Source organism: Paracoccus versutus, assembly GCF_029909795.1.
In the GTDB taxonomy this organism is placed as follows: Bacteria; Pseudomonadota; Alphaproteobacteria; order Rhodobacterales; family Rhodobacteraceae; genus Paracoccus; species Paracoccus versutus.
Map to the genome: position 1 here is coordinate 2623036 of NZ_CP038197.1, position 56199 is coordinate 2679234.

General features: G+C 66.6%; 50 protein-coding genes, 2 pseudogenes and 1 riboswitch (1 of these 53 only partly in view). Of the genes and pseudogenes, 30 read left to right on the forward strand and 22 right to left on the reverse strand.

Annotated elements, in window-relative coordinates:
• Together E3U25_RS24375 and E3U25_RS24380 are read left to right on the forward strand one after the other, a co-directional pair.
• Positions 1-1309: the 3' portion of a conjugal transfer protein TraG gene (locus E3U25_RS24375; protein WP_072462941.1), read on the forward strand. Its footprint begins 692 nt before the window's first position; the window shows 1309 of its 2001 coding nt (coding positions 693-2001); its start codon lies beyond the left edge, outside the window; its stop codon occupies positions 1307-1309.
• A gap of 13 nt (positions 1310-1322) precedes the next feature.
• Entirely contained in the window at positions 1323-1772 is a 450-nt protein-coding gene (locus E3U25_RS24380; protein WP_017998408.1) for a ribbon-helix-helix domain-containing protein, read from the forward strand.
• 183 nt (positions 1773-1955) lie between these two features.
• Here E3U25_RS24380 and E3U25_RS24385 read toward each other — a convergent pair whose 3' ends face one another.
• The 3 genes from E3U25_RS24385 to E3U25_RS24395 all read right to left on the reverse strand — a co-directional run bounded on the left by E3U25_RS24385 (position 1956) and on the right by E3U25_RS24395 (position 3355).
• Positions 1956-2333 (reverse strand): hypothetical protein, encoded by a 378-nt coding sequence (locus tag E3U25_RS24385; protein ID WP_072462940.1) that lies wholly within the window; start codon positions 2331-2333, stop codon positions 1956-1958.
• A gap of 336 nt (positions 2334-2669) precedes the next feature.
• Positions 2670-3095 carry a type II toxin-antitoxin system VapC family toxin gene (locus E3U25_RS24390; protein WP_072462939.1) on the reverse strand — a complete coding sequence of 142 codons (426 nt, stop codon included), beginning with the start codon at positions 3093-3095 and terminating at the stop codon, positions 2670-2672.
• The gene (locus E3U25_RS24395; protein ID WP_072462938.1) at positions 3092-3355 is read right to left on the reverse strand and encodes a FitA-like ribbon-helix-helix domain-containing protein; all 264 of its coding nucleotides are present in this window, start codon (positions 3353-3355) and stop codon (positions 3092-3094) included. Before E3U25_RS24395 ends, E3U25_RS24390 begins: the two co-directional genes overlap by 4 nt.
• A gap of 326 nt (positions 3356-3681) precedes the next feature.
• Here E3U25_RS24395 and trbB point away from each other — a divergent pair, with 326 nt between their 5' ends.
• From trbB to E3U25_RS24450, 11 genes are read left to right on the forward strand one after another with little or no spacing between them, the layout of a single operon-like run.
• Positions 3682-4638: a P-type conjugative transfer ATPase TrbB gene (gene trbB, locus E3U25_RS24400; protein ID WP_425355731.1), complete on the forward strand. Its 957-nt coding sequence runs from the start codon at positions 3682-3684 to the stop codon at positions 4636-4638.
• Positions 4635-4967, forward strand: a complete 333-nt coding sequence (locus E3U25_RS24405; protein ID WP_072462936.1) for a TrbC/VirB2 family type IV secretion system protein — start codon at positions 4635-4637, stop codon at positions 4965-4967. The genes trbB and E3U25_RS24405 overlap by 4 nt, the downstream gene beginning before the upstream one ends.
• The gene (locus tag E3U25_RS24410) at positions 4967-5248 is read left to right on the forward strand and encodes a VirB3 family type IV secretion system protein (RefSeq protein WP_072462935.1); all 282 of its coding nucleotides are present in this window, start codon (positions 4967-4969) and stop codon (positions 5246-5248) included. Before E3U25_RS24405 ends, E3U25_RS24410 begins: the two co-directional genes overlap by 1 nt.
• A gap of 12 nt (positions 5249-5260) precedes the next feature.
• Positions 5261-7894 (forward strand): conjugal transfer protein TrbE, encoded by a 2634-nt coding sequence (gene trbE, locus E3U25_RS24415; RefSeq protein WP_072462934.1) that lies wholly within the window; start codon positions 5261-5263, stop codon positions 7892-7894.
• The gene (gene trbJ, locus E3U25_RS24420) at positions 7891-8676 is read left to right on the forward strand and encodes a P-type conjugative transfer protein TrbJ (protein WP_166435567.1); all 786 of its coding nucleotides are present in this window, start codon (positions 7891-7893) and stop codon (positions 8674-8676) included. The genes trbE and trbJ overlap by 4 nt, the downstream gene beginning before the upstream one ends.
• Positions 8677-8696: 20 nt before the next feature.
• Positions 8697-8993, forward strand: coding sequence for a putative entry exclusion protein TrbK-alt (trbK-alt, locus tag E3U25_RS24425; protein WP_072462932.1), 297 nt, complete (start codon positions 8697-8699; stop codon positions 8991-8993).
• A gap of 6 nt (positions 8994-8999) precedes the next feature.
• Positions 9000-10325, forward strand: coding sequence for a P-type conjugative transfer protein TrbL (gene trbL / locus E3U25_RS24430; RefSeq protein WP_072462931.1), 1326 nt, complete (start codon positions 9000-9002; stop codon positions 10323-10325).
• Entirely contained in the window at positions 10322-11008 is a 687-nt protein-coding gene (gene trbF, locus E3U25_RS24435; protein ID WP_072462930.1) for a conjugal transfer protein TrbF, read from the forward strand. Before trbL ends, trbF begins: the two co-directional genes overlap by 4 nt.
• Before the next feature lie 23 nt (positions 11009-11031).
• Complete coding sequence (gene trbG, locus E3U25_RS24440) at positions 11032-12054, forward strand: P-type conjugative transfer protein TrbG (protein WP_072462929.1); 1023 nt, start codon at positions 11032-11034, stop codon at positions 12052-12054.
• Entirely contained in the window at positions 12054-13223 is a 1170-nt protein-coding gene (locus E3U25_RS24445) for a TraB/TrbI/VirB10 family type IV secretion system protein (protein ID WP_072462928.1), read from the forward strand. Before trbG ends, E3U25_RS24445 begins: the two co-directional genes overlap by 1 nt.
• Positions 13224-13227: 4 nt before the next feature.
• A complete protein-coding gene (locus tag E3U25_RS24450; RefSeq protein ID WP_072462955.1) occupies positions 13228-13479 on the forward strand; it encodes a DUF2274 domain-containing protein in 252 nt (83 codons plus the stop codon).
• 1 nt (position 13480) lies between these two features.
• Here the strand turns inward: E3U25_RS24450 and E3U25_RS24455 are convergent, their stop codons facing one another.
• From E3U25_RS24455 to E3U25_RS24480, 6 genes are all read right to left on the reverse strand, one after another.
• On the reverse strand, positions 13481-14518 hold the full coding sequence (locus E3U25_RS24455; RefSeq protein ID WP_244295261.1) for a LysR family transcriptional regulator: 1038 nt from the start codon (positions 14516-14518) through the stop codon (positions 13481-13483).
• 328 nt (positions 14519-14846) lie between these two features.
• Complete coding sequence (gene hutX / locus E3U25_RS24460; protein ID WP_072462926.1) at positions 14847-15350, reverse strand: heme utilization cystosolic carrier protein HutX; 504 nt, start codon at positions 15348-15350, stop codon at positions 14847-14849.
• Positions 15331-16788, reverse strand: a complete 1458-nt coding sequence (hutW, locus tag E3U25_RS24465) for a heme anaerobic degradation radical SAM methyltransferase ChuW/HutW (protein ID WP_208861624.1) — start codon at positions 16786-16788, stop codon at positions 15331-15333. The genes hutX and hutW overlap by 20 nt, the downstream gene beginning before the upstream one ends.
• Positions 16781-17143, reverse strand: a complete 363-nt coding sequence (locus E3U25_RS24470) for a hypothetical protein (protein ID WP_072462925.1) — start codon at positions 17141-17143, stop codon at positions 16781-16783. The genes hutW and E3U25_RS24470 overlap by 8 nt, the downstream gene beginning before the upstream one ends.
• Positions 17144-17152: 9 nt before the next feature.
• Positions 17153-19204 (reverse strand): TonB-dependent receptor, encoded by a 2052-nt coding sequence (locus E3U25_RS24475; protein ID WP_166435568.1) that lies wholly within the window; start codon positions 19202-19204, stop codon positions 17153-17155.
• Positions 19205-19889: 685 nt separating this feature from the next.
• Positions 19890-20498, reverse strand: a complete 609-nt coding sequence (locus tag E3U25_RS24480) for a TonB-dependent siderophore receptor (RefSeq protein ID WP_166435569.1) — start codon at positions 20496-20498, stop codon at positions 19890-19892.
• A 75-nt stretch (positions 20499-20573) separates the two neighbouring features.
• Between E3U25_RS24480 and E3U25_RS25095 the strand changes: the two genes are divergently transcribed.
• Positions 20574-21626: a hypothetical protein gene (locus E3U25_RS25095; RefSeq protein WP_231000293.1), complete on the forward strand. Its 1053-nt coding sequence runs from the start codon at positions 20574-20576 to the stop codon at positions 21624-21626.
• Here E3U25_RS25095 and E3U25_RS24495 read toward each other — a convergent pair.
• The 4 genes from E3U25_RS24495 to E3U25_RS24510 form a co-directional block, all read right to left on the reverse strand.
• Positions 21611-22237 (reverse strand): anaerobic ribonucleoside-triphosphate reductase activating protein, encoded by a 627-nt coding sequence (locus E3U25_RS24495; protein WP_072462922.1) that lies wholly within the window; start codon positions 22235-22237, stop codon positions 21611-21613. The genes E3U25_RS25095 and E3U25_RS24495 overlap by 16 nt on opposite strands.
• Positions 22230-22412: an anaerobic ribonucleoside-triphosphate reductase gene (nrdD, locus tag E3U25_RS24500; RefSeq protein ID WP_072462921.1), complete on the reverse strand. Its 183-nt coding sequence runs from the start codon at positions 22410-22412 to the stop codon at positions 22230-22232. Before nrdD ends, E3U25_RS24495 begins: the two co-directional genes overlap by 8 nt.
• A gap of 14 nt (positions 22413-22426) precedes the next feature.
• Positions 22427-24172 carry a ribonucleoside triphosphate reductase gene (locus E3U25_RS24505; RefSeq protein ID WP_104494137.1) on the reverse strand — a complete coding sequence of 582 codons (1746 nt, stop codon included), beginning with the start codon at positions 24170-24172 and terminating at the stop codon, positions 22427-22429.
• A gap of 200 nt (positions 24173-24372) precedes the next feature.
• A riboswitch (cobalamin riboswitch) is annotated at positions 24373-24585 on the reverse strand.
• 246 nt (positions 24586-24831) lie between these two features.
• Positions 24832-26910 carry a TonB-dependent receptor gene (locus E3U25_RS24510; RefSeq protein WP_072462920.1) on the reverse strand — a complete coding sequence of 693 codons (2079 nt, stop codon included), beginning with the start codon at positions 26908-26910 and terminating at the stop codon, positions 24832-24834.
• Positions 26911-27269: 359 nt separating this feature from the next.
• Here E3U25_RS24510 and E3U25_RS24515 point away from each other — a divergent pair, with 359 nt between their 5' ends.
• Complete coding sequence (locus tag E3U25_RS24515; RefSeq protein ID WP_072462919.1) at positions 27270-28937, forward strand: (2,3-dihydroxybenzoyl)adenylate synthase; 1668 nt, start codon at positions 27270-27272, stop codon at positions 28935-28937.
• Positions 28934-29386 (forward strand): chorismate mutase, encoded by a 453-nt coding sequence (locus tag E3U25_RS24520; protein ID WP_072462918.1) that lies wholly within the window; start codon positions 28934-28936, stop codon positions 29384-29386. Before E3U25_RS24515 ends, E3U25_RS24520 begins: the two co-directional genes overlap by 4 nt.
• Here the strand turns inward: E3U25_RS24520 and E3U25_RS24525 are convergent.
• From E3U25_RS24525 to E3U25_RS24540, 4 genes are read right to left on the reverse strand one after another with little or no spacing between them, the layout of a single operon-like run.
• Complete coding sequence (locus tag E3U25_RS24525; RefSeq protein WP_072462917.1) at positions 29321-30298, reverse strand: ABC transporter substrate-binding protein; 978 nt, start codon at positions 30296-30298, stop codon at positions 29321-29323. The two genes, E3U25_RS24520 and E3U25_RS24525, sit on opposite strands and share 66 nt — an antisense overlap.
• 13 nt (positions 30299-30311) lie before the next feature.
• The gene (locus tag E3U25_RS24530; protein ID WP_116222474.1) at positions 30312-31346 is read right to left on the reverse strand and encodes an iron ABC transporter permease; all 1035 of its coding nucleotides are present in this window, start codon (positions 31344-31346) and stop codon (positions 30312-30314) included.
• Positions 31343-32341: a FecCD family ABC transporter permease gene (locus E3U25_RS24535; protein ID WP_116222475.1), complete on the reverse strand. Its 999-nt coding sequence runs from the start codon at positions 32339-32341 to the stop codon at positions 31343-31345. The genes E3U25_RS24530 and E3U25_RS24535 overlap by 4 nt, the downstream gene beginning before the upstream one ends.
• The gene (locus tag E3U25_RS24540; RefSeq protein WP_072462915.1) at positions 32338-33117 is read right to left on the reverse strand and encodes an ABC transporter ATP-binding protein; all 780 of its coding nucleotides are present in this window, start codon (positions 33115-33117) and stop codon (positions 32338-32340) included. The genes E3U25_RS24535 and E3U25_RS24540 overlap by 4 nt, the downstream gene beginning before the upstream one ends.
• 89 nt (positions 33118-33206) lie before the next feature.
• Between E3U25_RS24540 and E3U25_RS24545 the strand changes: the two genes are divergently transcribed.
• Positions 33207-34448 (forward strand): NtaA/DmoA family FMN-dependent monooxygenase, encoded by a 1242-nt coding sequence (locus E3U25_RS24545; RefSeq protein WP_072462914.1) that lies wholly within the window; start codon positions 33207-33209, stop codon positions 34446-34448.
• On the opposite strand, the gene E3U25_RS24550 is transcribed toward E3U25_RS24545, so the two are convergent.
• Positions 34388-40102 carry a non-ribosomal peptide synthetase gene (locus E3U25_RS24550; RefSeq protein ID WP_166435570.1) on the reverse strand — a complete coding sequence of 1905 codons (5715 nt, stop codon included), beginning with the start codon at positions 40100-40102 and terminating at the stop codon, positions 34388-34390. The two genes, E3U25_RS24545 and E3U25_RS24550, sit on opposite strands and share 61 nt — an antisense overlap.
• Before the next feature lie 99 nt (positions 40103-40201).
• Between E3U25_RS24550 and E3U25_RS24555 the strand changes: the two genes are divergently transcribed.
• The 4 genes from E3U25_RS24555 to E3U25_RS24570 all read left to right on the forward strand — a co-directional run bounded on the left by E3U25_RS24555 (position 40202) and on the right by E3U25_RS24570 (position 45700).
• The gene (locus E3U25_RS24555; protein ID WP_036697886.1) at positions 40202-40450 is read left to right on the forward strand and encodes a phosphopantetheine-binding protein; all 249 of its coding nucleotides are present in this window, start codon (positions 40202-40204) and stop codon (positions 40448-40450) included.
• A gap of 252 nt (positions 40451-40702) precedes the next feature.
• Positions 40703-42505 (forward strand): ABC transporter ATP-binding protein, encoded by a 1803-nt coding sequence (locus E3U25_RS24560; protein ID WP_083539174.1) that lies wholly within the window; start codon positions 40703-40705, stop codon positions 42503-42505.
• The gene (locus E3U25_RS24565; protein WP_072462911.1) at positions 42502-44289 is read left to right on the forward strand and encodes an ABC transporter ATP-binding protein; all 1788 of its coding nucleotides are present in this window, start codon (positions 42502-42504) and stop codon (positions 44287-44289) included. Before E3U25_RS24560 ends, E3U25_RS24565 begins: the two co-directional genes overlap by 4 nt.
• A gap of 478 nt (positions 44290-44767) precedes the next feature.
• Complete coding sequence (locus E3U25_RS24570; protein WP_028713484.1) at positions 44768-45700, forward strand: IS5-like element ISPpa8 family transposase; 933 nt, start codon at positions 44768-44770, stop codon at positions 45698-45700.
• Between the two features lie 94 nt (positions 45701-45794).
• Here the strand turns inward: E3U25_RS24570 and E3U25_RS24575 are convergent, their stop codons facing one another.
• Positions 45795-46277, reverse strand: a complete 483-nt coding sequence (locus E3U25_RS24575; protein WP_083539298.1) for a putative pterin-binding protein — start codon at positions 46275-46277, stop codon at positions 45795-45797.
• Positions 46278-46413: 136 nt separating this feature from the next.
• On the opposite strand from E3U25_RS24575, the gene E3U25_RS24580 reads away from it, so the two are divergent.
• Genes E3U25_RS24580 through E3U25_RS24610 form a run of 7 tightly spaced genes read left to right on the forward strand, consistent with a single transcriptional unit; the run spans position 46414 to position 52556 of the window.
• Entirely contained in the window at positions 46414-46893 is a 480-nt protein-coding gene (locus tag E3U25_RS24580; protein ID WP_072463934.1) for a hypothetical protein, read from the forward strand.
• Position 46894: 1 nt separating this feature from the next.
• Positions 46895-47467, forward strand: coding sequence for a hypothetical protein (locus E3U25_RS24585; RefSeq protein ID WP_011749576.1), 573 nt, complete (start codon positions 46895-46897; stop codon positions 47465-47467).
• Between the two features lie 8 nt (positions 47468-47475).
• Positions 47476-47955, forward strand: a complete 480-nt coding sequence (locus tag E3U25_RS24590) for a hypothetical protein (RefSeq protein ID WP_011749577.1) — start codon at positions 47476-47478, stop codon at positions 47953-47955.
• Positions 47952-48479: a hypothetical protein gene (locus E3U25_RS24595; protein WP_011749578.1), complete on the forward strand. Its 528-nt coding sequence runs from the start codon at positions 47952-47954 to the stop codon at positions 48477-48479. Before E3U25_RS24590 ends, E3U25_RS24595 begins: the two co-directional genes overlap by 4 nt.
• Positions 48476-49000 (forward strand): TMEM70/TMEM186/TMEM223 family protein, encoded by a 525-nt coding sequence (locus E3U25_RS24600; protein WP_011749579.1) that lies wholly within the window; start codon positions 48476-48478, stop codon positions 48998-49000. Before E3U25_RS24595 ends, E3U25_RS24600 begins: the two co-directional genes overlap by 4 nt.
• 23 nt (positions 49001-49023) lie before the next feature.
• Positions 49024-49995, forward strand: coding sequence for a hypothetical protein (locus E3U25_RS24605; RefSeq protein WP_072463935.1), 972 nt, complete (start codon positions 49024-49026; stop codon positions 49993-49995).
• On the forward strand, positions 49992-52556 hold the full coding sequence (locus E3U25_RS24610; RefSeq protein WP_116222476.1) for a vWA domain-containing protein: 2565 nt from the start codon (positions 49992-49994) through the stop codon (positions 52554-52556). The genes E3U25_RS24605 and E3U25_RS24610 overlap by 4 nt, the downstream gene beginning before the upstream one ends.
• Before the next feature lie 4 nt (positions 52557-52560).
• Here E3U25_RS24610 and E3U25_RS24615 read toward each other — a convergent pair.
• Positions 52561-53318, reverse strand: a protein-coding gene (locus E3U25_RS24615; protein WP_114669055.1) for an IS5 family transposase whose coding sequence is annotated in 2 segments (ribosomal slippage) — positions 52561-52994 and positions 52994-53318 — 759 coding nt in all. Because the reading frame shifts where the segments join, the coding sequence is not laid out codon by codon here.
• A 243-nt stretch (positions 53319-53561) separates the two neighbouring features.
• On the opposite strand from E3U25_RS24615, the gene E3U25_RS24620 reads away from it, so the two are divergent.
• Positions 53562-55226 carry a BCCT family transporter gene (locus E3U25_RS24620; protein ID WP_010400693.1) on the forward strand — a complete coding sequence of 555 codons (1665 nt, stop codon included), beginning with the start codon at positions 53562-53564 and terminating at the stop codon, positions 55224-55226.
• Between the two features lie 173 nt (positions 55227-55399).
• On the opposite strand, the gene E3U25_RS24625 is transcribed toward E3U25_RS24620, so the two are convergent.
• On the reverse strand, positions 55400-55687 hold the full coding sequence (locus tag E3U25_RS24625; protein WP_116222477.1) for an FCD domain-containing protein: 288 nt from the start codon (positions 55685-55687) through the stop codon (positions 55400-55402).
• Positions 55620-55775 (reverse strand): annotated as a pseudogene (locus E3U25_RS24630) (transposase); the annotation flags it as partial. The gene E3U25_RS24625 and the pseudogene E3U25_RS24630, both read right to left, overlap by 68 nt.
• Between E3U25_RS24630 and E3U25_RS24635 the strand changes: the two are divergent.
• Positions 55772-56020 (forward strand): annotated as a pseudogene (locus E3U25_RS24635) (integrase core domain-containing protein); the annotation flags it as partial. The pseudogenes E3U25_RS24630 and E3U25_RS24635 sit on opposite strands and share 4 nt — an antisense overlap.
• Positions 56021-56199 lie beyond the last annotated feature (179 nt).

Below are 56199 nucleotides of genomic sequence, written 5' to 3' on the forward strand. Positions count from 1 at the left end.
CCTGGTCGATCCCGAGGGCTCGCTGGAAAAGCGCAACCATTGGGAAAAGACCAGCCACGCGCTGCTGGTCGGCGTCATCCTGCATGTGCTCTATGCCGAGGAGGACAAGACCCTTGCGCGCGTCGCGGCCTTCCTCTCCGATCCGCGCCGCTCGATCGAGGCCACCCTGGCGGCGATGATGAAGACCCCGCATCTGGGCGAGGCCGGACCGCACCCGGTCATCGCCAGCGCCGCACGGGAACTGCTGAACAAATCCGAGAACGAACGCTCCGGCGTGCTGAGCACGGCGATGTCCTTCCTCGGCCTTTATCGCGACCCGGTCGTGGCGGCCGTGACATCGCATTGTTACTGGCGCATCGCCGATCTGATCGCGGGCGAGATGCCCTCGACGCTCTATCTGGTGGTGCCGCCCTCCGACATCTCGCGCACCAAGCCGCTGATCCGGCTGGTGCTGAACCAGATCGGCCGCAGGCTGACCGAGGATCTGCATGCGAAGGACCGCGGGCACCGGGTGCTGATGCTGCTCGACGAATTCCCGGCGCTGGGGCGGCTGGACTTCTTCGAATCCGCCCTGGCCTTCATGGCCGGCTATGGGCTGAAGGCTTTCCTGATCGCGCAGTCGCTGAACCAGATCGAGAAGGCCTATGGCCCGAACAACGCGATCCTCGACAACTGCCATGTCCGGGTCAGCTTCGCCACCAACGACGAGAGGACCGCGAAGCGGGTCTCGGACGCGCTCGGCACCGCCACCGAGATGAAGGCGATGAAGAACTATGCCGGCCATCGCCTCGCGCCCTGGCTCGGCCATATCATGGTCTCGCGCTCCGAGACCGCCCGGCCGCTGCTCACACCGGGCGAGGTGATGCAGCTGCCGCCGGAGGACGAGATCGTCATGGTCGCGGGCACTCCGCCGATCCGGGCCCGGAAGGCGCGCTACTATGCCGATCCGCGCTTCAGGGAGCGGATGCTGGCCCCGCCCGATCCGCGCGAGGTTGCTCCATCACCGCGACCAGACGACTGGACCGGGCTGAAGCCGCCGAAGCAGGCGGCGGATCGGGCAGGGGCCGGTGAAACGTCCAAGGCAAAACGCCAGGACAAGGCCAATTCCGGCCTGCGCCGCGAGCCGGAACTGCCCGAGCATGTCGAGATCGTCCACGAACGGAAGGAACCGTCGCCGGAGGACGAGTTCAGGCAGCTGCTCGGTGACGATCAGGCGGATGCCGCGCGCCAGCGCCAGGCGCTGCGCCGCAAGATGGCTGGTGTCGCCCGGCAGGCCTCGATGGATCCCGGCGACGATATTCCCATGTAAGGAGTCAAAAAACATGCGCCAACGACTGAACGTCTATTTCCCGCCCGCACTGCTGCGGCAGATCTCGGATCTCGCCGACAGCAGGAAGGTCTCGCGCTCGGCCATCGTCGAGGCCGCCGTCGCTTCCTTTCTCTCGCCCGACGATGCCGACCGGCGCGAGGCGGCCTTTACCCGCCGGCTCGACCGCATGTCGCGCCAGATCATGCGGCTCGAACGCGATGTCGGCCTCTGCGCCGAAACCCTGGCGCTCTTCGTCCGCTTCTGGCTGACCGTCACGCCGCCGGTCCCGGCCGAGGGCTACGCCGCCGCCCAGGCCAAGGGCCGCGAACGCTTCGAGGGCTTCGTCGAGACCCTCGGCCGCAGGCTGCAATCCGGCGAGAGCTTTCTCAAGGAGATACCGGAGGATGTCGCGGGGGCGGGGGATGAGCCGGCCAAACTCGACCCTGCCGAAGGGGCCGTATGACAACACTTTCTGTTCCGGCGGGGCGGTAGCCAGGACCGTTAAATGGCGAGGATTCTTATTCGAGGATCATTGCATCAAGAGCGGGAGCGTGTCGTTTCATCTCGAACACCCACCATGGCGGGCTCGCCGCTTCCCGCCAACACAGGCCTTTGTTTTGCGGGGAATTATTGCCATTGGGGATGGTTAAGGCGCGAGACGTTCCGCTAGCCTATCAATTTTCCCCTCATCGCCCGGCTCCATCGGGAGGACCTGGATAAGCACGTCCGTGAACCCCTCCTCGTGGAGGGCATAGATCCTATGCCGGCCGTCCATGACGTCGAAATCGTCCCCGCCCCTGAGACTCAGTTCCGTCGGCGTGACCTGGCCGCTAGTCCGGATGATGTTTTTCCAATGGGAAAGCTTTCCCGGTTTGAAGTCCGCATACTGACCAAGCCTTGCCTCCTTCGAAAGGGTCCAGCGATATGGATCCTCCCTCATCTTCTCGTCGATCTTTGCGATCGACGCCCAGAAGGTCTTCGCAGCCGGAAACTCAGCTTCGGTCCAGTGCGGGTATCGCGGCATCTGCTCCCCTTGAGAAAACGAACGTGGTCGGACAGCGTATGGTACGCCAGCCGGAGCGCAACCCTTGATTTCTTCCGCAGGCCCCTAACCTCCGAGAGGCTAGCAACGGTCAAATCCACGGGTAACAACTTACTGCCACAAGCACTCTCCCACGCCTCGCACTCCAGGGTTCCGGTTCGCCGGCTCATCCGAGGTATCGGCAAGGTCGCTTTTTCCCTCATTCGTGCGACCGCTAAAGGCTTTTCCCAGCGGCCCTCACGGGAGTTCCTTAGGTCAGAAAACTGACGGAAATATTCGGCATTTGACGAAAATGGCGGCCCGATACGGCTTCCGGGTTCATCTCGCCTCCTCCCATGGATTGATGACGGTGATGCCGGCAGCCAGGAACGGCGCGGTATCGCGCGTCGCGACGGTCAACTCGACGGCGGCGGCGATTGCGGCGATGAAGCCGTCCGCCTGGCCGATGATCGTTCCCCTGCCGCGCGCCTGCGCCATCAGGCTTGCGTAGCATTCCGAGGCTGCGAGACCGAAGGGCAGGATGCGGTCCTCGAACAGCGGCAGGATCTCTTTCTCGAAACGGGAATGCAGGCGGGCCTTGCGCTTGCCGTCGGGAAGCACAGCAATGCCGAACCGGATCTCGGCCACGGTGATGGCCGAAAGGTGCAGAGTCTCGATCGCCTGCTCATCGATCCAGCGGACGACTCCGGCATCCGGCGCGTCCCGCATCGGTTCGGAGACCACATTCGTGTCGAGCAGGATCATTCGTCGAAATCGATCGGTCGGGCAGGGGTCCGGTCACGCCGGATCGCAGTCTCGAACAGGGCGTGCTCTTCCTTGCTCATCCGCGCTTCGCGGCCGATCTCGGCCAGCAGCGACCCCAGCCGGACGCGGTTCTGCGGTCGCGCTGCCTGTTCGAGGATGTCGCGCACTTCGGCCTCGGTACTGCGCCCATGCTGCGCCGCGCGCATCTTCAGCGCCCGATGCGTCTCGGCGGACAGATTGCGGATGGTGATGGCGGGCATGGCGATTGCGACTCCCGGAAACTGACATCATTGATATCGTCACTGAAAAAATGATGTCAAGGTTAGTGGCTGGTGATGCTGATCATACCGGAGTTGATTCGTCAGCCTGCCGCCACCTGCGCTGGTTTTCCCGAAAGGGCAAAACCGCCGTTTCCCTGTCTTTCTACGCCAGACTACGACGGCAGCTGAATAGCTGTTGCACTCTCTCGTTTTGAGGCTCTTTTAGTCGACCCCATCCGGGGCTTTCCTCTCGCCGCCCCGGTGGAACGGGGGACGGGATGGCAGGTTCGGACCACATCGAGGCAAGTGTGGAGCGCGGCGCCCGCATGCTCCGCACCGCGCTCGGGCCTGCCATCTCCGCCCTCTTGCGGGATCCCGATATCGTCGAGGTGATGCTGAACCCCGACGGGCGGCTCTGGATCGACCGGCTTTCCGAGGGTCTGAACGACACCGGCGAACGGCTGTCCCCTGCCGACGGCGAGCGGATCATCCGACTGGTCGCGCATCATGTCGGCGCCGAGGTCCATGCCCGGTCCCCACGCGTCTCGGCGGAACTGCCCGAGACAGGGGAACGCTTCGAAGGCCTGTTGCCGCCGGTGGTCGCCGCGCCGGCCTTCGCGATCCGCAAGCCCGCCGTGGCCGTGTTCACGCTCGACGACTATGTCACCGCCGGGATCATGAGCCGGATGCAGGCCGAGGCGCTGCGGCTTGGCGTTGTGACCCGCGCCAATATCCTCGTCGCCGGCGGCACCTCCACCGGCAAGACCACGCTGACGAATGCGCTGCTGGCCGAGGTGGTGAAGACGCTGGACCGCGTCGTCATCATCGAGGATACCCGCGAGCTGCAATGCGCCGCGCCGAATTTGGTGGCGATGCGCACAAAGGACGGCGTCGCGACGCTTTCCGATCTGGTCCGCTCATCGCTGCGATTGCGGCCCGACCGCATCCCGATCGGCGAGGTGCGCGGCGCCGAGGCGCTGGATCTGCTCAAGGCCTGGGGCACCGGCCATCCCGGCGGGATCGGCACCATCCATGCCGGATCGGGCATCGGAGCCCTGCGCCGCCTCGAACAGCTGATCCAGGAGGCCGTGGTCACCGTGCCACGGGCGCTGATCGCCGAGACCGTGGATCTGATCGCCGTTCTGGCCGGACGCGGCAGCAATCGCCGTCTCACCGAACTGGTCCGGGTCGAGGGCCTTCGGCCGGACGGCGAATACCGCATCGCACCCGTGATTCCCGACACCGAGACCGACACCCATCAAAACATCGGAGATTCTCCATGATCCGACCTGCATTGAAGCTTCCCCGCCGTATCGCGGCATCCGCCAGCTTCGCCTATGTCAGCCTTGTATTGGCGCCCGCCGCCCATGCCGCCGGTTCCTCGATGCCCTGGGAGGCGCCGCTGCAATCCATCCTCGATTCCGTCGAGGGACCGGTGGCCAAGATCGTGGCGGTGATCATCATTATCGTCACCGGCCTGACGCTGGCATTCGGCGATACCGGCGGCGGCTTTCGCCGGCTGATCCAGATCGTCTTCGGCATCTCCATCGCCTTCGCGGCCAGTTCGTTCTTCCTCAGTTTCTTCAGCTTCGGCGGCGGGGCCTTGGTCTGATGACGCAGGGCTTCGAGCAGCTTTCCGACGTACCGGGCTTTTCCGTCCCGGTGCATCGCGCCCTGACCGAGCCGATCCTGCTCGGCGGCGCGCCGAGAAGCATCGCCATCCTGAACGGCACCCTGGCCGGCGCCGTAGGTCTCGGCCTCCAGCTCTGGCTGGCCGGCATCCTGATCTGGGCGGTCGGTCACATCGCCGCCGTCTGGGCGGCGAAGCGCGACCCGCTCTTCGTCGAGGTTGGGCGCCGCCACCTGCGTCTCCCCGGCCATCTCTCGGTCTGACGGAGGTATGCGATGATGAATCTCGCCGAGTATCGCCGCACCGCTTCCCGCCTCGCCGACTTCCTGCCTTGGGCGGCGCTGGTCGCGCCGGGCGTGGTGCTGAACAAGGACGGTTCGTTCCAGCGCACGGCGAAATTCCGCGGCCCCGATCTGGATTCCGCCGTGGCCGCCGAACTGGTCGCGGTGGCGGGGCGGCTGAACAACGCCTTCCGCCGCCTCGGCTCGGGCTGGGCCATCTTCGTCGAGGCGCAGCGGTCCGAAGCCGCCACCTATCCCGACAGCCGCTTCCCCGATGCCGCCTCGGCGCTGGTCGATGCCGAGCGCAAGGCCGATTTCGAGCAGGAAGGCAGCCATTTCGTCTCGGACTATTTTCTCACCCTGCTCTGGCTGCCGCCGGCCGAAGAGGCGGCCCGCGCGGAAAGCTGGCTCTACGAGGGCCGCGAGACATCTGGGGTGAATCCCTGGGAACTGCTGCGCGGTTTCATCGACCGCAGCGACCGGGTGCTGGCGCTGCTCGACGGCTTCATGCCGGAATGCCGCTGGCTCGACGATCCAGAGACGCTGACCTATCTGCATTCCACCATCTCCACCAACCGGCAGCGCCTGCGCGTGCCGGAAGTGCCGATGCATCTCGACGCCCTGCTCGCCGACCAGCCGCTGACCGGCGGGCTGGAGCCGCGGCTCGGCGAGCAGCATCTGCGGGTGCTGACCATCACCGGCTTTCCGACCGCGACGACGCCCGGCATTCTCGACGAGCTGAACCGCATCGCCTTTCCGTACCGCTGGTCGACCCGCGCCATCCTTATCGACAAGACCGATGCGACGAAACTGCTGACGAAGATCCGGCGGCAATGGTTCGCCAAGCGCAAGAGCATCGCCGCGATCCTGAAGGAGGTGATGACCAGCGAGCCCGCGGCCCTGGTCGATACCGATGCCGCCAACAAGGCCACCGACGCCGACATGGCCTTGCAGGAACTCGGCGCGGATGTGGCCGGCATGGGTTATGTCACCGCGACGATCACCGTCTGGGACGCGGACGCCAGCATCGCCGACGAGAAGCTGCGGCTGGTCGAGAAACTGGTGCAGGGCCACGACTTCACCGCGATGATCGAGACTGTGAACTCGGTGGACGCCTGGCTCGGCTCGCTACCGGGACATGCCTATGCCAATGTGCGCCAGCCGCCGATCAGCACTTTGAATCTCGCCCATATGGTGCCGTTGAGCGCCGTTTGGGCCGGCGAGGGGTCGGACGAGCATTTCGATGCACCCCCTTTGCTCTTTGGAAAGACCGAAGGCGCGACGCCGTTCCGCTTCTCGCTGCATGTCGGCGATGTCGGCCATACCCTCGTGGTCGGTCCGACCGGGGCGGGCAAGTCGGTGCTCTTGGCGCTGATGGCGCTGCAGTTCCGCCGCTACGAAAGATCGCAGATCTTTGCCTTCGATTTCGGCGGCTCGATCCGGGCGGCGGCGCTGGCCATGGGCGGCGACTGGCATGATCTCGGCGGCGGGTTGTCCGAGGATGCGGAGAATTCCGTCGCCCTGCAGCCGCTGGCCCGCATCGACGATGCGGCCGAACGGGCATGGGCGGCGGACTGGATTTCCGCCATCCTAATGCGCGAAGGCATCGCCATCACCCCAGAGGTGAAGGAGCATCTCTGGACAGCGCTGACCTCGCTGGCCTCGGCGCCGGTCGGAGAACGCACCATCACCGGCCTCGCGGTGCTGCTGCAATCCAACGATCTGAAGCAGGCGCTGCGCCCTTATTGCATCGGCGGTCCTTGGGGCCGGCTGCTCGACGCCGAGAGCGAGCATCTGGGCGCGGCCTCGGTGCAGGCCTTCGAGATCGAGGGCCTGGTCGGCACCGGCGCCGCGCCGGCGGTTCTGTCCTATCTCTTTCACCGCATCGGCGACCGGCTGGACGGGCGACCCACGTTGCTGATCATCGACGAGGGCTGGCTGGCGCTGGACGACGAGGGGTTTTCCGGCCAGCTGCGCGAATGGCTGAAGACGCTCAGGAAGAAGAACGCCTCGGTCGTCTTCGCCACGCAGTCGCTGTCGGATATCGACAATTCCGCCATCGCCCCGGCGATCATCGAGAGCTGCCCGACCCGGCTGCTGCTGCCCAACGAGCGTGCCGTTGAGCCGCAGATCACCGCGATCTATCGCCGCTTCGGCCTCAACGACCGCCAGATCGAGATCCTGGCGCGGGCGACGCCCAAGCGGGATTATTATTGCCAGTCCCGGCGTGGCAACCGGCTGTTCGAGCTGGGCCTCAGCGAAGTCGGTCTCGCGCTCTGCGCCGCATCCGCCAAATCCGATCAAACGCTGATCGGTCAGGTCCTCGCCGAACATGGACGTGACGGCTTCCTCTCCGCCTGGCTCCGGGCGCGCGGCGTAGACTGGGCGGCCGAGCTGATCCCGGACCTCGCCAATCTGGCGCCGGAAGCCACCGGCATGCCTGTATCTGAACCGATCAGTTCAGAAACGGCACGCACTGATCACGGGGCGGGACCGGACGATGCCGGGTTCACCGACGCGGAGACAGGACCTGCCGGTGACGCGGTCGCGCCCGGCGACGCCAAGGCAGCATCCACCCTCGCAGAGGCAGGACCAGAAACAAGCACAGATAAGGAGACCGCGCCATGACGCGCAGACCATCCATGATCACCCGTTCCGTCAGCACCACGGCACTGGTCCTTGCGCTGGCGGCACCGCTGGCGCTGGCCCCGGTCCTGACTCCGCCAGCCCAAGCCTTCTTCGGCGGCTTCGGTCGCATTGTCTACGACCCGACCAACCATACCGAGAACCTGCTGACCGCGGCGCGCACGCTGGAGCAGATCAACAACCAGATCGCCTCGCTGCAGAACGAGGCGCGGATGCTGATCAACCAGGCCCGCGATCTCGCCAGCCTGCCGCATAGCTCGCTGCAGCAGCTGCAACAAAATGTCACCCGCACCCAGCAACTGCTGGACGAGGCCCAGAACATCGCCTTCGAGGTGCAAGAGGTCGACCAGGCGTTCGAGCAGGAATACGGCACGCCCGATCTCTCGATGTCCGAACAACAACTCCTGGCCGATGCCCGGACCCGCTGGAGCAACACCATGGGCGGGTTGCAGGACGCCATGCGCGTCCAGGCCGGCGTCACCAACAACATCGAGGCGCAGCGGGCCGAGATGGCGACGCTGGTCGAACAGAGCCAGGGTGCCACCGGTGCCTTGCAGGCCAGCCAGGCCGGCAACCAGCTGCTGGCCCTGCAATCGCAGCAGCTTTCCGATCTCACCGCGCTCCTCGCCGCCACCGGCCGCGCCGAGGCGCTCGCCGAGGCTGAGCGCGCGGCGGCCACCGAACAGGGCCGCATCCAGCGCGAACGCTTCCTGACGCCCGGCATCGGCTACCAGCCCGGCAATGCCCGGATATTCAACAACTGAAGCCCCGAGGAGGCGCAATCATGGGAGGCAAGGCGATGGCCCGGCTCATTGCCATCCTGTTCCTGGCGATCGTCATGACCGTCACCCTGATCCGGATGGAACGGACCGGCGATCTGCCGCCGCTTCCCGGGCAGCAGAGCCAGTCGCAGCCGGAAGATCCGCTGCGCGAGGGCCAGCGCCGCTGCCAGCGGTTGGGCGAAGCGGCGGCGGACGATGCCGACTGCCTACACATCTGGGCCGAAACCCGCGATCGCTTCCTCGGGCGCAGTCCCAGCCCCGAGCCATCCCGCCCTGCCGTCTCCCCTGAAGCGGAGTGATCATCCATGGGCGGGTCTGGGGTCATCGACCATTTCCTGGCGGTCTTCACCAGCTATATCGACTCCGGCTTCGGCCTGCTGGGCGGCGAGGTCGCCTTCATCGCCACCACGCTGATCGTCATCGACGTGACCCTGGCCGCGCTGTTCTGGGCCTGGGGCGCCGAGGACGACATTCTGGCGCGCCTGGTCAAGAAGACCATCTTCGTCGGCGTCTTCGCCTGGCTGATCACCAACTGGAACAGCCTCGCCCGCATCGTTTTTGAGTCGTTCGCCGGGCTCGGGCTGATGGCCTCCGGCACCGGCTTCACCGCCGGCGATCTCATGCGCCCCGGCCGCGTCGCCCAGACCGGGCTCGATGCCGGCCGGCCGCTGCTGGAATCGATCTCCGACCTGATGGGCTGGGTCGCGGTCTTCGAGAACCTCCTCCAGATCCTCTGTCTGTTCTTCGCCTGGGCGCTGGTCATCCTCGCCTTCTTCATCCTCGCCGTGCAGCTCTTCGTCACCCTGATCGAATTTAAGCTCACCACGCTGGCGGGCTTCGTGCTGATCCCCTTCGGCCTCTTCGGCAAGACCGCCTTCATGGCCGAGCGCGTGCTGGGCAATGTCGTCTCGTCGGGCATCAAGGTTCTGGTGTTGGCGGTGATCATCGGCATCGGCTCGACGCTGTTTGGTGCGTTCACCAGCGGCTTCGGCGGCGTCGCCCCGACCGTGGACGACGCCATGGCCATCGTGCTGGCGGCGCTGTCCCTCTTGGGCCTCGGCATCTTCGGCCCCGGCATCGCGACCGGCCTGGTCTCCGGCGGTCCGCAGCTTGGCGCCGGGGCGGTCGCGGGGACAGGACTGGCCGTGGGCGGGGCGGCCATGGCCGCCGGTGGCGCCACGGTGCTCGGCGCGAAGGGCATCGCCGCGACCGCGCGCGGCGGGGCCGCCACGGCGGGCGCCGCCTCCGCCGCCTATACCCTGAACTCGGCCGGACAATCCGGGATCGACGGCGCCCTCTCCGGTGCCGCCGGCGTCGGCAAGGGCGCGGGCATCGCTGCCATGACCCCGCTGCGTCGGGCGGCGGCCAGTCTCAAGGCCAAGCGCGAAGCCGGCGTGAAGGCCGGTTTCACCAGCACCGGGGGATCGACCACGCAGGGCACGCTCGGTGGCCCCGCCGCTGATGCGGGTGGCGCAAACACCAGTGCCGGCGGCAATGCGCCCGCCTGGGCGCAGCGCATGCGCGGGCAGTCCCTTGGCCGGGGCGCGACCGTTGCCGCCCATGCCGTGCGCTCGGGCGACAGCCATGGTCCCGGGACATCCGTCTCCCTTTCCGAAAGCGACAAGCCATGAACCTGTTCAGACGTCCGACCACGCATTACGGCAAGACGCCGGAACCGGTCACGCCCTACCAGAAGGCCGCGCAAGTCTGGGACGAGCGCATCGGCTCCGCCCGGGTGCAGGCGCGGAACTGGCGGCTGATGGCCTTCGCCTGCCTGATCCTCGCCGCCGGTTTCGCCGGCGTCCTGGTCTGGCAATCGGCGCGCGGCACCGTCGTGCCATGGGTGGTGCAGGTCGACGATCTCGGCCAGGCCCAGGCCGTCGCGCCTGCCGCGGCCGACTATCGCCCCACCGATCCGCAGATCGCCTGGCATCTCGGCCGCTTCATCGAGCAGGTCCGTTCGATTCCTGCCGATCCGGTGATCCTGCGGCAGAACTGGCTCCGCGCCTATGACTGGACCACCGATCGCGGCGCCGCGGCGCTGAACGACCATGCCCGCGGTAACGATCCCTTCTCGAAACTGGGCGGGCGGCAGGTCTCGGTCGAGGTCTCCTCGGTCATCCGCGCCTCGCCCGACAGCTTCCGGGTCGCCTGGACCGAGAAACGCTATGAGAACGGCCAGCTGTCATCCACCGAGCGCTGGACCGCGATCCTGACCGTGGTGATCCAGACGCCCCGCACCGCCGAGGTCCTGCGCGCCAATCCGCTCGGCATCTATGTCAATGCGATCTCATGGTCGCGGGAGTTGAGCTAATGACAATTGTTCTCACCGAAGGAATGATCGGCGCCCGGGCGAGAAGCTTGCCCCGATCCGTACTGGCCGTGGTCCTGCTGTCGGCCACCGCGCTGGCGGGCTGCGCCACCAGCAAGACTCCTCAATTCAGCTATGACGACACCGTGCCGCCCCTGCCATCGCCTCCTGCCGCCGTTGCAGAACCAGCTCCGAAACCGCTGCATGTGCCGCCGGGCTGGACCCCGGCAAAGGGCGGCAACGCGGCGGAAAACCCGGAAAGCCGGGTGACGAACGCCAATCTCGCCGCGCGGGTCGAGCCGCGCCGCGAGGGCTACTATAATGCCATCCAGGTTTATCCTTGGTCTGAGGGCGCGCTCTATCAGGTCTATGCCGCGCCCGGACAGGTCACCGATATCGCGCTGGAGCCGGGCGAGCGCCTGACCGGCACCGGACCCATCGCCGCCGGCGACACCGCCCGCTGGATCATCGGCGAGACCGAGAGCGGCAGCGGCGCGTCGCGCCGCGTACATGTGCTGGTCAAGCCGACCCGGCCCGAGATCAGCACCAATCTGGTGATCGCCACCGACCGGCGCCGCTATATGCTGGAACTGCGCGCCGACGAAGAAACCTGGATGCCGGCGGTGTCTTGGCACTATCCGGAAAGCGCGTCGTCTTCGGCAGCGGTGCAGCGACAGGCGCCTCCTGCAGCACCGGTAATCCCTGGGAAATCGGCGCGCAACCATCGCTACGGCTTGCAGGTCCAAGGCGCGAGCCCGCCCTGGCGGCCGGTCTCGGTCTTCGACGACGGTCGCCGGGTCCATGTGGTCTTTCCGCCCGGCATCGCGCAGGGCGAGATGCCGCCGCTCTTCGTCATCGGCCCGGACGGTGCGCCCGAGATCGTCAACAGCCGCGTCCACGGCAACGTGCTGATCGTGGACCGGCTCTTCGGCGTGGCCGAACTGCGCCTCGGGTCCGGCAAGCGCCAACAGGTGGTGCGGATTATCCGTATGGAACAGACACGGGCGGTCGCCCAACCGACCCGCGCACCGACGAAAGGCTCGTCCTGATGAGCGACAGGAACACCTCTGCCGCGCCGATGCGGCTGCGCGCCGAACCGCCGCGCGTCACCCGGCTGTCGCGCAAGGTGCTGGCGGGGATGGCTGCCATTGCCGCGCTCGGCATCGGTGCGGCGCTGATCTTCGCCCTGCAGAGTAAAGATGTGGAACGTGGCGGCGAGGAGCTGTTCTCCACCGAAAACCGCGCCACTGCCGACGGGCTGGCGGAACTGCCGCATGATTATAGCGGCCCCGCCCTCGGCCCGGCGCTGCCCGGCGATCTCGGCAAGCCGATCCTTGATGCCCGCAACCGCGGTGCGCCGGTGCCTGCAGCGGACATCTCCGCGCCGCTCGAGGCCGCACCCGCCATGGACGCGGCCGAGCAGCAACGGCTGGCCGAGGAGGAGGCCGCACGGCTCAGCGGCGTGTTCTTTCAGGGTGGGCCACGGCCTGCGGGCGGGTCGGACATGGGCGCAGGGCCAGCCGGTCAGACCCCAGGCGCGCTTGGTACCATGGGACAGCCCGGCGCCGCAGCCACGCAGGATCCGCATGCGGCGTTCCTGGGCGGCGCCGCAGATCGCATCACCGTTGCCCCGGATCGCGTCGAAGCCCCGGCCTCGCCCTACGTCCTGCAGGCCGGCTCGGTGATCCCGGCGGCGCTGATCACCGGCATCCGCTCCGACCTGCCCGGCCAGATCATCGCCCAGGTCACCCAACCCGTCTACGACAGCCCGACCGGCTCGTTCCTGCTGATCCCGCAGGGCACCCGCATCATCGGCGAATACGACGATGGCGTCCGTTTCGGCCAGCGCCGCGTGCTGCTGGTCTGGAACCGGCTGATCTTTCCCGACGGCCGCTCGCTGGTGCTGGAGCGCCTGCCGGGCGCCGATGCCGCCGGTTACGCCGGACTCGAGGACGGGGTCGATTATCACTGGGGAGAGTTGATGAAGGCCGCCGGTCTCTCGACCCTGCTGGCGGTGGGCACCGAACTCGCCGCCGGCGACGAGGAGGACCGGTTGATCCGCGCCATCCGCGACGGCGCCCAGGACACCGTCAATCAGACCGGCCAGAAGATCGTCCAGCGCCAGCTGCAGGTCGCCCCGACGTTGACCATCCGGCCGGGCTTCCCGGTCAGGATTCTTGTGGGGCGAGATTTGGTGTTCGAGAATGCGGGAGGATGACACCATGACGAAGCTGAAGCTGGGACCAATCGCGGATGATACGCCCGTGAAGCTGACCGTCGAACTGCCCGCCAGCCTGCACAGGGATCTGGTGCTTTACGGCGAGTTGCTGGGCCGCACAGGCTCGGGCGGAACGCGTGCCGCGGTCCCGCCGCAGAAACTGCTCGTGCCGATGCTGGAGCGGTTTCTGGCCTCGGATCGCGGGTTCGCTAAGGCAAAACGGGGCGTCAGTGCTGGACGTCGACCTGGTGACTGACTCATCGTGCCTTGCTGTCTTGCGCCGACAGGGTCCGCGTCAGGCTGAGCAAGCGGCGCAGGGCCGGATTGTCGTTGCGTGGCGACCAGACCGCGCAGAAGGGCAGGGGCTCCGTTGCGAGCGGCCGGAAGACGACGCCGGGAAAAGTCGCGCCGGTTGTCGCTTCGCTGGTGAGCGTCAACCCGTTGCCCAGGGCGACCAGTTGCATCAGCGTGTCACGGGAGACTGGGCAGCGCTCGACACTGGGGTGATGACCCAGTTCCGACAGATACCGGACCAGATAGTCGTGGATCTCCGGTCCCGGACCGGCCTCGCTGACGACGAAATGCCGGTCACGCAATTCGGACCAGGCGATCCGCTTTCGGACCGTCAGATCGTCGTCCTTCGGAAGCGCCACGAACACCCGCTCCTGCCAGAAGACCTCGACATCGCATTCCGCCGCTTCGGGTGTGCCGGTCAGGAAGGCCACGTCCATGCAATGCTGGCGCACGGCGGCGATGTGATCGCTCGGGTTGCCTTCCACGATCACGCATCGCACACCGGGATGATCGTCGTTGTAGCGGCGCAGCAGATCGGCGAGGAAGCCCGAGGCCAGCGAGGCGAAGATGCCGATCCGCAATACGCCATGCTCGACCCGGCCGGCCGCGCCGACATCCTTGACGGCCAGGTCGACCTCGTTGAGCGCCCGCCGGGCATGCGTCAGGAACCTCCTCCCTGCATCGGTCAATGTCACACCGCGCTTGTGGCGGATGAAGAGCGCTGCGCCGGTCTCGTCCTCGAGATCGCGGATGCGCCGGCTGATCGCGGATTCCCGCACGCCGAGTTCACCCGCCGCCGCGCTGAAGCTGCCATGCTCCACCGCTGCGATGACATAGCGGAGGTGGCGCAATTCCATTATCCGATTTTTTCGCTGGTCGTCGGTCCATTTTTCATATCGGTTGGCCATAATTAAAAACTCCGCCGGCCCGCCGTTGGATATGTTTATATTAAGATACTGACAGCATTGGGCTGGGTCAATTATTGAGCTGTTGAAGATCAAATTTTATCGAGACTGACTTCCCTTCTAGTGTAAGCTTTGTTTCCCAGATTTTTGAGTGTAGTGTTGTTTATATAACGGGCATTCGTCGCAAAACAATAGTGTGGGGCTTTGCGGGGGATACGTTTAATTGAGGCGATTTGAGGTGGATTACTCGCCTGTGTAATCGGGGCGGTCTCAAATGGCCATTATTTATATACTTCTTCATTTGACTTCTCCTTGCGCTTGACATCAGCTCGCGGAACTCTGGTCAGTGAGTTGACACGCAGACAGGCGAGCCGATTAAAGCGTGACGGTCCCAAAACTTACGAGAGTCTTCGCCGTCACGGGTTCAAGCAGATATGAGGCGCGCTTCAAGCGCGTCGAAGGCGCTGATCTGCTCTGCCTTCAATTGTCGGCCCTCGTCGCGACCCAAATAGATCTTAAACATACAGAGGCCGTCCTTGGCGTAGAATTGTACTGAACGTGTTTCGATGCCGAATAGCTTTCGACGTACAAAAGCCACACGAGCGCAGGCTTCATATTTGATATGTCCCCCGATCGGCTTTCCGTGAAGGTTAAGCATGCCATTGCCGATTTCACTGTGGCCGAGCGGGGCCTTTACTTCCAGGATCACAGTCGGGGTGTGGACGATCAGGGTGATCTCACCCCAGCGGGCTATATCCTTCAGCACCTCGGGCAGTGTGGTGCCCGGCAGAGAGACAACCTCGCCTTCGGGCAGGGCGTCCAGAACGGCCAACGGTGTAGTGGCAGCCTTGCGGGCGATATCCTCGAGTGCAGCATGGGGCGTTTCGGCCAACGCGGCGCGAATGGGGTCAACTGTCAGGTCTGCCATGTCGGTCTCCAAGGTCAGGATGCTGGCGCAGCCAGGTGATGAGCCGCCCGGTCATGGCTACTTGCCAGAAACGGCCGGCCCGGGTCAGGCGGTGGAAGCGATGGTAGGGCTCCAGAAGACCAGCGCGGCTCCATTGCGCCAGCAGGGGGGCGGCATGGGTCGAGAAGCTGGCGGCTTCCGATCCGCAGACCCTTGCCAGCGCGGCGTCTACGGCGACTGTGTCGAGGCGTCCCCGCTCCATACCGGATTTCAGCGCATTGTGGATCGGGGCGGTGGGAGTGGCGCGCATCATGGCCGCGGTCAGGCAGGTGCCGGATCCTGCACGGGCGGCAAAATCGCGCAGGTCTGCCGTGATGCGATAGTTGAACCCACCCAGGAAGCCTCCCGCCCCGGCGCCGAAGGGCAGGCAATCGGCCCCTGTCTTGACCGCGAGATTGTAGACGTTGCGCTCGCGCAGGCTACCCTGCCAGTGGGTGGTCGAGATGGCGGACCAGCCCTCGGCCATCGCTGCCTCCTCGCCGGCGGCGAAATACGTCCCCAGGCTGGAGCCGGCCGCCGGATGCAGCTTTCCCTTCTCGATCGCGCTCAGCAGGGGCGTGCCCGCAATCAGACTCAGCGAGTAGAGATCCAGGCCGTCAAGCCCCAGTTGTGCGCAAAGCCGGACATCCCCGGCCACGTCCTCGGGGCTCTGCTGCGGCAGACCATAGATCAGGTCGACGACGACGGCCCCGCGATCCAGGCCGACGAGGCTCTCGAGCAAGGAAATGACGCCCGCGGTCCCCGCGCGCCGTCCCAGGGGGCGGCGAATGCGTTCCGAAAAGCTCTGGACTCCGACAGAGATGCGGTTGACGCCGGCATCGAAGGCGGCAAGTGCCTTGTCGCAGTCGAAGGACTGGACGCGGCCCTCCAGGGTGATCTCGCAATCGGGTACCAGCGGCAGACAGCGGCGAATGGCCATGACAAGTCGCGCAAGGTCGGGCGAGGCAAGCGCCGTCGGCGTACCGCCGCCGAGATAGACCGCCTGCAGCGGCGGGCCGTCATGTGCTGGGCTTCGTGCGAAGGACTCGAGCTGTGCGATCACCGCATCCACATAGGGCGGCCCTACGCTTGCGGACCACGGGTTCTGGTAGAAGCCGCAAAACAGGCAGTGGTTCTCGCAGAAGGGAACATGAATATAGGCGACGCCACGGTTCCTTCGCGGGCTCCTGTAAATTTCGTCCCAGTGTCTAGGAACAGTTCCTTCGGGCACCGGATCCATGCCGATGAAGGGATGGACGGCGCGCTTTCCGGGAAAGGCGTCGGCCAGCGGTTGCGGGCTTTCCGCAGCAAAGAGGTCTTCAAGCGTCGCTCTTTCCGCTGTTGGTGGAGCACTTCCAGGCGCGGCTGGAGGCTTTTCGCGCCGATGCGTCGGCGCCGCGACGAGGGCGGGCCTAGCCATCCGGCAGGACCGCCTGCGCCGAACGCGTGCAATAGATCGCCGGCTCCGCATGCTCCTTCGTCGTGCAAGCCTCTCCCTCGGCGAGGGGCGTGATGGCGTATCCGCCGGCCGAGGGCAGTTCGACCCGGTAGCGGTGGGTTTCTTCGGCCGGTCCAGCGCCGTGGACGAAAGGTGTCAGGCGCAGAGCCGTCTGCCCGCAAAGCGCGACCAGTGGCGGCTGCCCGGCATCGGTAAGGATGCCTACCACCGTTTCGCGGTCGATTTCGCATTCGGCCGCGTCCGCAGCGGGCGACAGCGTGACCCGCAGATCGCCGTCGGCGGTAAGCGTCAGCATCAGCAGCGCGGTTTCCAGCATGGCTTGCCCCTAGAAGGTTCTGGTCAGGAACAGGTTGAACGAGCGCTCGGCGCCCTCCATCTGCCCATAGGCTCGATACGAGCGGTTGGTGAGGTTGTTCAGTTCGACGGTCAGCGCAAGGCCGTCAGCAAGATCGGCCGAGGTGTGCAGGTTCAGCGTCGCGAATCCGCCGGTACCATCCACCACTTCGCCCGTATCGGCGCGCATTTCGACCCTGCTTTCACCGCGCAGGAACAGGTCGAAGATCCCGGCGACCTTGCCCAGGGACCAGTCCTTGCGCAGCCCCATGCGCCCGGCCAGTGCCGGCGTGCCGCTATCGCGGGTCTGGTAGCCGTTGGCATAGGTGAATTCGCGCTGCATCGCGCTGGCGGTGATATAGGGCGTCAGGCCGGCCGCCTCAAAGCGGCGCTCGGCATGCAACTCGATCCCCCAGGTTCGTGCGGCGTCGATGTTGCGATACTGGCTGACCGGATTTCGCGGATCGCTCGGGTCGATCACCACCGAAGCGATGTAATCGGTGGCGTCGCTGTAGAACAGCGTGGCATCCAGTAGCAGCGCGTTCCGGTCATAGCGCGCTCCCAGTTCGTAGGTCGTGGCGCGCTCGGGCTTCAGGTCGGGGTTTCCGATCAGCGTGCCTGCGCCGCCCGCAGTCGTGGACAGGAACAACTGGCTCAGGGAGGGATGGATGTAGCCCTGCGAGACATTGGCGCGTAGCGCGAAGCCGTCGTCCGGCGACCAGACAAGCCCGGCCGAGAACAGCGCAAGGCTGTCGTCGTTGGAACTGCGTGGCAGATCGGTGCCATTCTCTCGCGAGACATCATGGGTCGCTTTCACATCGTACCAGCGCCCGCCCAGGGTCAGCGTCATATCCCTGGATAGGTCGACCTCGTGCTGGCCGAAGACCGAGACGGTGCGGATGGCGGCATCGTCATAGCGTAGTCGCGTGGTGACGCTGGGAAAGGGCAGCATCGGCCCGCTGACCGTGGTGACCGTCACCTTGTCGGCCTTCAGCCGGTCGTCTTCGTATTCGATGCCGACGACGGTGCGGCTGTTGGTCGAGAACTGCATCTCGGCGCGCAGGTTCGCCCCCCAGGTCAGCTGCTCGTCGCGGGAATCCGACAGGACGTTCAGGCGCATGGGACCAGGGAACTGCGTTACCTCGTTGCGGAACACGCGGTCGACCGTCTGTCCGTAAAGATCGAAAGTCAGCCGGGTCAGCCAAGGAGCCAGATCCGTGCCTTCGTAGAACAGGCCGAGTTTTCGCAGGTCGCGTTTGGGAAGTTCGATGGCGAATAGCGGATCGCCCGTATGCACATTTGCCGCCAGATCATGGTTCAGCGCCTTCAGTCCGAAGTAATGGTCGCCGAGACGATAGCCGACATGGGCCGAGATGGTCCGGTCTTGCGTGTCGGACTGCTCCAGCACGCCTTCGGGCGTCCGGCGGTCGCCTTGGTCTATGCGGCCCACAGTTAGCCGGTAGTCCAGCTCACCCGCGCCAGCCGCGACCGTGCCCGCCGCACTGGCCGAGGCCCGATAGCCCTCGGTGGCCGAGATCCAGCCCGCGCCGGTCGTCACCTCCAGCGGCTTGGCGGCGCCGCGCTTGGTGATGATATTGATCACGCCGCCGATGGCCTGGCTGCCCGAGACCACCGAGGACGAGCCGCGCACGATCTCGATCCGATCGATCGAGGTGGGGTCGATCAGCACCGGCTGGCCGTAGTTCGTGTGATCGGTCAGCTTCTGCCCGTCGATCAGGATAGCGACCCGACGCGAGCTTTCGCCGCGGATCGAGATGCGCTCGATCCCTTCTTCGGAGATCTGGACGCCGGGCACGTCGCGCAGTAGCCCGGCCACCGAGACCGGGGTGCTGGCCGTGATCTTCTCGTGGTCGATCACGGTGATCGAGGCTGGGCTTTTCAGCAATTCGGTGGGCAGTGCGGTTGCGGTCAGGGTGATGGTGTCCAGCACCAACGGCTGGTCCTGGGCAAAGGCCGGAACTGGGCCGGTCAGGACAAGAACGAGGCCAAGGGTCATTGGGCCCGGAGATCGCGAGATCGACATGGCGTTCCTCTCTGCCCGCTCGGGGTGCATTCAGAGATTTGGGGAAAACCTAGCGATCCGCTGGGACGGAAGGGATGGGAGCATCCTTTGCCGATCCGCTAGCATATCCGGCAGCCGAATGCCTTGACTTTGATCAAGGCGGATTTGAAAATCCCACGTTCCAGCCGAATGGCTGGGACTAGACGCAAGACGCAAGCCAACCTCAACGGTAATCGCCTGTTCCTTGGATCGTGGATCACGCACCGATCGGGCGCAAGGCTGTCCATCCCGGCGTGAGAGCCTCGGCGGCATTTAGTTGCGAACGGCGGGTACAACAGCTTTCCTCTGAGCAAGAGGATTGCATTGTTTCATCCGTGTTTCTGTAAACCGGCCTGGCAGCAAACGGGGGCAAGGCTCGCAAGGGCATTACGTGCATATTTCCGTACGGCTGGGTATTGCAGCCGCAGCAATTGCTACATCCTCATCTACTGGAAGCACAGGATACCCAAGGGAAGCCCGGCTATTAGAAATGAGCGCAAGGATTTCTGAAAATTCGGTGGCGCCCTTTGGTCATGAGACCCTCTCGTTCTCCGTGCAGCATAAACTGCTTCCTATGACACCCAAGCCCAGCGGCTCAAAAAACAGTTGCAAGCCTTCTGCGCAATTCCTCGGGCTAACTATTCTCACCATATTGCCGGCCCCCGGATCACCACCGATAGTCGAGCGTGGCGATCACCGAGCGTCCTTCGCCGTAATAGCAGTTGGCCGAGGTCAGCGAGGCGCAGGAGGTGACATGGCGCTTGTCGAACAGGTTGCTGGCGCTCAGCCGAAGCATCACCCCCGCAAGCAACGGATCCTGTTTGCCGAAATCATAGCTCAACGCCACATCGACCAGGGTAAAGGAGGGCAGCTCGATCTGGTTGTTCAGGTCGCCGAAGCAGCGCCCGACATGACGCAAGCCGCCGCCTATGCCCAGGCCCTCCAGCGCGCCGCTCTGGACGGTGTAATGGGCCCAGAGCGTCGCCTGATGCTCGGGCGCGAGCTGGAGCTGGTTGCCCAGCTGCGCGGCGGTGTTGGTCCGGGTGATCTCGGAATCCTGCCAGGCGTAGGAGGCGACCAGATCGAACCCGGCCGCCAGATTGGCCTTGCCTTCCAGTTCGAAGCCGCGGACCTGCACCTCGCCGGTCTGCACCTGCGCCCAGGGGTTGCTGGCCGGCGGGTCGGGATCCTGAGTCAGGACGTTGGACTGCGTCAGCCGATATCTGAAGGCCGACCCGGTCACCAGTAGGATGTCGGCGGTGCGGGACCGGCGCATCATCATCGTCGATGCCCACCAGATCCATGCCGGGATCCGCATCCCCTCGGGCATCGAGGCCGGTGGCGCGCGGGAATGACCGTTTCCGCGACAGTCCCTGTCCGGCGACGGTCCCCGGGCCTGTCGCGGCTGATCCTTGGGCTGGCGGCGCTGATCGATCTCGCCCGCCGGCTGGGGCCGAGGATCGGCGACCTGTCCCGGGTGGACAGAATCGTGATCCACACCAGCCACCATACGCATCATGTCATCGGCACCGGCGCCAACGACCCGCAGAAGCTGGACCCCAAGGCCTCGCGCGAGACGCTGGACCATTCCATCATGTATATCTTTGCCGTGGCGCTGGAGGATGGCGGCTGGCACCACGAACGCTCCTATGCCCCCGAGCGCGCGAACCGGCCCGAAACCGTGGCGCTGTGGCACAAGATCACCACCGTCGAAGACCCGGAATGGACGCGGCGCTATCACGCCCGCGACCCGCGCGAAAAGGCGTTCGGCGGCCGCGTCGCGGTCACGCTCAGGGACGGCCGGGTGATCGAGGACGAACTGGCGCTGGCCGACGCCCATCCCGACGGCACCCGCCCCTTCGTGCGGGAAAACTATGTCCAGAAGTTCCTGACCCTGTCGGACGGCATCATCGCCACCGCCGAGCAGCACCGCTTCCTCGACGCGGTGCAAGGCCTGCACGACCTGCCCGCCGGGCGGCTGACCTCGGTCGAGATGTTCCGCGAGGTCCGCGCCCGCCTGCCCGGCGTGAAGCTGCTGGCCAACATGACCGAGTTTGGCCGCACCCCCGCCCTGACCGCCGAGGAGTTCCAGGAGCTGGGCTATGACATGGTGATCTGGCCGGTCTCGTCGCTGCGGGTGGCCAACAAGGCGCAAGAGCGGCTTTACGCCGCGCTGGCCCGCGACGGCGCGACGACGGCCATGCTGCCCGAGATGCAGACCCCGGGCCGAGCTTTACGACGCGATCGGGCTCAATGCCTTCGAGGCGCTGGACCGATCCATCGCCCGCAGCGTGCTGCCCGCGCAGGGCGCAAGCGCTTACCGCTCCGCCGGTCCATCCGCCAGCAGCTTCGCGGCGATATGCCGGCCGCGCGGAAGGGGCCGGACCTTCAGTCCCGCAGGTGAACGGGTCGGCTCCGCCGCACGCCGGTGTGGCGGCAGGTCTGCAAGACATGGTCGGCGACACCCAGCGCCGCCAGTTCCGCGCCCATCTGCGCCAGAGCCGCCTCGTCGATCAGTTCGGGATCGACCGTCGTGCGCACCTGATGGGCCGTGCCGCTGGCCAGCAGCAGCCGCAGGCTTTCCCTGGCCCTGTCGCCGCTGCCGGCCGCGCCCGTCACCCGCCGATAGCCGGAAAACGGCGCCTTCACGTCGAAGCCGACCCAGTCGCAAAGCGGCAGCACCGCCGCAAGCCGGGCCGGGTAAGGGCCGGCCGTATGCAGGCCGGTCCTGAACCCCAGGTCCCGGACCGCCCGCATCGCCTGGGGCAGGCCGCGCTGAAGCGTCGGTTCCCCGCCCGAGAACACCACGCCGTCGAGCAGGCTGCGCCGTCCCGCCAGAAAGCCCAGGATCTCTTGCCAATCCAGCGCCCCCTCGGCCTCGGGCGGGATGAGATGCGGGTTGTGGCAATAGGGGCAGTCCCAGGGACAGCCCTGCAGGAAAAGGGTGGCGACCAGCTCGCCCGGCCAGTCGCAGCTGGAGAGGCGCTGCAGGCCGCCGATGCGGATCTCAGCCAAGATCGGCCTGCCGCTCGCTGAAATACAGCCGCTCGCGGAATTCGCCCTTCTTGCCGCGGTTGAACGAGGATACCGGGCGGTGATAGCCCATCACCCGCGTCCAGATCTCGCAGGGCTGGCGTTCCTCATCCGCCAGCAGGATCTCTTCCGGTCCGGTTTTCCGGTCGTCGAACATGGTCTTTTCCTTTCTCAATGCGCGGCCGATTGCCGCTTTTTCGCGATAAGCTCTTCGTCGCAGCGCGGGCAGAACGCGTGTTCGCCCGCGATATGGCCATGCCTGGGGCAGACCGAGAATGTCGGCGTGACGGTGATGTAGGGCAGGCCGAAGTTCTCCAGTGCCCGGCGCACCAGCTTGCGGCAGGCCTCGGCCGAGGACAGCTGCGTGCCCATGTAGAGATGCAAGACCGTGCCGCCGGTGTATTTGCGCTGCAGCGCCTCTTGCCGTTCCAGCGCCTCGAACGGGTCGTCGGTAAAGCCGACCGGAAGCTGGCTCGAGTTTGTGTAGTAAGGCTCGTGTTCGGTGCCGGCCTGGAGAATGCCGGGAAAACGCTTGCGGTCCTCCTTGGCGAAGCGATAGGTGGTGCCCTCTGCCGGCGTCGCCTCCAAGTTATAGAGATGTCCGGTCTGTTCCTGGAAGGCGGTGATGCGCGCCCGCAGATGGTCGAGCAGCCGCAGCGCGAAGCCATGGCCCCAGCTCGTGGTGATGTCATGTGCATCGTCGGTGAAGTTGCGGATCATCTCGTTGATGCCGTTCACGCCCAGGGTCGAAAAATGGTTGCGCAGCGTGCCCAGGTAGCGCCGGCTATAGGGAAACAGCCCGTCGTCCATCAGCCGCTGGATCACCCGGCGCTTGATCTCCAGGCTGTCGCGGCCCAGGTCGAGCAATTCGTCCAGGCGACGCCGGAGCCCGGCCTCGTTGCCCTTGTGCAGATGGCCCAGCCGCGCGCAGTTGACGGTGACGACGCCCAGCGAGCCGGTCTGCTCGGCGCTGCCGAACAGGCCGTTGCCGCGTTTCAGCAGCTCGGTCAGGTCCAGTTGCAGCCGGCAGCACATGGACCGCACCATGTTCGGCTTGAGGTCCGAGTTCAGGAAGTTCTGGAAATAGGGCAGGCCGTATTTCGCCGTCATCGCGAACAGCAGCTTGGCGTTCTCGCTGTCCCAGGGAAAGTCCGGCGTGATGTTGTAGGTCGGGATCGGAAAGGTGAAGACCCGGCCCTTTTCGTCGCCGCGCGTCATCACCTCGATATAGGCGCGGTTGATCATGTCCATCTCGGCCTGCAAGGCGCCATAGGTGAAATTCATTGGCTGACCGCCGATCACGGGCACCTGGTCGCGCAGATCCTCGGGGCAGACCCAGTCGAAGGTCAGGTTGGTGAACGGGGTCTGCGTGCCCCAGCGCGAGGGGACGTTGAGGTTGAAGATCAGCTCCTGCATGGCCTGCCGCACCTCGGCATAGCCCAAGCCATCCTTGCGGATGAAGGGGGCCATATAGGTGTCGAAGGAACTGAAGGCCTGCGCGCCGGCCCATTCGTTTTGCAGCGTTCCCAGGAAGTTCACGATCTGGCCGATGGCGCTGGACAGGCGTTTCGGCGGCCCGGCCTCGACCTTGCCGGGGACGCCGTTGAAGCCCTCGGTCAGCAAGGTGCGCAGCGACCAGCCGGCGCAATAGCCGGCCAGCATGTCGAGGTCGTGGATATGCAGGTCGCCCCGGCGGTGCGCCTCGCCCACGGCAAGCGGATAGACATGCGACAGCCAGTAGTTGGCCACCACCTTGCCCGAGACGTTCAGGATCAGCCCGCCGAGCGAATAGTCCTGGTTGGCGTTGGCATTCACCCGCCAATCGGCACGGTCCAAGTATTCGTTGACCGACGAGGCGACATCGACGGCGACATCCCTTGCCGGCGCGGCGGGCGGGGGCGTAAGCGGCGCCGGCATCAACGCGCCCTCCCTTGCCTGCGGCTTGCTGCCGCCCTTGCGGTGCTGCGGACGGCGACGCCGGCCTCGGCAGGTCTGGTGGTGAAGAATGGCCGCATCTGTTCCCCGTGCTGCTGTGGGCGGGGCAGGCCAGGACGCATGGAGCCCTGCGGCGACAAGGCCGCATTGCCAGGCGCACCGCCGGGACACCCCGCCCGTGGTTCATCGTCATCGTCACGGCAGGTCTCCTGGCTCGCAGGTCGCGGCCCTTGCCGGCCTTCCCAATGCCGTGCGGCACCAGTGGCGTGATCCGGCGCAGGCTCGCTGCTTACAGTTGCGGGGGCAGCGCCGGCCTTGCTCCGAAAGGCGCACCGGCTTCCCTCTTCGCTTTCGGGCCGGATCGACCCGAAAGAACCGTGATGCCTACATATAGGGATTAAGGCGCCGTATCCGTCAAGATTTTGTATTGACCTGCGACACTTTGTCCAAGAGAGGAAGTCAGACCGCTCACAACAACGGGTGCAGCGGACCTGAAGCAGGCCGATACGGTTTTGTACATGCAAATTTTCTGCTTGTGGTAGAGCGTCGTACAATTCGGAACCGGCCAGTCCAGGCCCGATGGATCAGCAGGCTCTTAGAGAAGATGAATGCCCCGATCCTTGTCGGGGCATTCGTTCGCATCAGAAGGTCATCTTCAGGCCGATACCCAGCTCGCGTGGCTCGACCACGGTGGCCTCGAAGCCGCCGATCGAGCGGCTGGCCCGCAGATAGGTCACCGAGCGGTCGTCGAACAGGTTGTTGACATAGGCGAAGGCCTGCAGGTTCTCGCGCGGTTGCCAAGTCAGCCGGGCATTGGCCACGGTATAGGAATCGACCCAGGTGTCGCGGTCCTCGTTGTCGTCGGAATAATAGCCGTCGGTATGGCGCAGCTGGCCGCTGAGCCGCCATTCCGGGGTGATGTCCCAATCGGCCGCCAGCGAAAGCGTATAGTCCGGGGACCGGCCGAAGCGATGGCCCTGGTAATCCGCCGCCGCGCTGGTGAAGCGGCTGATCTCGGTATGCAACAGGCCCAGCCCCGCCTTGACCCGCAGATTGTCGCGCAGCAGATAGTCCATCCCCAGTTCCAGGCCATAGGACTTGGCGCGCTCGGCATTGACGGTGATCGAACTGCCGATGTTCTCGGGCAGGCTGGTCACGACATAGCGCTGCGCATCATGGAGCTGGGTGTAGAACAGGTTGCCGGTCAGTTCCAGCCGGTCGTCCAGCAACCGGGTGCGGCCGAAGATCTCGTAGTTCCACGAGGTCTCCGCGTCGAAGGGCACGTATTCCCCGCTGGTCAGGTTCAGCGTCACCCCGCCCGGGTTGTAGCCCTTGCTGATCATGGCGCCGATGCGGGTCGATGCGTCCAGGTCATAGGCCAGCGCGATCCTGGGCAGCCAGGCGTCGAAGCTTTCGTCGTAATCCAGCACGTTCGGGGTAAAGCTCGACACGCCGCGCCGGGTGATGTCGTCGCGCTGATAGCGCAGCCCGCCGGTCAGGCTCCAGCGGTCGGCAAGGCGCCAGGTGGTTTCGGCGAATATCCCCAGGCTGTCCTTGCGGTCGTCATAGGTGGTGGTGCCGCGGTAATCCAGAAGCTCGTCCGAATCGGTGCGCGAGACGAACAGTCCCGCTACGCCGCTGATCCGGTCCTCGGGCGTCCCGAAGGTTACGCGCGTCTCGTTCGAGGTCACGTCCTGATCCAGGATCGCTGTGCCCGAGTCGACCGGCTCGGTCGAGCGTTTGATCCAGATGTCGGAATATTGCAGCTGGTTGAACAGCGTCCAGCCATTGCCGAATTCATAGCTGACATCCAGGATGGTGGTGTTCGTGCGCAGCCGCCAGCTGGGATTCGATGCGGTGGCGCTTTCCAGATCTTCATAGGGCTCGGTCGCGGCTTCCCAGTTCGGCCGGTTGGTCAGGCTGTGCGAGAAGGTCAGCTTGCCCTCGAATCCCGGCAGGTCCTTCGGCTGCCACAGCAGCTTGGCGCGGATGGTGCGGGATTCATGGTCCTGATCGGTCGAGCCGACGGCGAAATCCGGGTTGGTATAGTCGATGTAATTGTCGCGCGCCCAGTAGTCGACGGCGATGCGCCCGGCCAGATCCTCGGACAAGGGCCCCGAGGCCATCAGGCTGGCGCGGCGGCGGCTGTGGCTGCCATATTCCAGCTGCGCGGCGCCCTCGGGCTGGAAAGTCGGATCCTTGGTCTTGACGATGATCGCCCCGGCGATCGAGTTCGCGCCCTGGGTCGCGGTCTGCGGGCCGCGAAAGACCTCGATCGACTCGACGTCCCAAAGCGCCTGGCTGCCCCAGACGATCTCGTTGTAGCCCAGATAATGCCCGTCCAGATTGAAGGCCAGCCGCGGGGCCGTGCCGCCGAAGAAGGCCACCGCGCCGGAATTCGGACCCTCGCTGTCCTGCCCGCGAATGGTGGGGGCGCCGCCTTGGCCGCCCGAGGCGACATAGGTCACGTTGGCGATGCCCGTCGGCGCATCGGCGATGCTGTCCTGCCCGCCGCTCTCCTCAAGGTCGCGCGTGGTCAGGACGGCCACCGAAGAGGCGGTATCCTTGATGCTGCGCGCCTGCTTTTCGCCGGTCAGGACGATTTCGTCCAGCCGCAGCGTCTCGGCCATGCCCTGATTGTCCTGAGCCAGCGCGGGGGCCGTGGCCAATGCCAGCATGGCGACCGTGCCAAGCAGCACCGGGATTTTATGTCCATTCATCTCCAAACCCTATCCAGATCTACTGCGGGCTGGCGAATGCTGGCTGCGATTTGCGATTCCGTTCCGCCGGCGGGAAACCGCCGAGCGACAGCGCCGGGTTAACCGATTGACAAGGCTTGGGGCAAGGGGTGGCGGCGCCTGGGAATCCAGGGCGTGACCCCTGCGCCACAACCTGCGCCGCAGGATCACTTTACACCCATCTGTGGTTGTGCGACAGTAATCCGATAAAAAAGATAAGATACCGTGCGTTCAGCCCTCCGCCAGTCGTCACGGTCGGGATTTCGGCGGAGCGGACATGGTCCTCCCTATCAAGGAAGATTTGCCCACCCTTCGCCAGCGGATTGCGAAAGGAGATTGCTGTGGCAGATCACGCTCTGGACTGGCAGGCCCGCTGCCCGTTCTGGCCCCGGGACGTCGCTGACCGTTACCGCGAGGCCGGGATCTGGCGATACGAGACATTCTTCGACCTGCTGGCGCGGCAAGCCGGGCGGCTGGGTCGGCGGATCGCCCTGATCGACGGTGCGCGGCAGATCGGTTACGATCGGTTGCACCGCGATGCGCTGGCATTGGCGGGCGGGCTTTCGGCGCTGGGACTGGTTCGCGGCGACCGGGTGGTGGTGCAATTCCCCAATTGCGGGGAGTTCGTCACGCTGTTCTTCGCGCTTTGCCGGCTGGGCGTCGTGCCGGTGCTGGCCTTGCCCGGCCATCGCGACCTTGAGCTTGGCCAGTTTGCCGATTTCACCGGCGCCCGCGCGATCCTGACGGCGCAGGAGCCCGGGGGGTATGACATGGTGGCGCTGGCCCGGCGGGTGCAGGACAAGGTTCCCTCGGTCCGGCATGTGGTGGTGCTGGGCGACGGCCGGGACGCGACGCCCTTCGACAGCCTGTTCCGTCCCGATCTCCCGCTGCCGGCCGGTCCCAATGCCGAGGACGTGGCCTGTTTCCAGATCTCGGGCGGGACGACCGGCGTGCCCAAGCTGATCCCGCGCCGGCACATGGAATATCTCTACAACATCCGCATGGCGGTGGCGGCCAGCGGGCTGGACGGCGATACGCGCTATCTGTGCGTGCTGCCGATGATGCACAACTTCCCGATGGCCTGCCCGGGTTTCCTGGGCACGCTGTGGGCCGGGGGCACGGTGGTCGTCGCACCCGAGCCCGAGGCCGGGATCTGCTTCGACCTGATCGCCCGCCATCGCGTCACGATGACCGCGCTGGTGCCGCCGCTGGCGCTGCTGTGGCTGGATGCGCAGGCCGGGCTGGGGGCGGACCTGTCGTCGCTGCAACTGCTGCAGGTCGGCGGCGCCAAGCTGAACCCGTCCAGCGCCCGGCGCATCCGGCCGGAACTGGGTTGCCAGCTGCAGCAGGTCTTCGGCATGGCCGAGGGGCTGGTCTGCTTCACCGCGCTGACCGACAGCGAGGAGCGTATCGTGAACACCCAGGGCCGGCCCATGTCGCCCTGGGACGAGCTGCGCATCATCCGCCCGGATGGGCGCGAGGCCGCCATCGGCGAGCCGGGCGAGCTGCAGGTCCGCGGCCCCTACACGATCCGCGGCTATTACGACATGGCCGGGCACAATGCCCAGGCCTTCACCGCCGACGGCTTCTATCGCTCGGGCGACATCGCGCGGCGCGACGCCGACGGCGCGATCACCGTCGAGGGGCGGGCCAAGGACCAGGTGAACCGGGGCGGCGAAAAGATCGGCGTGGACGAGGTCGAGGATCTGCTGGTCGCCCATGCCTCGGTGCTGGATGCGGCGGTGGTGGGGCGGCCCGATGCGCTGATGGGCGAAAGGCTTTGCGCCTTCGTGCTGGCCGCGCCGGGCACCACGCCCCGGCCGGGGGCGTTGCGCCGCCATCTGGCCGAGGCCGGGCTTGCCGCCTTCAAGATCCCCGACGAGGTGATCGTGCTGGATCGCTTTCCGCAAACCGGCGTCGGCAAGGTCAACAAGCGCCAGCTGCGCGAGCAACTGCGCGAGGCGCATTTCCCCGATCCCGTCGCCGCCCGGCAGGAGGAGAGTGCATGAGCCCGGCCGTCGTGGCGCCCGAGGATCTGGCGCCGGACCTGGTCCCGCCGGAAGCGGTGGCGGGGCTGGGCGACGTCCGGCGCGGCATCGACATGATCGACGCCCGCATCGTCGGGCTGCTGGGGCTGCGGCTGCGCTATGTGCTGGCCGCGGCGGACTTCAAGCCCGACATCGCCTCGATCCCCGCGCCGGAGCGGGTGCGGCAGATGCTGGACGAACGCGCGGCCTGGGCCGCCGAGGCGGGCCTCGCCCCCGATTTCATCGGCCCCCTGTTCGGGCAGGTGGCGGAATGGTTCATCCGCCAGCAGGTGGCGCATTGGCGGGCCTGCCGTGCAGAGCGGCCGGCCGCAGACCGCCGGTCGTCGGCCCCGGCGCCCTCGCCGTCAGCGCGGCCCCCCGGCCAGCCAGCCCTCGACCGCGTCGAGCGTGTGCATGGCGCTGGCGACTGAAGGGCTGGTGACCCTGGCGGAATCCAGGAACACCACCCGCCCCTCGCGCGCCGGGGCCATGAAACGGTCCCAGCCGGGCGAAAGCCGGTCCAGCGCCGCGCGCGCGGCCGCCTCGTCCCGCGCCGGGGTGGCGAAGCTGGTCATCACCAGCAGCAGGTCCGGGTTCAGGCCGGCCAGGCTTTCGGCCCCGATGGGCAGGATCAGCATCGAGCGCGACTGCCGGGTCGAGCCCTCGCCGGCGATCTCGGCCCGGCGATAGCCCAGGTCCTCGAGGGCCTGCACCGCGCCGGACATGCCGGCCACGACATTGGCCTGGTCGGTCAGCATGACGATGAGATAGGTCCTTTCCCCCGGCGCCTTGGGCAGGCGGTCGGGAAACCGGCCGCGCAATCCGTCAAGCCGGGCCTGATAGGCGGTCCTGAGTTCGCGAAAGCGGTCCTCGCGATGCAGGACGCGCGCCAGCTCCTCCTGCACGCTGAAGCCGTGGGCGGTTGCGGCGCTGCTGTTCTGCAGATAGACCGGCGCCGCCTGGGACAGGGCCTTGGCCTTGCCGGCATCGTAATCGGTGCCGATGATCAGGTCGGGCCGCAGCGCGCGCAGCTTTTCCAGGTTGATGCTGCCCACCGGGCCGATCCCGGGGATCGGGTCGGCATCCTTGGAACCTCCCAGCATCTCGTGCAGGAAATCCACCGCGGTCAGGCTGGAGCCGTCGTCGCCCCGGCCGTAGATTCCGACGACCGGCACGCCCAGCTCGATCAGCGGCACCGCCAGCACCGGCTCGTGCAGCGCCACGACGCGCTGCGGGTCGTCGGGGATCCGCACCTGCCGCCCCGTATCGTCGGTCACCTCGGCGGCCTGTCCCGTCCCGATGGCGGCCAGCGCCACAAGGGCGGTCATCAGCAATCGGCGCATCTCGTCCTCCTTTTCAGCTTGAACTCATCCGCAGGAACAGCCGCATCCGCATCGCCAGCACGAAAAGCGGCGCGCCCAGCGTCACCAGGACCAGCCCGACCGGCAGGCCGATATCGGTGCCGGCGTTGCGCGCCAGCATGTCGGCCGCCGTGACCAGCAGCCCGCCGGTCAGCGCCGCCAGCACCAGACGCGCCCGGCCCGAGGCGGGCGACAGCGCCGCCGCCAGCTGCGGCGCCATGACCCCGAGGAACATCAGCGGCCCCACCGCCGTCAAGGCGGCCGAGCTCAGCAGCACCGCGACGATCAGGACCGCCACCCGCGCCCGTGCCGCATCCAGCCCCAGCGCCATCGCCATGGGCGTGCCGAGGTCGACCAGCCGCAGCGCCCGGCCAAGCAGCAGGATGGCGATCGGGCTGGCGGCGAACCATGGCGCCAGCATCGTCACCCGCGGCCAGTCGGCCAGGGCCAGCGACCCGGCCATCCAGCCGGCCAGCGCATGCGAGGTCTCGGGCGGGGTATAGAGGACCAGCACCGCCGTCACCGCCGAAAGCGTCGATTCCAGCGCAATGCCCATCAGCAGCACGGCCAGCCCGCCGGCATGGCCGCGGACCAGCGCCAGCAGCAGCGCCGCGACCGCAAGGCCGCCCAGCAGCGCCGCGCCCGGCAGCCAGGCCGGCGGCAGGCCGGGGGCCAGCACGGTCAGGACCATGATCGCCACCATCGCGCCCTGCGACAGGCCCAGCAGGCCCGGATCGGCCAGCGGATTGCGGGCCAGCGATTGCAGCATGGCGCCGGCCAGCGCCACCGACCAGCCCGCCATGAAGCCCAGAAGCAGGCGCGGCAGCCGCACCTGGTAAAGCGCGAAGGCCTGATCCGCATCCAGCGGCGCCAGCAGGTCCAGCCGCGTCTCGCCCCAGGACAGCGAAACCGCCCCCAGCCCCAGGCTCGCCAGCGTCAGGGCCAGCGCGGCGGCCAGATTCGCCAGTCCGATCTGCATCCCGCCCGGCAGGCGCAGCACGCGGCGGCCGTCCAGGGCGCGGCTGCTCATGCCTCGGCTCCGCGCAGGTAGAAGCGGCGCACCATCAGCATGAAGGCGATGCCGCCCAGAAGCTCCAGCACGACGCCGGTATGCAGCGCCAAGGGGGCAAGCGCCATGCGCGCGATCAGGTCGGCCAGCAGGCACAGGCAGGCCCCGGCCAGGGCGCAGCCCGGCAGCAGCGCCCCGAAGCGCGGGCCGGTCAGCGGCCGCACCAGATGCGGCACCACCAGTCCCAGAAACCCCAGCGGTCCGCAGATCGCCACCGCCGAGGCCGAGGCCAGCACCGCCGCCCCCAGCGCCAGAAGTTGCGTGCGCGCCACGTCGATGCCCAGCGAGGCGGCCTTCTCGGCCCCCAGCGCCAGCAGCGACAGCCGGCGGGCCAGCAGCAGCATCGCCGCCATGCCAAGCGCCGCCAGCCCCCAGAAATCCGCCAGCCTTTCGGCATGGACATGGCTGACATTGCCGCCCAGCCAGCCCAGGTAATCCTGCCGCAGCGCCGGATCGGACAGCAGCAGCGCCTGCGTCAGCCCGCCCAGGAACATCGAGACGATCGCGCCGGACAGGATCAGCGCCAGCCCGCGCGGATCATGCGCATGGCCGGCCAGCCGCGCGACGCCGAGGCTGGCCAGGAAGCCCAGGCCGCCGCCCGCCAGCGCGGCCGATCCCTGCGCCCGCGGCTCCAGCCCCAGCAGGAAGGCGCCGGCCACCACCGCCAGCGCCGCCCCGGCATTGATCCCGACCAGCGAGGGCGAGGCCAGGGGATTGCGCAGCACGCCCTGCAGGACCGCCCCCGACATGGACAGCGCCGCCCCGGCCAGCATGGCGATCTGCGCGCGCGGCAGGCGCTGGTAGATCACGATGACATCCGCCTGCCGCGTCTCGTCAAAGCGGGCCAGCGCGGCCCAGATCCCCGAGGGCGGGATCCAGCTTTCGCCCGCCGACAGCGCCAGCAGCAGGCAAAGCGCCAGCGCCAGCACCGCAAGGACCGAAAAGCCGCGCCTCATGCGCTGGGCTCCGGCAGGGCGGGCAGGCAGATCCGCCGCCCCTCGTGGCGGATGACCTGCGCGTCTAGGTCGAAGACCTCGCGCAGGTTCGCGGCGTTCAGGACCTCGGCCACCGGCCCCGAGGCGCGGGCCTCTCCCCCCGACATCATCACCACCTCGTCGGCGAAGCTCAGCGCCAGGTTCAGGTCGTGCAGGACCGAGACCACCGTGCGGCCATGGCGCCGCGTCAGGTCGCGCACCAGCCCCAGCAGGGCATATTGATAGGTGACGTCCAGGTGGTTCACCGGCTCATCCATCAGCACGACGGGCGTGTCCTGCGCCAGCACCATGGCGATGAAGGCGCGCTGCCGCTGGCCGCCGGACAGGGCGTTGACCGGCAGATGCGCCTGATCCTGCAGCCCGACGATGCGCAGCGCCTCGCGAAACAGCAGCCGGTCGCGGTCGTCCGGCCCGGCGAAAAGCCCCTGCCGGGCATGGCCGCCCATCTCGACCAGCTCGCCCAGGGTCAGGTAGTCGGGGCAATGGTTCTCTTGCGGCAGCCAGGCGATGCGCCGTGCCAGCGCCCGGCGCGGGATGCGCGCCATGGGCACGCCGTCCAGCGTGACGCGGCCGGCCTGGGGACGCAGAAAGCCCATCACCGCCTTCAGCAGCGTCGATTTGCCGCAGCCGTTCGGCCCGACCAGCGCGGTGAAGCGCCCTGGCGCAAAACAGGCGTCCAGCCCGCGAATGACCGGCTTTCGGCCATAGCCGACCGTCAGGCCCTGGATGCGGATCACGTTTTCACTCCGGCTGGCAATCGCGTCCTCCGGTTCGTAAAGTAAAACACTCGGAATTATCCAGACGCAATTTTCACGAGGAGCATGCGATGGCGCGGATGCTGCATATCGGTCTGGCCCTTGCCCGGACCTGGGGGCCGCCGCCGGCCCCGGACCAGGCGCTGGCGCTGGATTGCGCGCTGGCGGTCCGGGCCGAGGCCGCGCATCTGGATTTCGTCTTCAAGCCAGACAGCCTTTACATCGACCCGAAGGGGGCGGGGCCGCGCATCGCGCGGGCGGCGCTGGATCCGACGCTGGTGCTGACCGCCGTGGCCGGGGCGACGCGGCGGATCGGGCTGGTCACGACGGTCTCGACCAGTTTCAATCCGCCCTATGTCGCCGCGCGGCAATTGCAGACGCTGAACTGGCTCAGCAACGGCCGGGCGGGCTGGAACATCGTCACCGCGCTGGATGGAGAGCGGAATTTCGGCCTTGCCGCCATGCCCTCGGCGGCCGAGCGTTACGCCCGCGCGGCCGAGTTCACCGATGTCGTGCGCCGCCTTTGGGACAGCCACGGTGCCGAAGGGCTGGCGGCCATCGACCATTGCGGCGCCTTCTATCAGGTCGAGGGGCCGCTGAACGTGCCGCGCCATCCCGCGCGCGTCGCGCTGTTCCAGGCCGGCGCCTCGGCCGAGGGCCGCGGCTTCGCCGCCTCGGTCGCCGATGCGATCTTCGCCTCGGTCCCCGACCCTGCCGCGGGGCAAGAGCTGCGGTCGGACCTGCAGCGCCGGGCCCGCGCCGCCGGCCGCGACGACGCGCCGCGGCTGCTGCCGGGCTTTCACGCCTATCTGGCGCCCAGCCGGAGCGAGGCGCAGGAGATGTTCCGCGAGGCGCAGGCCCGCCGCGATCCTGCCGCGCTGCGGGCCAAGCTGGGGGCGCTGGTCGGCCGCGACCTGGGCGACTGGCCCGAGGACCGCCCCCTGACCCCCGCGGACCTGCCGGCCGGGGACGCGGCGCTGCGCAGCCGCACCCATTCGGGGCTGCTGCAGCGGCTGATCCGGCAGGAAAGCCCGCCCCTGCGCGACCTGCTGCTGCGCCCCGAGGTCGCCAATTCCGGGCACTGGACCTTCGTCGGCACCCCGGCCGAGGCCTTGGCCGAGATCGCCGCCTGGTCGGATGCCGGGGCCATGGACGGCTTCATCGCCCTGCCGGGCGGCAGCGGGGAATCGCTGGACCTGCTGCTGTCCGAACTGATCCCGGCGCTGGCCGAGGCGCGGCGCTTTCGCCACGCCTATGCCGGAGAGACGCTGGCCGCGCATCTGGGGCTTGCCTCGCCGGCGTCCAGCGGCTGATCGTCCTGCGGCTGTGCAAAGCGGGCCAGCATCGCCTCGACCGCTTGGGTGATCCGGCGGATTTCGGCGGGGCCGTAGCGGTCGGCGCGATGGCTTAGCATGATGCGCAGGCCGGCGGTCTCGTCCGCCACGTCCTCGACGATCTCGAATTGCAGGCCCAGCAGCGATTCCGCCTTGTCGGGGTCGATCTGCCGGTATTCGACGCGGCTGCCGTCCATCAGCGCGATGGCGCCGTTCATCCGGTTCCGGGCGTGGAGCTGGATGAAGACCTCGAACATCTCGTCCAGCCGGGTGACGGGATTGCCGGTCAGCGCCTCACCCACCAGGTCCAGCGGGACCTCGGAATGCGGCAGCGACCGGGCGATGCGGTCGCGCACCTGCGCGATCAGGGCGGCGGGCGTGTCCTGAGCCCCCAGCGCCAGCCGATGCGCGGTCATGGTGGTGAAATAGCCCACCGTGTCGAACCAGGCCGGATCGTTGCGCCCCGAGGCCGAGGTGCCGATCACCAGGTCGCCGATGCCGCCCAGCCGCCCCAGCGCCGCGCCGATCGCCGCATAGGCCGTCGCGAAAAGCGAGGCCGCGTTGCGCCGCGCCGTGGCGTAAAGCCCGCGTGCGACCTCGGCCCGCAGGTCGATCCGGGTCCAGCCGCCCTGCGGGTCCTGCCCGCCCGGCGCAGCGCCGAGGATCGGGCGGGCACGCGGTGCGCCGCGCAGGTGATCCAGCCAGTAGTCCAGATGCGCGCGGTCCGTATCCGCCGCCCTTTGCGCGGCGGCGAAGCGGTGGAAGCCCGGCGGCTGGTCGGGCCAATCCGGCGCCAGCCCCGCCGCGCGCTGGCGATAGGCGTGGCCAAGCTGGTCCATCAGCAGGTTCAGCGACCATTCGTCCAGCACGATATGGTGGAACAGCATGGACAGCACCTGCTCGTCCCCCTCGCGGAAGAAGCGCAGCCGCAGCGGCAATTCGCGGGCAAGGTCGAAGACATGGCCGGCCTCGGTCCGGCGGTTTGCCTCGCCCGCCTCGGCGCTGGTCCAGAACCAGCGATAATTGCCCAGCCGCTCGACCGGGACCACTTCTTGCAGCGGCTGGCCGTTTTCCTCGCGGAAATGGCTGCGCAGCACGGGATGGCGGCGGATCAGGTCGCCGAAGGCCAGCCCGAAGACCGCTTCGTCCACCGGGGTCGGGAAACGCAGGGCAAAGGGCAGATTGAAGATGCCGCCATAGCCGAAGGCGGCATAGGCCTTCCACAGCGATTGCTGCGCCAGCGACAGGGGCGCCGCCTGGGGCCCGGCCGCGTCGTCCCCGGCTGCGGGCATCGGTGCGGCCGGCGCGCTGCGGGTGGCGATCCCGGCCAGCGCGAGGGCGGTCGGATGGCGGAAGATGTCGGTGAAGCGCAGGGCGATGCCATGCTCGGCCTGCAGCCTGCCGATGATCCGGGTCGCGACCAGCGAATGCCCGCCATGGTCGAAGAAATCGTCCTCGGGCCCCATTCCGGGCGCGCCGAGCGCCTCGCGGAAGGCGGCGAGGATCAGGCCCGTCAGCGCGTCCGCGGGTTCGTCGGCCGGCACCTTCGGCGCCAGGACGGGCCCGGGGCCGGGCTGGCCCGCGATCTGGCGCGCGCGGCGGCGGTCGGGCTTGCCGTTGGCCGACAGCGGCAGCGCCGGGATTGCAAGGATGCGGTCGGGAAGGTGCGATTGCGGCAGCCGCTCGCGCAGGAAGGCGCGCAGCGCGGCCGGTTCGGGCAGGTCGCGGCCGGCGACCAGCGCGGCCAGCACCGTCTCGCCCCGCGCGTCGGGAATGTCTACGACCAGGGCCTGCGCGACGGCGGGATGGGCGGCCAGCTCCGCCTCGACGTCGGCCAGCGAGATGCGCACGCCGCGCACCTTGACATAGCCGTTCACCCGGCTGTCGAACAGGATGGTGCCGTCGCCGCGCAGCCGACCCAGGTCGCCGCTGCGAAAGGCGCGGATGCCCTCGACCTCGGTGAAGTCGGTCTGTTCCAGCGCGCCGTCGCGCAGATAGCCGAGCGCCAGGTTCACGCCCGTGGTGTGGATGCGGCCGGCCACGCCCTCGGGGCAGGGTTCGCCCTGCGGGTTCAGCAGCAGGTAGCGGTTGCCGGGCAGGGCGCGGCCATAGGGGATGATGCGGTCGTCCTCGGGGCCGATCCGGTGCCAGATGCTCCAGATCGTGGTCTCGGTCGGGCCGCCCAGCGACCACAGCGCCGCATCGGGCCGCAGCCGGCGCAGCCGGTCGATCACCGCCGGCTTGATGTAGTCGCCGCCCTGTGCCACCAGCCGCAGCGAGGTCAGCCCGTCATCCGGCGCGCAGGCCAGCAGCATCTCGACGATGGCGGGGACCGAGCACCAGACGGTCACGCCGTGGTCGCGCACCAGACGGTTCCAGGCAAGGGCGTCCTTTTCCTCGGCCGGCGCGGGCATGACCAGCCGCGCGCCGGCGGCCAGGGTGCCGAACAGGTCGAAGACCGACATGTCGTGATGCAGCGGCGTGACCGAGATCACCGCGTCCTCGGCCCCGATCCCCCAGGCATCCAGCGTATGGCCGATGACATTCGCGGTGGCGCGGTTGTTCAGCACCACGCATTTCGGCCGCCCGGTGGTGCCCGAGGTGTAAAGGTAATAGGCCGCCGCCTCGGAGCGGGACAGCGCGGCCAGCCCCTGCGGGATCGGGGCCGGGTCATGCGCTTCGAGGGTGCGGGGCGAGGCCAGCGGCCAGCCGGGCAGGTCGGTCCCGGCCACGACCAGCCGCGGCGCGGAATTGCGCAGCAGGTAGTCGCGCCGCTCGGGCGGCGCGGCGGCGTCGATGGGCACCCAGACCAGCCCCGAGAAGGCGCAGGCCAGCGTCAGCACCAGATGCTCGGGTCCGCGCGGCAGGCAGATCGCGACCACGTCGCCCGGCGCGAGCCCGCGCGCGGCCAGCCCGGCCATCACGCGCCGCACCCGCAGGCCAAGCGCGCCGTAGCTGGTGCGGCGGGTGTCGCAGATCAGGGCCGTGCGGTCGGGATCGCCGCCGAACAGCTGCGCGGCGATGCGCTCCAGATGGCCGGGGCCGGCATGTTCCGCCCCGGCGGGGGCCGCGGGTAGCGGCGGCAGGAAATCGGCGCCGGCCAGGGTCAGCTCGTCCCGTCCGGCCAGGGCGGCAAAGGCGCGGGCGGCGGCGTCCAGCAACGCGCCGACGACCGCAGGCTCCAGCGCCTGCTCGACGTGATCGGCTTGCAGCAGCAGCGCGCCGTCCGCATCCAGCGACAGCCGCAGGTCCAGCGCGACCTGCGGGGTCTGCACCAGCCCGTCCACCAGCCGCAGCCCGGCATCGGCGGGCACCCGGTCCCAGCCCATGCCGTTGGTCAGCACCACCGGCAGCGCGATCCGACCGCCGTTCTGCGCCAGCAGCAGCCGGCTGAGGCCGACCCCCGACAGACCGGGATGCGCCATGCCCTCCAGCAGGTCCTCCTGCAGCCGGCGGGCATGGTCCAGGAAGCCGCCCCGGTCGGCGCGATAGTCGACGGCGATGAAGGACGAGCGGTTGGCCAGCGCCCCGCCCGGCGGCGGCGCCACCGGCACCGCGACGCAGGGTGCAAGGTCCGGGGTCCAGCGCGCCAGCACCTCCAGCACCACGGCCATGGCGATGCTGTTGCGGGTCAGCTTCTGCGCCGCGGCCAGCCGGGCCAGGCGAGCCAGCTGCTCGCGCGGGATCCGGCGGCTGTCGCGGCGCCAGCGCGGGCGGTCGATGCCCTCCGGCGGTTGCCGCCAGGGCAGGCGCGGCGGCCCCTCGACCCCGGCCAGGCGCGCGCGCCACCAGTCGGCATCGGCGGCGCGGTCGGATTGTTCGGGCGGCGGCTCGGGCAGGGCGGAGGCCGGCGGCAACCCGGGCGCCATCAGTTCGGCGATCACCTGCGCGATCCCGGCGCCGTCCAGCGCCAGGGCGTCCATCTTGACCAGCAAAGCCTGTTCCCAGGGCCGGGGCAATTGCACCAGCACCAGCCGCCACAGCAACCCGTCCAGCGGCAGCGGTGCGCGGGCGAATTCGTCCTGCAGGGCAGAGAGCTGCGCCTCGGCCTCATCGACGGCCAGTCCCGAAAGGTCGATCCGTTCCAGCGGCGGCTCGGCTTCGTCCAGCACGCGCAGCGCGGAATGCTCCGGGTCGAGCCGGCAGCGCAGCGCCTCGTGCCGCTCGATCAGCGCCTTGGCCCGAAGCGCCGGGGCTTCGGCATCCAGCGGGCCGCGATAGCAGCGATATTCCTGCATGGCGGTGCGGCCCAGCGGCAGCTCGGCCTCGCGGCCCAGCAGATAGGCCTTTTGCAGCTCGCCCAGCCGCCGCATCCGCATCGGTGCCGGCAGCCAGTCCGACAGCGGCGCCGCCGCCAGATCGGGCGCATCGGCCAGCCGGCACAGCGCCGCGTGGCAGGCATCGAAAGCGGTGCGGACCCAGTCGCCGGGCAGCGCGTCAAGCCGCAGGTCCCAGTTCAGCAGCACGCCCTCGGCCAGCGATGCGACCTGCACGTCCAGCGCAACCTGCGGCGCCTGCGAGACGCTCCAGACCAGTCGCCCGAACAGCCGGCCGACGCGAGGGCTCAGTAGTTGGCGCTGCGCCCCGTCCAGGTCGAGCCCGCTGGTAAAGACCACCGGCGCGGATTCCATGTCCTGGCCGCCGCGTGACATCTCGCGCAGCACGGCGACGCCGGGGCAGGCCTGATGCGACAGCGCCTCGGCGATCTCGCGCCCTGCCTCGCGCGCCAGTCCGGCCAGCGTGGCCTCGGGCCCGACCCGCAGGCCGAGTGGCAGGATATTGGTGAAATCCCCGACCAGCCGCGAGGCGCCGCGCATCACCGGGGCGCGGAAGAAGCCCGGCAGCGTCAGGCGAAAGGCCCGGTCGCCCGTCGCCCGCGCCAGCACGGCGGCAAAGACCGCCAGGTAAAGCGCGGTCTGCGTGACCCGCAATTCACGCGCAAGCCCCCGCAGCGCCGCGGCCTGCGCCGGCGGCAGCAGGGCCGAGATCCGGGTGCTTTCCGGCGCGGCCGCCCCGTCGCGCAGCGGCAGCGAGGGCGCCGGCGGCATGTCGCGCAGCCGCGCCCGCCACCAGTCCCGATCCGCCGCCTCGGCCGCCGGGTCGGGGGGCAGCCGGCCCAGATAGTCGAAATAGCAGCCTTCGGGTTCCTCGACCGCAGCGATCCCGGCCGGGTCTTCGTAAAGCCGGGCCAGGTCGTCCATGATCAGCCCGAAGCAGGAGGGATCGGCCGCGATCATGTCCAGGTCGACATGCAGCCGCTGCTCGTCGCCCGGCAGCAGGCTGAGCAGGAATTCCGCCGCCTCGCCCGAGGCGATGTCCAGCCGCTGATGCGTCATCCGCCGCCGCGTCGCGGCCAGCCGTGCCTGCGCCTGATCCGGCGCCAGCGCCCGCAGATCCTCGACCCGCAGGGCGTGGCGGTCGTCCAGCGGCTGGATCACCTGCTGGCCTGCGGCCGTGACCCGCAGCCGCAGCATGGGGTGCCGGCGGAACAGCCCGCGCACCGCGCGGTCCAGCCGCTGCGGCTCCAGCCCTTGCGGCTGGAATTCGGTATGCAGATGCGCGGATACGCCGCCGCCCGGCCCCTTCCAATCGCGCCCGGTCCAATAGGCTGCCTGCATGGCGGTCAGGTCCATGTTCATCCCCTTGCGTCTGGCGATAGTGGTTGATAAAAATACTCAACTAATGGCGGTGTCAAGGAAAGGCTTGGCCGCGCAGCACAGGACGGGATCGAAATGAACGACATCGGATCTATCGAAACGCTCGGCCGGGCATGGCTGGAAACGCGTGTGCAGGCGCTTGTCCCCGACGAGGCGGAGATTGGTTCCGATGAAAACCTGCTGTTCCTCGGGCTGGATTCGCTGTCGGTGCTGAAGCTGGTCGCCGAACTGAAGCAGGCGGGCATCACGGTCAGCGCGCGGGAACTGCTTCAGGAGCCCAGCATCGAGGGCTGGTGGCGCCTGATCCAGGCGCGGCGGCCCTAGATCATGACCTGCGATCTGGTTGACGGGTTTGCTCGGGCAGGCGGTCCGCAACGCCCGCGTGACCTGCATGGTATCGAACCGGATGGTGTCCATGGCTGTGTCCACGACTTTTTCGACGAACGCATATCGATGTAGCAAGATGGTCAACCACCGGGTCGATGGAACCAATCTGCCGACGGGTTCTGACCTGCCCGGCCCAAGAGCCCGGATATCCCCTATCCGGCCCCAATGCAGTTCAAGGGAGCATGACGCATGAGAGCTGCCAGCCATGCCGCAAGGCCAGAGCGCGGGGATGACGACGACCGGGCCTGGGCCATCATGGAACCCGTACGTCGCCAGATCCGCCTTGCCATGGGGTTGGGCGCGGTCTCCGGGCTGGCGGTCCTCGCCACGATGATCTGCCTGGCGATGACGGTGCTGGCGCTGCGCAATCATCCGGGCCAGGTGCCGTGGGTCTGGATGCTGGGTGCTTTGGTGGGGACGGTCGCCAGCTATCTGACCCGGCTGGGTGCGTTCAATCAATCCCACTATGCCGCCTTCCGGCTGGAGCGTATCCTGCGAAGCCGTCTGGCCGAGCGGATGGCGGAGGTTCCCCTGGGCTATATCCAGGCCCAGGGTGCCGGCGGGCTGACCAAGGTAATCCATGACGACGTCAAGGCCTTGCACGTCTTCGTCGCTGACAGCACGCCGCTTTATGCCCGCGCCTATGTCACGCCGCTGGCCACGGCGGCGATCCTGCTCTGGCTCGACTGGCGGATGGCGCTCGCGGTGCTGGCGGTTCTGGGCCTGGGCATCCTGTCGATGCGTGGCGCGCAGAAGCGCCGACGCAACATGGCGCGGCTTTACAACGAAGCGCGCGAGAAGGTCAGCGCGGCGGTGGTCGAGTTCGTCCAGGCGATGCCGGTGGTCCGCAATTTCGACACCGGCCACTCCAGCTTTGGCCGGTATCAGCAGGCGCTTGACGCCTATCTGGCGGTGCTGGCGCGGTGGTATCGCGATTCCGGCCGTTCGGTCCGCATGACCTGGGCAATCCTCAGCCCGCTTCCGACGCTGGCCGTCGTGCTGTGGCTGGGGCTCTGGCGGGTCCGGGAGGGCGACCTCGACGCGGTGCGGTGGCTGGCAATTCTTCTGCTATGCACCGGGATGGCCGAGTCGGTCATGCCGATGATGATGCTGCGCCACATGATCGACAAGGTGCGGCTGTCGATCGCGCGCATCCATGACGTGCTGGCCGCGCCGCTGCTGCCGGTCCCGGCGCAGGGCCACTTGCGCCGGCCGGCGGATTCCAGCGTGGTCTTCGACGATGTGAGCTTTCGCTATGGCCCTGACGAGACCGAGGTGCTGCGCCATGTCAGTTTCGTTGCCGCACCCGGCAGCGTGACGGCGCTGGTCGGACCGTCCGGCGCGGGCAAAAGCACCGTTGCGCGGCTGATCCCGCGGTTCTGGGACGTGACCGGCGGCCGCATCCTGATCGGCGGGGTCGATATTCGCGACATGGGCGCCGACGACCTCATGCGGCAGGTGGCCTTCGTCTTTCAGGATACCTTCCTGTTTTCCGACAGCATCGCCGAGAATATCAGGCTCGGTCGTCCCGATGCGACCGATGAAGAGGTGATCGCCGCGGCCCGCGCCGCGCAGGCGCATGATTTCATCGCGGCACTGCCCCAAGGTTACGACACGCCGGCCGGCGAGCGGGGCGGGCTGCTGTCGGGCGGCCAGCGACAGCGCATCACCATCGCACGTGCGATTCTGCAGAACCGGCCCGTCCTCGTCCTGGACGAAGCGACGGCCTTTGCAGATTCGGAAAACGAGGCCGCGCTGATCCGTGCGCTTGGCGAACTCACCCGTGGCAAGACGGTGATCACGGTCACCCACCGCCTGCAAAGCATCGTCCATGCCGACCAGATCCTGGTCTTCGATGCGGGCCGGCTTGTCCAGACGGGTCGCCACCACGACCTGCTGGCGCAGCCGGGGCGCTATGCACGGCTTTGGGCCAGCCATGCCGAGGCGCAGGCATGGACCCTGGGACACATGAGGAAGGGAGCCGCCGAATGACCGGGCGCACCATCCCGGCCGGCCGCCCCGGCCCAACCGCGATCCGCGAGACCTGGCGCCAACTGCAGTACAGCGTGGGCGAGGACGCCCCGCGCTTGCGGGCGGTCATTCTCGGCCTCTTGCTTGCCGCAGCGTTGCAGGGACTGGCGCTGGCGGCCATCGCGCCGCTCCTTGTCGCCGCCTTCGACGGCAGGGACTGGCTGGGTGCACTGCGCTGGCTGGGGATCTGCACGATCCTCATGATCGCGGCGACGGCAACAAGATGGTGGGCGCAGGGCTTCGACTTCAACGGCCGCATGGCCGCGGCCACGCATCGTGTCCGGCTGCGGTTGGGCGAGCAGATGCGGCGCATGCCGCTGGAGACGCTGCACGGCCACCGCACCGGCGAGCTGAACTCGATGGTCATCAACAACGTCGATGAAAACCTTCTGACCACGCTGACCATTCTCAACCTGATCTTCATCTCGGTCGTCACGCCGCTGGTGACGGGGCTGGCGCTATTGGCGTTGGACTGGCGGGCGGGGCTGCTGATCCTGGTCGTGTTTCCCGCCATCCTGCCTTTGTATCGCTGGCGCCGGCCCGCGATCGGACGCGGCAAGCGCATTCTGGGCGCCGCCCACCAGCAGGCGAATGCGGATGTGCTGGAATACACGCAGGGCTTGCCCGTGTTGCGCGCCGCGTTGCAGGCCGGAGCGCGCGCCGGCAGGCTTGAACGGACATTCCGCAAGCTCGAGGAGATCCAGATCTACGGGCATCGCAAGGGAGAAAAGCCGAATCTCATCGTCTCGACCGTCGTCGAGGTCGGGCTGGTCCTGATGCTTGGGCTCGGCGTGGCCTACGTGGTCGCGGGGACGATGGATCTCGCGCTTTTCGCCGCGCTTCTGGTGATCGTGGTGCGGCTGTCCGAGCCGCTGGCGACCTTCATCCTCTATACCGCGATCCTGGAACTGGTCGAGGCAGCCCTGGACCGGATCAAGGCGCTGCTTGCCATTGCCCCCCTGGATCAGGCATTGCCCGCGCGAACGCCGGCACACTGCGGCATCAGATTCGAAGCTGCCAGCTTTGCCTATGCAGGGGCCGATGCCCCGGCCCTGCGCGATGTCGATCTGACGATCCCCGAGGGCAGCCTGACCGCACTGGTCGGTCCCTCGGGATCGGGCAAGACCACGCTGGCGCGACTGATCCTGCGCCACGCCGATCCCCAGAAGGGCCGCATCCTGATCGGCGGGGCGGATCTGCGCCAGATCCCCGAGAGCGCCCTGCGCGGGATGCTGTCCGTGGTGTTCCAGGACGTGCATCTGTTCAACGACACCGTCATGGCCAATATCCGCATGGCCCGCCCAGACGCGACCGAGGCCGAGGTCCGCGAGGCAGCCCGTGCCGCGCAATGCCTCGATTTCATCGAGCGGCTTCCGCTTGGCTGGAATACGCCCCTGGGCGAGATCGGCAGCCGCCTGTCAGGCGGGGAGCGTCAGCGCATCTCGATCGCGCGCGCGCTTTTGAAGGACGCGCCGATCCTGATCCTGGACGAGCCTACCGCGGCGCTGGATACCGAAAGCGAACGCGCCGTTCAGCGCGCCATTGATGCCGTCGTGCGCGACCGCACGGTCATCGTGATCGCCCATCGGCTGTCGACCATCGCCGGCGCGGATCAGATCGCTGTCGTGGATGACGGGCGCGTCGTCCAACTCGGCACGCATTCCGAGCTGCTGGCGCGGCCGGGCCGCTACCGCGCGATGTGGGAGGCGCAGCAGGCGGCGAAGATCTGGTCGGGTCGGGCGTGATTCCAACACCCCCCCGATCATGCAATGATGCGTCGTCAGGAGCCGGAGGTCGCCGCGTCAGGGCGCTGGGGAAGACTCGATCATGCCGGTGCTGCAGCCCCTGCCTGCGCTGATTACTGCTCCGGTGCCGGTTTGCGGGCGATCATCGCCGGCGGCTAATGCAAGGGAACAGGCTGGCCTAAGGCAAGGGGACAGCGGTTGTCGGTGCCTCCAGGCGATGTCCTGTCGGCCGCGTTATTTGCGGGCATTGCCTGCAGAAGGATCATCGCCTGGCCACATCCCAGGCAGGGGTGCATTGCGCCATTGCCGGCGAAGGGCCCATGCCGATGCAAGAGACATGGGTGTTCCCTTGCGCCTGCTCAGCGGTAGCCGATATTCATGACATAATCATGCAGCAGGTTTTCCTCCTCCCGGAGGCTCTGTTGCACAAATCCTGTGAGGGATTCATCTTGTGAATCCAGTATGGTAGCTGGAGGGCATGAGCAGACCCACACCCCCCGCATACAAGACCAGGAACTGGCCCACATATAACGAAGCGCTCAAGCGCCGCGGCTCGCTGACGATCTGGTTTGATCCCTCCATGATCTGGGAGGCTGCGCCGACCGGCAAACGGGGGCGACAGCCCGACTACAGTGACGCAGCCATCCAAACCTGCCTGACGATGAAGGTGTTGTTCGGGATGGCGCTGCGGCAGACGACTGGGTTCGTCGAGAGCTTGCTTCGACTGATCGACCTGAACTGGGCTGTGCCGAACTTCAGCACCCTCAGCCGCCGCCAGAAGACCCTGAAGGTCAACATCCCGTTTCGCGGATCACAAGGGCCGCTGCACCTCTTGATCGACAGCACCGGGATCAAGGTCGAGGGCGAAGGGGAGTGGAACGCGCGCAAGCACGGCGGCACCAAACGCCGCGTCTGGCGCAAGATCCACATCGGAATTGACGAGCAAACGCTGGAAATTAGGGCGGCGGAGTTCACGACCAGCGATGTGGGCGATGCGCCCATGCTGCCCGAATTGCTCGACCAGATTCCGCCTGATCAAGAGATCGCCAGCGTCACCGCTGATGGCGCCTTCGACACGCGCAAATGCCATGACGCCATCGCCGCCCGGGGTGCCGCTGCAATCATTCCACCCCGCAAAAACGCCAAGCCATGGAAGCCCGACTCTGCCGGAGCAATCGCACGGAACGAAGCCCTGCGCGCATCGAAGCGCTTCGGTAGGACGATCTGGCGACGATGGAGCGGCTATCACCGCCGAAGCCGCGTCGAAACGAAGATGCACTGTGTGAAACTGCTGGGTCAGCGCCTCATGGCGCGGGACTTCGACCGCCAGGTCGCGGAGTTCCAGATCCGTGTCGCCGTCCTGAACGGCTTCACCGCACTCGGCATACCCGAAACTCAAGCCGTGGGATGACTCCGTCGGGGGAAAGGGGAACTCTGACCGTCAGTCAATTTGTGCAACAGAGTCCCACCAAGCCACAGATAGCGGGCCCGCCCGCCTGTGCCGGTCATTGCACATGCAGCGCGACAAGCTGCCAGACCCATCGCATGTCATACCGTATATCGGCCAGAACGCCGTGATTGTCGCGCGGATAGACGATCCAGACTGGACCCTTGTCACGCGGGGTCAGAGGCACGTCATCCATGTAAAGCGCGGCTAGAACATCAAACCGGTGAAAATCCTCGACAGGTATATCGACGACATAGTCGTTCAACGCTGTCGCGCGCACACTACTTCCCTCGGCTCCGGCATGGGCGAGGACGTCTCGCATCAGCACACCGCGGAACTCCGGCCTGCCATCTGTGACGCTGGTCGATGTCGAAAACTCATGCCAGTCCATCGTATCGAAATCCGCGCGCGTCATCTCCACTCTGCCGTCCGTGACCGCGCCGGTCAGGGTCAGCAGGACGTCCTCGGCAGCCGCTGGTACGGCCATGAACACAAGTGCCGTCATCAACGCGGTCTGAACGATGTGATACCGCAAGCTCATCACCACAACCCAAAATGAAAACCAGGTTCCGGACTGAACTCTATCACAGGAGACTACATGTTCCCCGTTCAAACGAACGGGGCGGCCAGTCTTGAGCAGAACTAAACTCGGAATCAAACAGTAGGAGGATCTACGCTTGACCATCTTCTCGACCATGCGAAGAGCGGGCATACCTGTTCTGGCCTGTCTTCTGGCGCTGCCGGCGCTGGCCGACGAGCCTGGAGGGCTGGTTACCGGCAGTTTTGGCGATCAGCCGCTGGAGCTGACTGTTGCCCCCGAATTGTCCGGCGCGACGATCATCGGCAACTATGCCGATGCCTCCTTGCTTGCCTCACAGATGGAGGGCGATCAGGGGCCGGTCAATCTGGAACTGACGATCAATGGCGAATTGCCCGCGCCCGGCGAAATGGCGCTGACGATCATCTTTGCGCGCGACATGGGACGGAATTGGACCGGCGATCAGGACAGCCTGACACTGACCCTGGAGGAATTCACGCCGGGCGACGGGATTGTCGCCTTGAAGGGCACGCTCACCGGGCAAGTCAGTGGCGGCCCCTCATCCGAAACCCGGCCCGTCACCTTCAGCTTCGACACCCGGCTTGAAGAGCTTGACTGAGATGGCTGGACCCGCCTTTGCCCGAACTGCGGCCCTGCTGCTGATCGCTACGGCAACCTCAGCACTGGCCGGTGAACCGTCCAACCCGGTCTGCCACGCGGACGTCCATCGCGCCGGTAATTTTGACCTGCGACAGATTGGTCCGCTGATCGCGGGAACGTGGACCGAAGCCGCCATCGGAACGAGTGTGGCAATAGGCGTTCAGGAGAGCACCTTCGAGATCATTTATGATCGGAACCGCAACCGATTGTATCTGGGTTCGGACGGCATTCAGACCGAACTGGTGCCGGTTCGAGGTGGCAACAAGCCGCTGCGCTTTGACTTTGTGCGTGGCGAGGCAATGGACCCGCAGTTTTATATGTTGACTTCAACGGGTTCCGAGCCCGGCGCGGAGCCTTGGGAATGGGCGTTGGTTCAGGATTGCCAGATTGCCTCGGCGCCGCAATTCGAATGGCAATTCGGCACCGGTGCGCGGCGCTCGGACGGGATCATCAGTTTCTTCTCGGCCAATGAGGCGATGGGAACAAAACGCAATTCGGCGCGGGGCGTCCGCGAACAGCTGATCAGCCGATAGGAATGCCAATGAAGGTGCTTGTCCCGCTTGTCCTGGCCCTCGGAATCGCAACCCCCGCTGGTGCATTGGACGCCATCGGCGAGATCGGGGCAAACTTGGACGGTGAAGAACTGAACTGGCAGGTGATGCGTCAGGATGATGGCTCGGCGATGGTGCAGATCACCGATATCGGCCCGCTGACCATGATCGAACTGCATGCACTTGGTGACGGCAGCATTTCTATCGGCCTGATCTTTCACGGCAAGCCTTCCGGAGATACGCCGCCCGCCGGTCTGACCATCGACATGCGGCCCGATCGCGGGGCGATGGCGGGCGCGGTCTGGGAAAGCGAGGAAGAGCCGCCGCAGATGTCGATCGACCTGCTGGATCTTGAGGATGAAGGCCGCATCCAGGCCAGCTTTGCGGCAACCCTATGCCGCCGGGATGCCCCGGACGACTGTCGCGACGTCGAGGGGCGGATCGACACGTCGTTGGGTGCAGGCCCATGACACTGGCCGAGTTTCTGGCTGATCCGCTGCGCGTGACGCAAATCTCCGACAGCGTGCTGGAGATCGAGAATCGTCCGGTCCGGCGGGCGGTGATTGCTGCGGCGGTGATATTGGTGGCGATCGCGGCGGGCCTGGCAGCCATCGGGGATGGTGCGACCGGAACGGGGATCATCGTGCTTGCCGTGGTGGGCCTGATCGGTTGGCTCTACATGCACGAGTTGGTGCAGCTGACTCAACTGAGCCTGGACAGGCATGCCGGTCTTGTCCGGCTGCGTGTGACCACATTGCGCGGGCGGCGTGAAGAGACATTCGCACTCTCGGACCTGCACAAGCTGGAAAGCATCGCGCACTATGGCACGGCGGCAGGAAACGATGAGACCCGGCTGGTGCTGATTTGCGGATCGGGACCAGAGCGGCGCGAGATCATAGTGCCCATGTTCCGCCCGGATCCCGAAGAGGTGGCGCATCTGACGGGCGTCGTCAATGGCTGGCTTTCCCGCCAGGGAAAGGGAAACCCGTCATGAGTATTGAGACGAATACGCCCGAACGACTGGAACTGGAACTGGCGATACCGCGCTTTATCCTGTGGTTCGTCATGCTGCCTGTCCTGCCGATCACCCTGATCGGGCTGGCCAATCTGATCGGGGGAGAAATCCTGACCGCGCTGGTGCTGCTGGTCGGGCTGAACGGGGCCTTTCTCGCGGGATATATCGCCCTGTCCGAGCGCACACGGCTCAGGTTGGACGCAGGGTCGGGGCTGGTCAGCATCATCCGGACATCGCGCCTCGGCACGCGTCAGCGGGACTATCCGCTCGAGGCGCTCGACAGTGCCGAACTTGACCGCAGCCATACCTCGCGAGAGGACCGCAGCACCTCGAAGGTGGTTCTGGTTTTTCGCAACACCCGCCCGGCAACACGGGTTCCGTTGTCACGTTGGGGCGTATCGGGCGATGGACCTGGGCAGGTCGCCAATGACATCAATGCCTGGCTGCGACGCCATTTCGGGGGCGAACAGACTGCCCCCGCATCTCAACCTTCAAGCTGATTGCCCCAAAAGGAACCGGAGCCATGTGGGATTTCAATATCGGACAAGCTCTCGGACTGTTGGGCCGAACATTGCCTTTCGTGCTCCTGCGTGCCGCCGTCTATTTCGGAATCACACTGGCCTATATTCTGGCCACCGGCGCCGGTATCGGGGTCGGCTGGGGCGTTGGCGCCTTCGGGGATGACGAGTTCCGCGCGACCGCGATGGCTTGGGGCGGCATTGCCGGCTTTGGCCTGACCGGCGCTGTAATGTACTGGCTTCGGGAATACATTCTCTACATCGTCAAGGCAGGCCATGTCGCGGTTCTTGTCGAACTGATTGACGGCAAGCCCCTGCCGGAAGGACGCGGCCAGATCGCCCATGCAACGGCCGTGGTGAAGGGGCGCTTCGGCCAGGCCTCACTGCTCTTCGCGCTGGACCAACTGGTCAAGGGAGTCATTCGCGCCGTCATCGGCCTTGTGCGCGGTGTATTGTCCATCCTGCCGATCCCCTATGTCCGGCAGTTGATGGGCATTGTGCAGGCCTTCCTGCGCGTGGCGGTGGGCTTCATCGATGAGGTGATCCTCGCCCATGCCATCCGCACCCGCTCGACCGATCCCTGGGGATCCGCACGCGAGGCGCTGGTGCTATATGGCCAGAACTGGAAGGCGATGCTCCGGAACGCCGCCTGGCTGACGCTCTTCACCTATGGTCTCGCCTTCCTGATCTTCCTCGTGATGCTCGCCCCGGCAGCGGCACTGGTCTACGTCATGCCCGGCGCCTGGTCGGCGGGCGGCTTCGTTTTCGCGTTGCTGTTCGCCTGGAGCGTCAAGGCTGCCTTTCTCGAGCCCTTCGCCGTCACCTGCCTGATGCAGGTCTATTTCAGGATCACCGATGGCCAGGAGCCCGACCCTGAGTGGGATGCGCGGCTGGAGCAGATGTCCTCACATTTCCGCAAGCTGAAAGAGCGCGCCGGTGCCCGCTTCGGGACAGCGCGCGATGGAGAAGCCGCATGAGATCTCTTGTGACCGCCGGGCTTATCGCCCTGACATCCGCCCTTGCGCCGGCGGCGCTTGCCCAGGAGCGCCCCAGCACGATCCTTGTTTTGGACGCCTCGGGGTCGATGTGGGGGCAGATCGATGGGATAAACAAAATCACCATCGCGCGCGATGTCGTCGGGGACATTGTGTCGGATTTCCCCGCCGATCAGAATCTCGGTTTCGTCACCTATGGCCATCGCGAGCGCGGGCAATGCGCGGATATCGAAACCTTGGTCGAACCCGCGCCCGGCACTGCGGCAGAGATCGCCGGCATCGTTGAAGGGTTGAACCCGCGGGGCATGACCCCGATGACCGATGCCGTCGTCACCGCGGCTCAGGCGTTGCGCCACACCGAACAGGCGGCGACGGTGATCCTGGTTTCCGATGGGATCGAGACCTGCAATCCTGATCCCTGCGCCGCCGCCCGCGCATTGGAAGAAGCGGGCGTAGATTTTACCGCCCATGTCATTGGCTTCGATGTGCGGGGCGAAGCCGACGCCCTGTTGCAGATGCAATGCATCGCCGAGGAAACCGGCGGCCGCTTCCTGACTGCCGACAATGCCCAGGAACTCAACCAAGCCTTGCGCGAGGTCACTGCCGCGCCGGCCTCAGGGAGTTTCACCTTCACCGCAAATCTCGGAGGCGAGGAGATCGGCGACGAGACCATCTGGGAGCGGCCAGCAGCGCCACTGGAGCTTCCGCTTCTGTCCGGCGAGGTGATCTGGGAGATATCGGATACTTCGTTCAACATGGTGCAGACCGGCACCGCGAACCCCTTCATCACGGATCTGCCGTTCGGCGACTATATCGTGACGGTCCATTCGACGGCGCAGGACGACTTCTCGCAGACCGAGGCCAGTTTGGCGTTGGACAGCGCGCGCAATGTCCACGCCATTTTCCCGCCCATCACGTCGCAACAGCCCACCGCCCAGGTCTTCGGCCCTGCACAAACCTTGGTTGGCTCCGCGTTTACGGTGAGCTGGGAAGGTGAGGGTCTGGCTCCGCGTGATTATGTGACAATTGTCCCCGCCGACGCCGAAGACGGAGCCTATGCGGACTATGACCGGCTGGAGAACCGTACCGAAGGCGAGCTTCGTGCACCTGCCGAGCCCGGTCTCTACGAAGTGCGTCTGCAATTGGACGCGGGGGACCGCGTGCTCGCCCGCACCCCGGTCGAGGTGGTTGATGCCGACGTCACGGTCTCCGCACCCGCCCAGGTCGTTGTCGGGTCGGCATTCCCGGTCACCTGGCAGGGCGAGGGCCTGCACCCGCGCGACTACGTGACAATCGTTCCCGCCGGTTCGGCGGACGGCACCTATGCCGACTACGATCGCATGCAAGGTCGGAGCGAGGGCGAGCTGCGGGCGCCTGCCGAGCCTGGCCTCTACGAAGTGCGCCTGCAATTGGACGTGGGGGACCGCGTGCTCGCCCGCACCCCGGTCGAGGTGGTCGATGCCGAGGTTGCTGTCTCCGCGCCGGCTCAGGTCGTTGTCGGGTCGGCTTTCCCGATCACCTGGCAGGGTGAGGGCCTGCACCCGCGCGACTACGTGACGATCGTTCCCGCCGGCTCGGCGGACGGCACCTATGCCGATTACGATCGCATGCAAGGTCGGAGCGAGGGCGAGCTTCGCGCGCCTGCCGAGCCCGGCCTCTACGAGGTGCGCCTGCAATTGGACGCGGGGGACCGCGTGCTCGCCCGCACCCCGGTCGAGGTGGTCGATGCAGAGGTCACGGTTTCCGCGTCGGCCCAGGTCGTTGTCGGTTCGGCGTTCCCGGTCACCTGGCAGGGTGAGGGCCTGCACCCGCGCGACTACATCACGATCGTTCCCGCCGGCTCGGCGGACGGCACCTATGCCGACTACGATCGCATGCAAGATCGGAGCGAAGGCGAGCTTCGCGCGCCTGCCGAGCCTGGCCTCTATGAGGTGCGCCTGCAATTGGACGCGGGGGATCGCGTGCTCGCCCGCACCCCGGTCGAGGTGATGGATGGTAATGTTTCGCTTGACGGACCGGACAGGGCGCGGGCCGGCGCCGAGATCACGCTATCCTGGACCGGTGCCATACATCCGCGCGACTACATAGCCATCGTTCCCGGCGGCACACCGGACGGCGAGCAAAGTGGCTATCGCCGTATTCAGGACGAAGATCAGGCCACGTTCACTGCACCCGCGGAGCCTGGTGCCTATGAAATCCGCTACCATTTGGACCGCGGCGATCGGGTCATGGCCCGGCGACCGCTCGAGGTGCTGGCGGCGGATGCGCCGATAGACGAGGGTGCCGGGCTTATGGTTCCTGGTACAGCAAGGCCGGGCGATATCGTTACAGTTTCGTGGACAATCGAAGCTGGCGATGCCGACCGGCGCGTGGCGCTGGCACGAGCTGATGCGCCCGACTTTACCTGGATTACAGTCCATCACGTGGGCGACGAAACCGAAACGGTAATCAAGCTCCCGGACGAGCCGGGACAATACGAAGTGCGGTTTCTCGACCTTCAAAGCCAGAGCGTTCTCGGACGCGCGATGATCACGCTCGGCTAAGGAGTCATAGCCAATAAATGACGAGCGCCGCGAGTGCGATGGCGGAGAGGAAGACCTTTGGGCATCTGTCGTATCGGGTCGCCACACGTCGCCAATCCTTGAGCCTGCCGAACATGATCTCGATGCGATTGCGCCGTTTGTAGCGTCGCTTGTCGTATTTCACGGGCGTCTTGCGCTGCTTTCGGCCGGGGATGCAGGTGCGTATCCCTTTGTCTTTCAACGCGTCTCTGAACCAGTCGGCGTCATAGCCCCGGTCCCCGAGCAGCCATTCCACGTTTGGCAAGCTACCCAGCAAAGCCCGTGCGCCGATGTAGTCGCTGACCTGCCCGGCGGTGACGAAAAGATTGAGTGGGCGTCCCTGACTGTCACAGACGGCGTGCAGCTTGGTGTTCATGCCGCCCTTCGTTCGGCCAATCAGGCGTCCACGCCCCCCTTTTTCGCGGCCATGCTGGTCGCGGTTCGGTGGGCTTTGAGATAAGTCGCGTCGATCATGACCGTCTTTTCCTCGCCGTGATCGGCTGCCAGGCCAGCCATCATCTGCGCAAAGATGCCCTTGTCGCTCCACCGCTTCCATCGGTTGTAGAGCGTCTTGTGGGGGCCGTATTCCGCAGGCGCATCGCGCCAACGCAACCCATTGCGATTGATGAAGATAATCCCGCTCAAGACACGCCGATCATCGACGCGGGGTTTGCCGTGGGACTTCGGAAAATAGGGCTCAAGACGCGCCATCTGGGCGTCGGTCAACCAGAAGAGATCAGACATGTTCACCGCTCGTTTTTCGAACCGTGAATCACGCAGCCTCGCAGAAATCAATGGGTCCTGACCCTAGATCCCATGATCGCGGGACACGGCTTCATTTCTCCTGGGAAGAGACGGAACCTCCGATCAAAGGCTTCCTTGTGGTGGCGATGATCAAAGAAATGTGAAACCCTTGTCCCTGCAAGCGGGTTTTGCGTCGAGTCGAAGCCATCGGCGCCCGATCGAATCCAAATGAGAAAGGGACGCATGTCACAGATAAGCTCACCCGAACCGTCGACCCCCGACGCCAGCATCGAGGCCCTGCCGCCGCCCGAGGGCCCGACCCAGGTTATCGTGACCGATTACGAGATCGGTCAGGACAATATCGAAGGTGTCAAGCCGGTCGCGTTCGACATCCACAACCCGGTTTTCATGATCTCCGGCGTCGCGGTGGTGCTCTTTACCGCGGCCACGCTGCTGTTCCCCTCGGTCCTGGGGCCGTTCTTCGGCGGATTGCGCGAGGTGGTCACCAGCAATTTCGATTGGTTCTTCCTGATCGCCGGCAATGTCTTCGTGCTGCTGTGCCTTGGCCTGATCCTGTCGCCGCTGGGCTCGGTCCGGCTGGGCGGTCCCGAGGCCACGGCGGATTTCTCCCTGACCGGCTGGTTCTCCATGCTCTTTGCCGCCGGCATGGGCATCGGCCTGATGTTTTACGGCGTCAGCGAGCCGCTGGGGCATTTCACCGCCGCCTTGGGCGGGCCGGTGGTCGAGAACGGCGTGCGCACCGATTGGGCGCCGCTGGACGGTGCGCCGGGGGACGAGTTGGGCGCGCGGCGTCTGGCGATGGCCGCGACGATCTTTCACTGGGGCCTGCACCCTTGGGCGATCTACGCGGTGGTGGCCCTGGCCCTGGCGCTGTTTGCCTACAACAAGGGACTGCCGCTGACACTGCGCTCGGTCTTCTATCCAATCCTGGGGGAACGGGTCTGGGGCTGGCCGGGCCATGTCGTGGATGTGCTGGCAGTGATGGCGACGCTGTTCGGGCTGGCCACCTCGCTGGGGATCGGCGCAGAGCAGGCATCGGCGGGTTTCCATTTCTTGTTCGGCTGGAGCACCGCGATAACCGCCAAGATCGTCCTGATCGTCATCATCACGGGAGTGGCCACAGCCTCGGTGGTGCTGGGCGTCGAGAAAGGCGTCAAGCGCCTGTCCGAGATCAATATGGTGCTGGCGGTCCTGCTGCTGCTCTTCGTGATCCTCGCCGGGCCGACCGGGCAGATCCTGACGGGGTTCTTCGGCAACCTGGCCGCCTATGGCGCCAAGATCCTGCCGCTGTCCAACCCGTTCGGGCGCAGCGACGACAACTTCCGTCACGGCTGGACGGCCTTCTATTGGGCTTGGTGGATCAGTTGGTCGCCCTTTGTCGGCATGTTCATCGCCCGGGTGTCGCGCGGGCGCACCGTGCGGCAGTTCCTGACCGCGGTGCTGATCGTGCCCTCGCTGATCTCGGTGCTGTGGATGACGGCCTTTGGCGGCACTGCGATTTCCGAGACGCTGGCGGGCTTCACGGGCGTCACGGACGCGGCTTTGGAACTGCAGCTGTTCCAAATGCTGTCGCAACTGCCGCTGACCGCGATCTCGAGCTTCATCGGTATCGTTCTGGTGATCGTATTCTTCGTCACCTCCTCGGATTCCGGTTCGCTGGTGATCGACACCATCGCGGCGGGCGGCAAGATCCACGCCCCGGTGCCGCAGCGCATCTTCTGGTGCAGCTTCGAGGGACTGGTCGCCATCGCCCTGCTTCTGGGCGGCGGGCTCACGGCCCTGCAGGCGATGGCGGTCTCGACCGGGCTGCCCTTCACGCTGGTGCTGCTGGGCGCCTGCTGGGCCATCGTCAAGGGCCTGCTGGGTGAAAAGCGGGAACTGGCCTGAGGTTGAAACGACGCTGAATGGGCGGACAGGCGTCCGCCCATTTCCGTTGACCGCATCGCGCTGCAGTTCGAAGTTGTCGCCAGAGCGTGAGGCACCCTTTCTTTCAAATGGTTCAGGTCACCTGAAGCAAGTTTCATTCAGTCAGCAGTTCGGACAACCTTGCCTCTCAACCCTTACCTCACGCCGGCCCGCAGCAGCACGGTGACGGCGCTGTCGAAATGTTCATCGATGGCGGCTTCGGCGCGGCCGGGATCCTGGACGAGGATCGCGGTTGCGATGCGTTCGTGGCAGCGGATGTTCTCCTGCCGGTTCTCATGGGTCGCGCGCGAGCGCCAGCCGATCGCCCAGGTCTGCCGGGTAACCACGCGGAAACTGTCCACGAGGATGCAGGATGGCAATGGCATCGTGGCACTTGCGGGTGTCATAGGCACCATCTGCGGTGACACTTCCGATCTGCTCATCCTCCGGGATCTGGCTGAGCAGGTCGGGTAGAACCGGTGCGTCACCGATATGGCTCCCGGTGATTTCGACGGCGCGGACCCACGCTGTTGACCTGGGCCGAGAAGCAGGGCATCGCCCTGACCTACGTCCAGCCCGGCAAGCCCCAGCAGAACGCTTACGTCGAGCGTTATAACAGGACGGTTCGCCATGAATGGCTGGACCTCTACATCTTTGAAACCATCGAGGAGGTGCAGCAGATCGCCACCGAATGGCTATGGACCTACAACAATGAACGCCCCAACATGGGCATCGGCGGGGTTACACCCGCCATGAAGCTGAAAATGGTCGCGTGAGTTCTACGATCAAGCCCCGTTAAAACGGGGAGGATTACCGGTGCATTTTGTTCTTCTGACTATGTGGCATACTATCCGCAGCCTTGAAAGACTCGCAACTGCGCAAGGCTTCTTGCGGCGTTCTTGAGGCAGGCCGCGGGTTGGTCGTCCCAGGGAACTCTGCTTCGGTGTGCGATATC

Excerpts from the sequence above, each read along its gene's own strand:
- E3U25_RS24380 (WP_017998408.1), top strand. The coding sequence starts at position 1,323 with ATGCGCCAACGACTGAACGTCTATTTCCCGCCCGCACTGCTGCGGCAG.
- E3U25_RS24385 (WP_072462940.1), bottom strand. The coding sequence starts at position 2,333 with ATGCCGCGATACCCGCACTGGACCGAAGCTGAGTTTCCGGCTGCGAAG.
- E3U25_RS24390 (WP_072462939.1), bottom strand. The coding sequence starts at position 3,095 with ATGATCCTGCTCGACACGAATGTGGTCTCCGAACCGATGCGGGACGCG.
- E3U25_RS24395 (WP_072462938.1), bottom strand. The coding sequence starts at position 3,355 with ATGCCCGCCATCACCATCCGCAATCTGTCCGCCGAGACGCATCGGGCG.
- trbB (WP_425355731.1), top strand. The coding sequence starts at position 3,682 with ATGCTCCGCACCGCGCTCGGGCCTGCCATCTCCGCCCTCTTGCGGGAT.
- E3U25_RS24405 (WP_072462936.1), top strand. The coding sequence starts at position 4,635 with ATGATCCGACCTGCATTGAAGCTTCCCCGCCGTATCGCGGCATCCGCC.
- E3U25_RS24410 (WP_072462935.1), top strand. The coding sequence starts at position 4,967 with ATGACGCAGGGCTTCGAGCAGCTTTCCGACGTACCGGGCTTTTCCGTC.
- trbE (WP_072462934.1), top strand. The coding sequence starts at position 5,261 with ATGATGAATCTCGCCGAGTATCGCCGCACCGCTTCCCGCCTCGCCGAC.
- trbJ (WP_166435567.1), top strand. The coding sequence starts at position 7,891 with ATGACGCGCAGACCATCCATGATCACCCGTTCCGTCAGCACCACGGCA.
- trbK-alt (WP_072462932.1), top strand. The coding sequence starts at position 8,697 with ATGGGAGGCAAGGCGATGGCCCGGCTCATTGCCATCCTGTTCCTGGCG.
- trbL (WP_072462931.1), top strand. The coding sequence starts at position 9,000 with ATGGGCGGGTCTGGGGTCATCGACCATTTCCTGGCGGTCTTCACCAGC.
- trbF (WP_072462930.1), top strand. The coding sequence starts at position 10,322 with ATGAACCTGTTCAGACGTCCGACCACGCATTACGGCAAGACGCCGGAA.
- trbG (WP_072462929.1), top strand. The coding sequence starts at position 11,032 with ATGATCGGCGCCCGGGCGAGAAGCTTGCCCCGATCCGTACTGGCCGTG.
- E3U25_RS24445 (WP_072462928.1), top strand. The coding sequence starts at position 12,054 with ATGAGCGACAGGAACACCTCTGCCGCGCCGATGCGGCTGCGCGCCGAA.
- E3U25_RS24450 (WP_072462955.1), top strand. The coding sequence starts at position 13,228 with ATGACGAAGCTGAAGCTGGGACCAATCGCGGATGATACGCCCGTGAAG.
- hutX (WP_072462926.1), bottom strand. The coding sequence starts at position 15,350 with ATGGCAGACCTGACAGTTGACCCCATTCGCGCCGCGTTGGCCGAAACG.
- hutW (WP_208861624.1), bottom strand. The coding sequence starts at position 16,788 with ATGGCTAGGCCCGCCCTCGTCGCGGCGCCGACGCATCGGCGCGAAAAG.
- E3U25_RS24470 (WP_072462925.1), bottom strand. The coding sequence starts at position 17,143 with ATGCTGGAAACCGCGCTGCTGATGCTGACGCTTACCGCCGACGGCGAT.
- E3U25_RS24475 (WP_166435568.1), bottom strand. The coding sequence starts at position 19,204 with ATGTCGATCTCGCGATCTCCGGGCCCAATGACCCTTGGCCTCGTTCTT.
- E3U25_RS24480 (WP_166435569.1), bottom strand. The coding sequence starts at position 20,498 with ATGCGCCGGTCCCGCACCGCCGACATCCTACTGGTGACCGGGTCGGCC.
- E3U25_RS25095 (WP_231000293.1), top strand. The coding sequence starts at position 20,574 with ATGACCGTTTCCGCGACAGTCCCTGTCCGGCGACGGTCCCCGGGCCTG.
- nrdD (WP_072462921.1), bottom strand. The coding sequence starts at position 22,412 with ATGTTCGACGACCGGAAAACCGGACCGGAAGAGATCCTGCTGGCGGAT.
- E3U25_RS24505 (WP_104494137.1), bottom strand. The coding sequence starts at position 24,172 with ATGCCGGCGCCGCTTACGCCCCCGCCCGCCGCGCCGGCAAGGGATGTC.
- E3U25_RS24510 (WP_072462920.1), bottom strand. The coding sequence starts at position 26,910 with ATGAATGGACATAAAATCCCGGTGCTGCTTGGCACGGTCGCCATGCTG.
- E3U25_RS24520 (WP_072462918.1), top strand. The coding sequence starts at position 28,934 with ATGAGCCCGGCCGTCGTGGCGCCCGAGGATCTGGCGCCGGACCTGGTC.
- E3U25_RS24525 (WP_072462917.1), bottom strand. The coding sequence starts at position 30,298 with ATGCGCCGATTGCTGATGACCGCCCTTGTGGCGCTGGCCGCCATCGGG.
- E3U25_RS24530 (WP_116222474.1), bottom strand. The coding sequence starts at position 31,346 with ATGAGCAGCCGCGCCCTGGACGGCCGCCGCGTGCTGCGCCTGCCGGGC.
- E3U25_RS24535 (WP_116222475.1), bottom strand. The coding sequence starts at position 32,341 with ATGAGGCGCGGCTTTTCGGTCCTTGCGGTGCTGGCGCTGGCGCTTTGC.
- E3U25_RS24545 (WP_072462914.1), top strand. The coding sequence starts at position 33,207 with ATGGCGCGGATGCTGCATATCGGTCTGGCCCTTGCCCGGACCTGGGGG.
- E3U25_RS24550 (WP_166435570.1), bottom strand. The coding sequence starts at position 40,102 with ATGGACCTGACCGCCATGCAGGCAGCCTATTGGACCGGGCGCGATTGG.
- E3U25_RS24555 (WP_036697886.1), top strand. The coding sequence starts at position 40,202 with ATGAACGACATCGGATCTATCGAAACGCTCGGCCGGGCATGGCTGGAA.
- E3U25_RS24560 (WP_083539174.1), top strand. The coding sequence starts at position 40,703 with ATGAGAGCTGCCAGCCATGCCGCAAGGCCAGAGCGCGGGGATGACGAC.
- E3U25_RS24565 (WP_072462911.1), top strand. The coding sequence starts at position 42,502 with ATGACCGGGCGCACCATCCCGGCCGGCCGCCCCGGCCCAACCGCGATC.
- E3U25_RS24570 (WP_028713484.1), top strand. The coding sequence starts at position 44,768 with ATGAGCAGACCCACACCCCCCGCATACAAGACCAGGAACTGGCCCACA.
- E3U25_RS24575 (WP_083539298.1), bottom strand. The coding sequence starts at position 46,277 with ATGAGCTTGCGGTATCACATCGTTCAGACCGCGTTGATGACGGCACTT.
- E3U25_RS24585 (WP_011749576.1), top strand. The coding sequence starts at position 46,895 with ATGGCTGGACCCGCCTTTGCCCGAACTGCGGCCCTGCTGCTGATCGCT.
- E3U25_RS24590 (WP_011749577.1), top strand. The coding sequence starts at position 47,476 with ATGAAGGTGCTTGTCCCGCTTGTCCTGGCCCTCGGAATCGCAACCCCC.
- E3U25_RS24595 (WP_011749578.1), top strand. The coding sequence starts at position 47,952 with ATGACACTGGCCGAGTTTCTGGCTGATCCGCTGCGCGTGACGCAAATC.
- E3U25_RS24600 (WP_011749579.1), top strand. The coding sequence starts at position 48,476 with ATGAGTATTGAGACGAATACGCCCGAACGACTGGAACTGGAACTGGCG.
- E3U25_RS24605 (WP_072463935.1), top strand. The coding sequence starts at position 49,024 with ATGTGGGATTTCAATATCGGACAAGCTCTCGGACTGTTGGGCCGAACA.
- E3U25_RS24610 (WP_116222476.1), top strand. The coding sequence starts at position 49,992 with ATGAGATCTCTTGTGACCGCCGGGCTTATCGCCCTGACATCCGCCCTT.
- E3U25_RS24620 (WP_010400693.1), top strand. The coding sequence starts at position 53,562 with ATGTCACAGATAAGCTCACCCGAACCGTCGACCCCCGACGCCAGCATC.
- E3U25_RS24625 (WP_116222477.1), bottom strand. The coding sequence starts at position 55,687 with ATGAGCAGATCGGAAGTGTCACCGCAGATGGTGCCTATGACACCCGCA.